This window comes from Sphingomonas sp. (genome assembly GCF_017304615.1).
Lineage (GTDB): Bacteria > Pseudomonadota > Alphaproteobacteria > Sphingomonadales > Sphingomonadaceae > Sphingomonas.
The window spans coordinates 1-55,688 of record NZ_JAFKLZ010000001.1; the positions used below are offsets into that span (position 1 = coordinate 1).

The 55,688-nt window shown below is 65.6% G+C and carries 55 protein-coding genes, 1 tRNA gene and 2 riboswitches (1 of these 58 running past the window's edge); of the genes, 25 read left to right on the forward strand and 31 right to left on the reverse strand.

Annotated features, from left to right (window positions below):
• The first annotated feature begins 127 nt into the window (after positions 1-127).
• Positions 128-223: riboswitch (glycine riboswitch) on the forward strand.
• Positions 224-330, forward strand: a riboswitch (glycine riboswitch). It abuts the riboswitch before it with no gap.
• A 56-nt stretch (positions 331-386) separates the two neighbouring features.
• The 6 genes from gcvT (at position 387) to cas5c (ending at position 6,336) form a co-directional block, all read left to right on the forward strand.
• The gene (gcvT, locus tag J0J06_RS00005; protein WP_294039309.1) at positions 387-1,535 is read left to right on the forward strand and encodes a glycine cleavage system aminomethyltransferase GcvT; all 1,149 of its coding nucleotides are present in this window, start codon (positions 387-389) and stop codon (positions 1,533-1,535) included.
• Between the two features lies 1 nt (position 1,536).
• On the forward strand, positions 1,537-1,905 hold the full coding sequence (gene gcvH / locus J0J06_RS00010; protein ID WP_294039310.1) for a glycine cleavage system protein GcvH: 369 nt from the start codon (positions 1,537-1,539) through the stop codon (positions 1,903-1,905).
• A gap of 99 nt (positions 1,906-2,004) precedes the next feature.
• Positions 2,005-3,363, forward strand: a complete 1,359-nt coding sequence (gcvPA, locus tag J0J06_RS00015; protein ID WP_294039311.1) for an aminomethyl-transferring glycine dehydrogenase subunit GcvPA — start codon at positions 2,005-2,007, stop codon at positions 3,361-3,363.
• Positions 3,360-4,931: an aminomethyl-transferring glycine dehydrogenase subunit GcvPB gene (gcvPB, locus tag J0J06_RS00020; RefSeq protein WP_294039312.1), complete on the forward strand. Its 1,572-nt coding sequence runs from the start codon at positions 3,360-3,362 to the stop codon at positions 4,929-4,931. The genes gcvPA and gcvPB overlap by 4 nt, the downstream gene beginning before the upstream one ends.
• Positions 4,932-5,010: 79 nt before the next feature.
• On the forward strand, positions 5,011-5,520 hold the full coding sequence (locus tag J0J06_RS00025; protein ID WP_294039313.1) for a CcdC protein domain-containing protein: 510 nt from the start codon (positions 5,011-5,013) through the stop codon (positions 5,518-5,520).
• A gap of 249 nt (positions 5,521-5,769) precedes the next feature.
• Complete coding sequence (gene cas5c / locus J0J06_RS00030; protein WP_294039314.1) at positions 5,770-6,336, forward strand: type I-C CRISPR-associated protein Cas5c; 567 nt, start codon at positions 5,770-5,772, stop codon at positions 6,334-6,336.
• A gap of 3 nt (positions 6,337-6,339) precedes the next feature.
• Here the strand turns inward: cas5c and J0J06_RS00035 are convergent, their stop codons facing one another.
• Positions 6,340-7,248: a DMT family transporter gene (locus J0J06_RS00035; protein ID WP_294039315.1), complete on the reverse strand. Its 909-nt coding sequence runs from the start codon at positions 7,246-7,248 to the stop codon at positions 6,340-6,342.
• Positions 7,249-7,327: 79 nt separating this feature from the next.
• Between J0J06_RS00035 and J0J06_RS00040 the strand changes: the two genes are divergently transcribed.
• From J0J06_RS00040 to J0J06_RS00050, 3 genes are read left to right on the forward strand one after another with little or no spacing between them, the layout of a single operon-like run.
• Positions 7,328-8,863 carry an aminoacyl--tRNA ligase-related protein gene (locus tag J0J06_RS00040; protein WP_294039316.1) on the forward strand — a complete coding sequence of 512 codons (1,536 nt, stop codon included), beginning with the start codon at positions 7,328-7,330 and terminating at the stop codon, positions 8,861-8,863.
• A gap of 1 nt (position 8,864) precedes the next feature.
• Complete coding sequence (locus J0J06_RS00045; RefSeq protein ID WP_294039317.1) at positions 8,865-9,293, forward strand: hotdog fold thioesterase; 429 nt, start codon at positions 8,865-8,867, stop codon at positions 9,291-9,293.
• A gap of 56 nt (positions 9,294-9,349) precedes the next feature.
• On the forward strand, positions 9,350-10,243 hold the full coding sequence (locus tag J0J06_RS00050; protein ID WP_294039318.1) for a PHB depolymerase family esterase: 894 nt from the start codon (positions 9,350-9,352) through the stop codon (positions 10,241-10,243).
• Positions 10,244-10,247: 4 nt separating this feature from the next.
• Here J0J06_RS00050 and J0J06_RS00055 read toward each other — a convergent pair whose 3' ends face one another.
• Genes J0J06_RS00055 through glpD form a run of 3 tightly spaced genes read right to left on the reverse strand, consistent with a single transcriptional unit; the run spans position 10,248 to position 13,007 of the window.
• Positions 10,248-10,580 (reverse strand): PilZ domain-containing protein, encoded by a 333-nt coding sequence (locus tag J0J06_RS00055; protein WP_294039319.1) that lies wholly within the window; start codon positions 10,578-10,580, stop codon positions 10,248-10,250.
• Between the two features lie 55 nt (positions 10,581-10,635).
• A complete protein-coding gene (locus J0J06_RS00060) occupies positions 10,636-11,559 on the reverse strand; it encodes a rhodanese-related sulfurtransferase (RefSeq protein WP_294039320.1) in 924 nt (307 codons plus the stop codon).
• Positions 11,556-13,007: a glycerol-3-phosphate dehydrogenase gene (gene glpD / locus J0J06_RS00065; RefSeq protein ID WP_294039321.1), complete on the reverse strand. Its 1,452-nt coding sequence runs from the start codon at positions 13,005-13,007 to the stop codon at positions 11,556-11,558. Before glpD ends, J0J06_RS00060 begins: the two co-directional genes overlap by 4 nt.
• 48 nt (positions 13,008-13,055) lie before the next feature.
• On the opposite strand from glpD, the gene J0J06_RS00070 reads away from it, so the two are divergent.
• From J0J06_RS00070 to J0J06_RS00080, 3 genes are read left to right on the forward strand one after another with little or no spacing between them, the layout of a single operon-like run.
• Entirely contained in the window at positions 13,056-15,287 is a 2,232-nt protein-coding gene (locus tag J0J06_RS00070) for a ribonuclease R family protein (protein ID WP_294039322.1), read from the forward strand.
• 45 nt (positions 15,288-15,332) lie between these two features.
• Positions 15,333-15,611 carry a hypothetical protein gene (locus tag J0J06_RS00075; protein WP_294039323.1) on the forward strand — a complete coding sequence of 93 codons (279 nt, stop codon included), beginning with the start codon at positions 15,333-15,335 and terminating at the stop codon, positions 15,609-15,611.
• Positions 15,608-15,952 carry a hypothetical protein gene (locus tag J0J06_RS00080; RefSeq protein WP_294039324.1) on the forward strand — a complete coding sequence of 115 codons (345 nt, stop codon included), beginning with the start codon at positions 15,608-15,610 and terminating at the stop codon, positions 15,950-15,952. Before J0J06_RS00075 ends, J0J06_RS00080 begins: the two co-directional genes overlap by 4 nt.
• Here the strand turns inward: J0J06_RS00080 and J0J06_RS00085 are convergent.
• Both J0J06_RS00085 and J0J06_RS00090 read right to left on the reverse strand, forming a co-directional pair.
• Entirely contained in the window at positions 15,949-17,109 is a 1,161-nt protein-coding gene (locus J0J06_RS00085) for a saccharopine dehydrogenase NADP-binding domain-containing protein (protein ID WP_294039325.1), read from the reverse strand. The two genes, J0J06_RS00080 and J0J06_RS00085, sit on opposite strands and share 4 nt — an antisense overlap.
• Positions 17,110-17,123: 14 nt before the next feature.
• Complete coding sequence (locus tag J0J06_RS00090; RefSeq protein WP_294039326.1) at positions 17,124-18,890, reverse strand: ABC transporter transmembrane domain-containing protein; 1,767 nt, start codon at positions 18,888-18,890, stop codon at positions 17,124-17,126.
• A 124-nt stretch (positions 18,891-19,014) separates the two neighbouring features.
• Here J0J06_RS00090 and phaZ point away from each other — a divergent pair, with 124 nt between their 5' ends.
• Positions 19,015-20,232, forward strand: a complete 1,218-nt coding sequence (gene phaZ / locus J0J06_RS00095) for a polyhydroxyalkanoate depolymerase (protein ID WP_294040786.1) — start codon at positions 19,015-19,017, stop codon at positions 20,230-20,232.
• A gap of 47 nt (positions 20,233-20,279) precedes the next feature.
• Here the strand turns inward: phaZ and J0J06_RS00100 are convergent, their stop codons facing one another.
• The 7 genes from J0J06_RS00100 to J0J06_RS00130 form a co-directional block, all read right to left on the reverse strand.
• Positions 20,280-20,756, reverse strand: a complete 477-nt coding sequence (locus J0J06_RS00100) for a pyridoxamine 5'-phosphate oxidase family protein (protein WP_294039327.1) — start codon at positions 20,754-20,756, stop codon at positions 20,280-20,282.
• Between the two features lie 78 nt (positions 20,757-20,834).
• Positions 20,835-23,192, reverse strand: a complete 2,358-nt coding sequence (locus tag J0J06_RS00105) for a serine/threonine-protein kinase (RefSeq protein ID WP_294039328.1) — start codon at positions 23,190-23,192, stop codon at positions 20,835-20,837.
• Positions 23,173-23,730, reverse strand: a complete 558-nt coding sequence (locus tag J0J06_RS00110; protein ID WP_294039329.1) for an ECF-type sigma factor — start codon at positions 23,728-23,730, stop codon at positions 23,173-23,175. The genes J0J06_RS00105 and J0J06_RS00110 overlap by 20 nt, the downstream gene beginning before the upstream one ends.
• 122 nt (positions 23,731-23,852) lie before the next feature.
• Positions 23,853-24,584, reverse strand: a complete 732-nt coding sequence (locus J0J06_RS00115) for a PEPxxWA-CTERM sorting domain-containing protein (RefSeq protein ID WP_294039330.1) — start codon at positions 24,582-24,584, stop codon at positions 23,853-23,855.
• 123 nt (positions 24,585-24,707) lie between these two features.
• Positions 24,708-25,505, reverse strand: a complete 798-nt coding sequence (locus tag J0J06_RS00120) for a hypothetical protein (RefSeq protein WP_294039331.1) — start codon at positions 25,503-25,505, stop codon at positions 24,708-24,710.
• Positions 25,506-25,545: 40 nt separating this feature from the next.
• Positions 25,546-26,724, reverse strand: coding sequence for an acetyl-CoA C-acyltransferase (locus J0J06_RS00125; protein WP_294039332.1), 1,179 nt, complete (start codon positions 26,722-26,724; stop codon positions 25,546-25,548).
• A gap of 80 nt (positions 26,725-26,804) precedes the next feature.
• Positions 26,805-27,266 (reverse strand): MaoC family dehydratase, encoded by a 462-nt coding sequence (locus J0J06_RS00130; protein ID WP_294039333.1) that lies wholly within the window; start codon positions 27,264-27,266, stop codon positions 26,805-26,807.
• Positions 27,267-27,364: 98 nt separating this feature from the next.
• Here J0J06_RS00130 and putA point away from each other — a divergent pair, with 98 nt between their 5' ends.
• Positions 27,365-30,343 (forward strand): bifunctional proline dehydrogenase/L-glutamate gamma-semialdehyde dehydrogenase PutA, encoded by a 2,979-nt coding sequence (gene putA / locus J0J06_RS00135; protein ID WP_294039334.1) that lies wholly within the window; start codon positions 27,365-27,367, stop codon positions 30,341-30,343.
• Here the strand turns inward: putA and J0J06_RS00140 are convergent.
• Together J0J06_RS00140 and J0J06_RS00145 are read right to left on the reverse strand one after the other, a co-directional pair.
• Complete coding sequence (locus tag J0J06_RS00140) at positions 30,340-31,557, reverse strand: mechanosensitive ion channel domain-containing protein (protein WP_294039335.1); 1,218 nt, start codon at positions 31,555-31,557, stop codon at positions 30,340-30,342. The two genes, putA and J0J06_RS00140, sit on opposite strands and share 4 nt — an antisense overlap.
• 10 nt (positions 31,558-31,567) lie before the next feature.
• A complete protein-coding gene (locus tag J0J06_RS00145; RefSeq protein WP_294039336.1) occupies positions 31,568-32,569 on the reverse strand; it encodes a DNA topoisomerase IB in 1,002 nt (333 codons plus the stop codon).
• Between the two features lie 102 nt (positions 32,570-32,671).
• Here J0J06_RS00145 and J0J06_RS00150 point away from each other — a divergent pair, with 102 nt between their 5' ends.
• Entirely contained in the window at positions 32,672-33,223 is a 552-nt protein-coding gene (locus tag J0J06_RS00150; protein ID WP_294039337.1) for a type 1 glutamine amidotransferase domain-containing protein, read from the forward strand.
• Here J0J06_RS00150 and J0J06_RS00155 read toward each other — a convergent pair.
• From J0J06_RS00155 to J0J06_RS00165, 3 genes are read right to left on the reverse strand one after another with little or no spacing between them, the layout of a single operon-like run.
• Positions 33,209-34,306: an acyltransferase gene (locus J0J06_RS00155; RefSeq protein ID WP_294039338.1), complete on the reverse strand. Its 1,098-nt coding sequence runs from the start codon at positions 34,304-34,306 to the stop codon at positions 33,209-33,211. The two genes, J0J06_RS00150 and J0J06_RS00155, sit on opposite strands and share 15 nt — an antisense overlap.
• A complete protein-coding gene (locus tag J0J06_RS00160; RefSeq protein ID WP_294040787.1) occupies positions 34,303-35,670 on the reverse strand; it encodes a putative O-glycosylation ligase, exosortase A system-associated in 1,368 nt (455 codons plus the stop codon). Before J0J06_RS00160 ends, J0J06_RS00155 begins: the two co-directional genes overlap by 4 nt.
• Positions 35,671-35,673: 3 nt before the next feature.
• Complete coding sequence (locus J0J06_RS00165; RefSeq protein WP_294039339.1) at positions 35,674-35,811, reverse strand: hypothetical protein; 138 nt, start codon at positions 35,809-35,811, stop codon at positions 35,674-35,676.
• An 87-nt stretch (positions 35,812-35,898) separates the two neighbouring features.
• On the opposite strand from J0J06_RS00165, the gene J0J06_RS00170 reads away from it, so the two are divergent.
• Together J0J06_RS00170 and J0J06_RS00175 are read left to right on the forward strand one after the other, a co-directional pair.
• Entirely contained in the window at positions 35,899-37,143 is a 1,245-nt protein-coding gene (locus J0J06_RS00170; RefSeq protein WP_294039340.1) for a TIGR04063 family PEP-CTERM/XrtA system glycosyltransferase, read from the forward strand.
• Positions 37,140-38,000 (forward strand): hypothetical protein, encoded by an 861-nt coding sequence (locus J0J06_RS00175; RefSeq protein WP_294039341.1) that lies wholly within the window; start codon positions 37,140-37,142, stop codon positions 37,998-38,000. The genes J0J06_RS00170 and J0J06_RS00175 overlap by 4 nt, the downstream gene beginning before the upstream one ends.
• On the opposite strand, the gene J0J06_RS00180 is transcribed toward J0J06_RS00175, so the two are convergent.
• Together J0J06_RS00180 and J0J06_RS00185 are read right to left on the reverse strand one after the other, a co-directional pair.
• Entirely contained in the window at positions 37,997-38,281 is a 285-nt protein-coding gene (locus J0J06_RS00180; RefSeq protein ID WP_294039342.1) for a hypothetical protein, read from the reverse strand. The genes J0J06_RS00175 and J0J06_RS00180 overlap by 4 nt on opposite strands.
• Positions 38,278-38,460: a hypothetical protein gene (locus J0J06_RS00185; protein WP_294039343.1), complete on the reverse strand. Its 183-nt coding sequence runs from the start codon at positions 38,458-38,460 to the stop codon at positions 38,278-38,280. Before J0J06_RS00185 ends, J0J06_RS00180 begins: the two co-directional genes overlap by 4 nt.
• An 89-nt stretch (positions 38,461-38,549) precedes the next feature.
• Here J0J06_RS00185 and J0J06_RS00190 point away from each other — a divergent pair, with 89 nt between their 5' ends.
• Positions 38,550-39,170 carry a S24 family peptidase gene (locus J0J06_RS00190; protein WP_294039344.1) on the forward strand — a complete coding sequence of 207 codons (621 nt, stop codon included), beginning with the start codon at positions 38,550-38,552 and terminating at the stop codon, positions 39,168-39,170.
• A gap of 3 nt (positions 39,171-39,173) precedes the next feature.
• On the opposite strand, the gene J0J06_RS00195 is transcribed toward J0J06_RS00190, so the two are convergent.
• Complete coding sequence (locus J0J06_RS00195; RefSeq protein ID WP_294039345.1) at positions 39,174-39,353, reverse strand: hypothetical protein; 180 nt, start codon at positions 39,351-39,353, stop codon at positions 39,174-39,176.
• Between the two features lie 179 nt (positions 39,354-39,532).
• On the opposite strand from J0J06_RS00195, the gene J0J06_RS00200 reads away from it, so the two are divergent.
• Positions 39,533-39,739 (forward strand): hypothetical protein, encoded by a 207-nt coding sequence (locus tag J0J06_RS00200; protein WP_294039346.1) that lies wholly within the window; start codon positions 39,533-39,535, stop codon positions 39,737-39,739.
• Positions 39,740-39,849: 110 nt separating this feature from the next.
• Here J0J06_RS00200 and J0J06_RS00205 read toward each other — a convergent pair whose 3' ends face one another.
• A complete protein-coding gene (locus J0J06_RS00205) occupies positions 39,850-41,274 on the reverse strand; it encodes an aldehyde dehydrogenase family protein (protein ID WP_294039347.1) in 1,425 nt (474 codons plus the stop codon).
• A 121-nt stretch (positions 41,275-41,395) separates the two neighbouring features.
• Here J0J06_RS00205 and J0J06_RS00210 point away from each other — a divergent pair, with 121 nt between their 5' ends.
• On the forward strand, positions 41,396-42,367 hold the full coding sequence (locus J0J06_RS00210; protein WP_294039348.1) for a quinone oxidoreductase: 972 nt from the start codon (positions 41,396-41,398) through the stop codon (positions 42,365-42,367).
• Positions 42,368-42,370: 3 nt separating this feature from the next.
• Here the strand turns inward: J0J06_RS00210 and J0J06_RS00215 are convergent, their stop codons facing one another.
• The 4 genes from J0J06_RS00215 to J0J06_RS00230 all read right to left on the reverse strand — a co-directional run bounded on the left by J0J06_RS00215 (position 42,371) and on the right by J0J06_RS00230 (position 46,796).
• The gene (locus tag J0J06_RS00215; RefSeq protein WP_294039349.1) at positions 42,371-43,183 is read right to left on the reverse strand and encodes a hypothetical protein; all 813 of its coding nucleotides are present in this window, start codon (positions 43,181-43,183) and stop codon (positions 42,371-42,373) included.
• 87 nt (positions 43,184-43,270) lie between these two features.
• Positions 43,271-44,755 (reverse strand): PQQ-dependent sugar dehydrogenase, encoded by a 1,485-nt coding sequence (locus J0J06_RS00220; protein ID WP_294039350.1) that lies wholly within the window; start codon positions 44,753-44,755, stop codon positions 43,271-43,273.
• 184 nt (positions 44,756-44,939) lie between these two features.
• A complete protein-coding gene (glnA, locus tag J0J06_RS00225) occupies positions 44,940-46,352 on the reverse strand; it encodes a type I glutamate--ammonia ligase (protein WP_294039351.1) in 1,413 nt (470 codons plus the stop codon).
• Between the two features lie 105 nt (positions 46,353-46,457).
• Positions 46,458-46,796: a P-II family nitrogen regulator gene (locus tag J0J06_RS00230; RefSeq protein WP_294039352.1), complete on the reverse strand. Its 339-nt coding sequence runs from the start codon at positions 46,794-46,796 to the stop codon at positions 46,458-46,460.
• Positions 46,797-47,035: 239 nt separating this feature from the next.
• Between J0J06_RS00230 and J0J06_RS00235 the strand changes: the two genes are divergently transcribed.
• A complete protein-coding gene (locus J0J06_RS00235) occupies positions 47,036-48,199 on the forward strand; it encodes a sterol desaturase family protein (RefSeq protein WP_294039353.1) in 1,164 nt (387 codons plus the stop codon).
• A gap of 25 nt (positions 48,200-48,224) precedes the next feature.
• Here the strand turns inward: J0J06_RS00235 and J0J06_RS00240 are convergent, their stop codons facing one another.
• Positions 48,225-48,536 carry a hypothetical protein gene (locus tag J0J06_RS00240; protein ID WP_294039354.1) on the reverse strand — a complete coding sequence of 104 codons (312 nt, stop codon included), beginning with the start codon at positions 48,534-48,536 and terminating at the stop codon, positions 48,225-48,227.
• Between the two features lie 89 nt (positions 48,537-48,625).
• Positions 48,626-49,450, reverse strand: a complete 825-nt coding sequence (gene map, locus J0J06_RS00245) for a type I methionyl aminopeptidase (RefSeq protein WP_294039355.1) — start codon at positions 49,448-49,450, stop codon at positions 48,626-48,628.
• A 52-nt stretch (positions 49,451-49,502) separates the two neighbouring features.
• Here map and J0J06_RS00250 point away from each other — a divergent pair, with 52 nt between their 5' ends.
• The 3 genes from J0J06_RS00250 (at position 49,503) to J0J06_RS00260 (ending at position 50,807) form a co-directional block, all read left to right on the forward strand.
• Positions 49,503-50,258, forward strand: a complete 756-nt coding sequence (locus J0J06_RS00250; protein WP_294039356.1) for a molybdopterin-binding protein — start codon at positions 49,503-49,505, stop codon at positions 50,256-50,258.
• A gap of 36 nt (positions 50,259-50,294) precedes the next feature.
• Positions 50,295-50,687 carry a hypothetical protein gene (locus J0J06_RS00255; RefSeq protein WP_294039357.1) on the forward strand — a complete coding sequence of 131 codons (393 nt, stop codon included), beginning with the start codon at positions 50,295-50,297 and terminating at the stop codon, positions 50,685-50,687.
• Between the two features lie 46 nt (positions 50,688-50,733).
• Positions 50,734-50,807 (forward strand) — tRNA-Gly (locus tag J0J06_RS00260).
• A gap of 96 nt (positions 50,808-50,903) precedes the next feature.
• Here J0J06_RS00260 and J0J06_RS00265 read toward each other — a convergent pair.
• From J0J06_RS00265 to J0J06_RS00275, 3 genes are all read right to left on the reverse strand, one after another.
• Complete coding sequence (locus J0J06_RS00265) at positions 50,904-52,559, reverse strand: thiamine pyrophosphate-binding protein (protein ID WP_294039358.1); 1,656 nt, start codon at positions 52,557-52,559, stop codon at positions 50,904-50,906.
• 129 nt (positions 52,560-52,688) lie between these two features.
• On the reverse strand, positions 52,689-54,122 hold the full coding sequence (locus J0J06_RS00270; RefSeq protein WP_294039359.1) for an NAD-dependent succinate-semialdehyde dehydrogenase: 1,434 nt from the start codon (positions 54,120-54,122) through the stop codon (positions 52,689-52,691).
• A 31-nt stretch (positions 54,123-54,153) separates the two neighbouring features.
• Positions 54,154-55,221, reverse strand: coding sequence for an AI-2E family transporter (locus J0J06_RS00275; RefSeq protein ID WP_294039360.1), 1,068 nt, complete (start codon positions 55,219-55,221; stop codon positions 54,154-54,156).
• Positions 55,222-55,300: 79 nt separating this feature from the next.
• On the opposite strand from J0J06_RS00275, the gene J0J06_RS00280 reads away from it, so the two are divergent.
• A protein-coding gene (locus tag J0J06_RS00280; RefSeq protein WP_294039361.1) for an amino acid permease crosses the window boundary here: on the forward strand, positions 55,301-55,688 show its 5' end (the start). Its footprint extends 905 nt past the window's final position; only the first 388 of its 1,293 coding nucleotides appear in the window; its start codon is at positions 55,301-55,303; the stop codon falls past the right edge of the window.

Below are 55,688 nucleotides of genomic sequence, written 5' to 3' on the forward strand. Positions count from 1 at the left end.
GCCCGACCGTCGGCGTTCCCGCCGGGACCGGCGACGTGACCCTGTTCGACCCGGCGCCGCTTTCGCGCCTAGAGGCGCGCAAACGAATTGACTCGTTTGCTGCACTGCGTCAGACAAACCAACAGTCGCTGACAGCGCGGGAGAGCGCGGGTCCTTTCAGGAACTCGCCGCCGAAGGAGCAACCGCCCCGGAATCTCTCAGGCAAAAGGACCGCTTCTGTCGGTAGCGACGCTCTGGAAAGAGTCCGGTTCGTCCGGGCCGCCGAAGGGGTAAGCCGGGCGCTTTGCGCGACCGGTGAAAGCTCTCAGGTTCCGTGACAGAGGGGGCGGCGGATATTCGGTCCATGCGGGCCGTTGTCGCGCCGTCATCTGTTGTGGAGACCGGGTTTGACCGACATCGACCTCGCCAATGACTATGTCGAAGTGGAGCTCGAAACGCTTCCGCTCGACGCCTGGCATCGCGCTCGCGGCGGCCGGATGGTGCCGTTCGCGGGCTATCACATGCCTGTCCAGTATGAAGGTATCATGGCCGAGCATCTGTGGGTGCGCGAATCGGCCGGTCTGTTCGACGTCAGTCACATGGGTCAGCTGCTGCTGTCGGGTGACGGACTGGACGAAGCGCTCGAAAAGCTGATCCCGGCCGATGTGAAGGGCGTCCAACTGGGTCAGCAGAAATATTCGCTGCTGCTCGCCGACAATGGCGGGATCCTCGACGACCTGATGTTCACGCGCTGGCCGGGCGGCATCTACATGGTCGTCAACGGCGCGGTTAAATATGATGATATCGCGCATCTGCGCGAAAACCTCCCCGACGAAATTACGATCAATCACCTCGACGATCGCGCGCTGCTGGCGTTGCAGGGACCGAAGGCGTTCGACGCGCTGAAGCGCCACACCACCGGTGAATGGCCACTCGACGTGCTGGTGTTCATGAGAGGCGGGCGGTTCGAGATCGCCGGGGTCAACGCCTACATCAGTCGCTCTGGCTATACCGGCGAGGACGGGTTCGAGATTTCGATCCCGGCCGACCAGGCGGAGAAGATCGCTGACCTGCTGTGCGGCGAGCCTGAGGTGAAGATGATAGGTCTGGGCGCGCGCGATTCGCTGCGGCTTGAAGCGGACTTGCCGCTTTACGGGCACGATCTCGATCCGGAGACGACGCCGATCATGGCTGCGCTAGGCTTCGCTGTCGCCAGCAAGCGCCGCCGGGGGGAAGCCAATTTCCCTGGCGCCGAACGCATCCTGCTGGAGCGCGACCAGGGTCCGGTCGCGAAGCGCGTCGGACTGTTGGTCGAAGGGCGTCAGCCGGTGCGCGAGGGCGCGGCGGTGCTCGATGCAGAGGGTTCCGAGGTCGGCAAGGTCACGTCCGGAGGCTTCGCCCCGACACTCGGCGCGCCGATCGCGATGGCCTATGTTCCCGCGGCGATGGCCGAAATCGGCACTCGCATTCAGCTTTCCCAGCGCGGCAAGGTCCACGAGGCGACCGTCACCGCGATGCCGTTCGTCCCCCACCGCTATGTCAGAGGAGCGAAGTAAGATGCGCTATTTCACCGAGGATCATGAATGGGTCGATGTCGATGGCGACGTCGGCACGGTCGGCATCACCGACTATGCGCAAGGCCAGCTCGGCGACATCGTGTTCGTCGACGTGCCCGAAGAGGGCAAGACGGTCAGTAAGGGCGACGAAGCGGCGGTGGTCGAGAGCGTCAAGGCGGCGTCGGACGTCTATTCGCCGGTGTCGGGCACGGTGATCGAAGGCAATGCCGACCTTGCCGACAATCCGGGCCTGGTGAACGAGGACGCCGACGGCGAAGGCTGGTTCTTCAAGCTGACGCTCAGCGACACGAGCGAGCTCGAGGACCTGATGGACGAAGCCAAGTACGAGGCGTTCGTCGCGAAGCTCTAATCAATACCGTCATGCCAGCGGAAGCTGGCATCTCGCGCCGTATTGCAATCGGCCTGAGACCCCAGCTTTCGCTGGGGTGACGAATTTCAGGAATTCGTCATGCGCTACCTGCCCCTGACCCAGCCCGATCGCGAGGCGATGCTCGCCGTTATCGGCGCTTCCTCGATCGACGATCTGTTCGTCGACGTGCCCGCGGAGGCGCGGCTCGACGGGCCGATCCACGGCCTGCCGCCGCACGCCAGCGAGCTAGCGGTCGAGCGTCACATGACGGCGCTCGCGCGCAAGAACCTGTCGGCGGGGGACGCGCCGTTCTTCCTCGGCTGTGGGGCGTACCGGCATCATGTGCCGGCGTCGGTCGATCACCTGATCCAGCGCGGCGAGTTCCTGACCGCCTACACGCCCTACCAGCCCGAAATCGCGCAGGGCACGCTGCAGATGCTGTTCGAGTTCCAGACCCAGGTCGCGCGGCTGCTCGGCACCGACGTCGCGAACGCCAGCATGTACGACGGCTCGACCGCGTGCTGGGAAGCGATCGGCATGGCACGGCGCATCACCAGGCGGGCAAAGGCGATCCTGTCGGGTGGGCTGCACCCGCATTACGTCTCGGTCGCGAAGACGATGGCCAAGTACACCGGCGACGCGCTCGAAACGTCGCGGCCAAGCCTGACCGCCGATATCGATATCGACAGCCTGATCGCAAGCATCGACGACGACACGTCGTGCGTGGTCGTCCAGTACCCCGACATCCTCGGTCGCATCACCGACCTCCGGCCGCTGGCCGACGCCTGTCACGCTAAGAAAGCGCTGCTGATCGCGGTCATCACCGAGCCGGTCGCGCTCGGCGCGCTCAAGTCGCCCGGCGAGATGGATGCCGATATCGTGGTCGGCGAGGGCCAGTCGATCGGCGTCGGGCTGCAGTTCGGCGGGCCGTATGTCGGCCTGATGGGCTGCAAGGAGAAATATATCCGCCAGATGCCCGGCCGCTTCTGCGGCGAGACGGTGGACGCGGAAGGGAAGCGCGGCTTCGTGCTGACGCTGTCGACCCGCGAGCAGCACATCCGGCGCGAAAAGGCGACGTCGAACATCTGCACCAACAGCGGCCTGTGCGCGCTGGCCTTCTCGATCCACATGACCTTGCTGGGCGAAGCAGGGCTGCGCGCGCTGGCGGCGACCAATCACAGCCTTGCGGTCGCGGCGGCCGATCGGCTGGCGCAGGTGCCGGGCGTCGAGCTGGTCAACGACACCTTCTTCAACGAATTTACGCTGAAGCTGCCGCAGGAAGCGCGCCCGGTCGTCCGCGCGCTAGCCGACAAGGGTATCCTCGCGGGCGTCTCGCTCGGGCGGCTCTATCCGGGCGAGGATGCGCTCGCGAACGGCCTCGTCGTCGCGGTCACCGAAACCACTACAGCGGAGGACGTCGGGACACTTGCCTCCGCGCTCGAGGAGGCGCTGGCATGAGCATCAACCAGAGCGGCTGGCGCCCGGCCACCCCGGAAGCGGGCGAGAGCAACGGCCAGACCTTCACCGGCAACCGCGCGCTGATGCTGGAAGAACCGCTGATCTTCGAGATCGGCTCGACCGACACGATCGGCGTCGAAGTCGCCGAACCCGCCAAGGTCGCGTCGAAGCTCGGTGGGCTGAAACGCTCGGCCCCGATCGGTCTGCCTGGCCTGTCCGAGCCGGAAACCGTCCGCCACTACACCCGCCTGTCGCGCCAGAACTACGCGATCGACCTCGGCCTTTTCCCGCTCGGTTCGTGCACGATGAAGCACAATCCGCGGCTGAACGAGAAGATGGCGCGGCTGCCGGGGTTCGCCGACATCCATCCGCTCCAGCCGGTCGATACCGTGCAGGGCGCGCTCGGTGTGATCAACGAGCTCGCAATGTGGCTGATCAAGCTGACCGGCATGCACGGCGTCGCGATGACGCCCAAGGCCGGCGCGCACGGCGAACTATGCGGCATATTGTGCATCAAGGCGGCGCTGGAAGCGCGCGGTGAGGGACATCGCAGCGTCATCCTCGTCCCCGAAAGCGCGCACGGCACCAACCCCGCCACTGCGGCCTTCGCGGGCTATTCGGTGGAGAACATTCCGGCGACCGCCGATGGGCGTGTCGATCTGGCGGCGCTCAAGGCACGGCTGGGACCGGACGTCGCCGGGGTGATGATCACCAACCCCAACACGTGCGGTCTGTTCGAGCGCGACATGAAGGCGATCTCCGACGCGGTCCACGCGGCGGGCGGCTACGTCTATTGCGACGGCGCGAACTTCAACGCGATCGTCGGGCGTGTGCGTCCGGGCGACCTCGGCGTCGATGCGATGCACATCAATTTGCACAAGACCTTCTCCACTCCGCATGGCGGCGGCGGGCCGGGCTCGGGGCCGGTAGTGTTGTCGAAAGCGCTGTCGCCTTATGGCCCGCTGCCCTTCACCGAACGCCATGCGGATGGGCACATCACGCTGGTCGAGGAGGAGACGGTCGGCGACCGCCACCCCGACAGCTTCGGCCGCATGTGCGCGTTCCATGGCCAGATGGGGATGTTCACGCGCGCGCTGACCTATATCCTCAGCCACGGTGCCGACGGCCTGCGCCAGGTCGCTGAGGATTCGGTGCTCAACGCCAACTACATCCTGCGTAGCCTGGAAAACACGCTCGATGCGCCGTTCGCGGACTCGGGGCCCTGCATGCACGAAGCGATCTTCAGCGACGACGGCCTGCCCGACGGTTTCTCGACGATCGACATCGCCAAGGGGATGATCGACGAGGGCTATCACCCGATGACGATGTACTTCCCGCTCGTCGTCCACGGCGCGATGCTGGTGGAGCCGACCGAGACCGAATCGAAGGCGGCGCTCGACCAGTTCATCGGCGCGCTACGGTCGGTCGCGGAACGCGCGAAGGCGGGGGACGAGGCGCTCAAGTCCGCCCCCCATTTCGCCCCGCGCCGCCGCCTCGACGAGACGCTCGCGGCTCGCAAGCCGGTGCTGGTGTGGAAGGAGCCTGAGCTGGCGCAAGCGGCGGAGTAGGCCTGCCGCAATAATACCGGCTGGCGATCTGGTGCGTTAGTCTGCTAACACGCGGGCCAACGCAACACGGGGGTCACGCATGAACGGTCAGATCGTCCAGCCGACGGGAATCGTCCAGTACCTGATCCCGATCGCGGTGTTCTTGGTGATCTTCGCGTTTCGCGCGCGGAGCCTGTCGAGACTGCGCCCGCTCAAGCTCGAACGGCTGTGGATCGTGCCGGCGATCTACCTTGCCATCGTTGTCGCCAATTTCGTCGCGAAGCCGCCGACTCTGGCGGCCTGGATCGCGTCCGTCATCGCACTGTTGGTCGGCGCGGCACTCGGCTGGCAGCGCGGACGGATGATGCAAATCCATGTCGATCCAGAAACACATGCGCTCAACCAGAAGGGCTCGCCTTGGGCCATCCTCTTCCTGATGGCAATCGTGCTGGTGAAGATGGCGGCGCAGGGCGAAGGGCGCGCGCTGGGTTTCGACGTGACGCTGGTGACCGACGCCGCCCTGGCGTTCGCGCTGGGTATGTTCACGATGACGCGGGTCGAAATGTACCTGCGCGCCGGGCGGCTTCTGGAAGCTGCCCGCCTTAGTTAGGTCGCGACGATTGACGAGCGAGAGTTAAAGTTACCACCAGCCAACGGCATACTTTGATCGTGACGCTCAATTTCTGGCTCATATCCGGCCCTTTATCCTAACTGGCGACCGCTACGATCGACAGACCATCAGGCTTACGCCTCGGGGAGAAAAATCCAGAGAAGAGAACCATCCGATCAGGATCCAAACTGATCGAGAACGGATGATTTTTGTAGTGAACATACAACGAACATAAGCAATGGTCGCGCTATGTTCCGTTTTCACGTTTGGGGAGATCGAGCGTGCTTTGCGCGACCCGAGTTTCGGCGGGATAGGATTTCTTACGACATCATCACCCCTTTAGCCGCCCGTGGAATTCTGGAATCAATCTACTGGTCGCCGGCGATCAGGTGGCACGTCGATAGAATCCACGTGCTTCAGCCCATCATCTTTGACTGGTTGGGCTCTGAACCATGCCGACAGTGCGATCTGATCGATGTTGCGTATGTTATCGAAGCGCATTTCGACCTTAGCGACCGCGCGACACAGACAGATCATGTCGCCCAACACGCATCGCTCGTTCGCCGACGTGCGAGGCGTCAGGAGCCTTATCGCCAGCCATTTCTTGGCACCGGCGCCTATCCCGCACACTTTCGTTCGCTTGAAGCTGGCGATGATCTGCCGCCATCAAGCTTTGCCAACGAATCGGTCTATCTAGGCTGGACAATCCACGATCTGGATACGGAGCGCCCGCCGCAATTGCGCTTCTTTCGACCGGTCATTCGCCGGGGGATAGTCGAGCTTGCCAATTTATCGGCAACAGATCTTCCCGCCTAGGCCTCAGTCCGCGATCGCTTCCTGCACCTGAGGGTGTGGCGCGACGCGGCGTTCGCGCCACACGATGTAAAGTCCGCTCGCGATGATCACCGGCGCGCCAACCCATGTCCACGGCGTCGGCAGCATGTCGAACAGGAGCCAGCCGTAGAGCGTCGCCCAGATCAGGCTCGAATAGTCCATCGGCATCACGGCGGAAACCGGCGCGTAGCGGAGTGCGGCGGTGAAGGCGATCTGGCCCAGCCCGCCGAACAGCCCCATCGCCGCCAGGATCGCGAACGTGGTGAGGTCATGGCTTTGCGCGAAGAACGGGTAGAGCAGACCGAGCGGGACCATCGACAGCGTCGAGAACCAGAACACCGTCGTCACCGGGCGGTCGACCTTGCCGATCTGGCGGAGCTGGATCGCGACGATGGCGACGAAGACGGACGAGGTCAGCCCGACCGCAACACCGGCCAGCGGGAAATGGCCGCTACCCGGCTGGGTCACGATCAGCACGCCGATAAAGCCCACGACCACCGCGCCCCAGCGATGCCAGCCGGTCGGTTCCTTCAGCACCAGCGCGCCGAGGATCGTGGCGAAGATCGGCACCGTGAAAGCGAGCGTCGTCGCTTCGGCGAGCGGCAACAGCAAGACCGCGCCGAAATTGAACGCCATCCCCGTCACGCCGATCGCGGCGCGGACAACCTGCCCGCGAAACGCGTTCGAGCGGATCGCGCCGATACTGCGGTCGGTGATCGCCATATAGGCCAGCACCACCGGGATCGCCGCGCCCTGCCGCCAGAACATGATCTCGACGAGGCCGGCGCCGCGCGTCTCGGCAAGCTTGATCAGCGCCGACAGCGTCGCCAGCAACAGCACCGCGAGCAGACGCATCGCGATGCCGAGCATGACCCTGTCGTCCGCGTCCCCCATGGCTGTCGCCATGCGCCCCGGCGCGCGCTGCGACAAGTCCGGGGTGACGAAGCGGTTTTGGCGGACTAAGCGCACCTGCATGATCAAGCACGCTTTATCCGTCACGCGCGCCGACGACTTCGCGCAATGGTATCAGACCGTGATCGCGGAGGCCGACATGGCCGAGGAATCCGGGGTGCGCGGGTGCATGGTGATCCGGCCATGGGGCTATGGCATCTGGGAGCGGATGCAGCGCCTGCTCGACGACAAGATCAAGGCGACGGGGCACGAGAATTGCTATTTCCCGCTGTTCATCCCGCTCTCCTATTTCGAGAAGGAGGCTGAGCACGTCGAGGGCTTCGCCAAGGAAATGGCGGTCGTCACGCACCACCGCCTGATCCCCGATGGCAAGGGCAAGCTGATCCCCGATCCCGCCGCCAGGCTGGAGGAACCGTTGGTCGTCCGCCCGACGAGCGAGACGGTGATCGGCACCGCTTTCTCGCGCTGGGTGCAGTCGTGGCGCGACTTGCCCGTGTTGATCAACCAATGGGCGAACGTCGTGCGCTGGGAAATGCGCACGCGGATGTTCCTGCGCACGGCGGAGTTCCTGTGGCAGGAAGGGCATACAGCGCACGCTTCGGAGGCCGAGGCGCGCGAGGAAACGCTCAAGATGCTCGAGGTGTATCGCTCGTTCGCCGAGGATTGCGTCGCGCTGCCCGTGGTGGCGGGCGAGAAGCCCGAGAACGAGCGTTTCCCCGGTGCGGTGGAGACTTGGTCGATCGAGGCGATGATGCAGGACGGCAAGGCGCTCCAGGCGGGCACCTCGCACTTCCTCGGCACCAATTTCGCGCACGCTCAGGACATCAAGTTCCAGAATGCGTCGGGCGAACTCGAATTCGCCAACACGACCAGCTGGGGCGTGTCGACGCGGATGATCGGCGGGCTGATCATGGTGCATGGCGACGACGACGGCCTGCGCGTTCCGCCGCGCATCGCACCGTGGCAGGTCGTGATCGTGCCGATGCTGCGCGACAATGACGAGGACGCGGCGTTGATCGATTACTGCAAGGGGCTGCAGGGCGAGCTCGCGGCGCTGTCGGCGTGCGGCGAGCCGGTGCGTGCTTTGCTCGATCTCAAGCCGGTCAAGTCGACCAACAAGCGCTGGGCTTGGGTCAAGAAGGGCGCACCGATTGTGATTGAGGTCGGCGGGCGCGACATGGCAGGCGGCAATGTCAGCGTGATCCGCCGCGATCGACTGTATCGCGAGGACGGCAAGCTCGACAGCGCGGCGGTCGCGAAGGGCGATTTCGTCGGCGGTGCGGCGGCGATGTTGGAGGAGATTCAGGCCGGCTTGTTCGCCGACGCCAAGGCGCGGCTCGACGGCAGCATCGCGCGCGACGTCACCGACATAGCGGGGCTGCAGGCGTTCTTCGCCGAGGGCGTGAAGAACCCCGGCTGGGTCGAGGCGGGCTGGTCGAAGCCGACCGGCGCCGCGCTCGACAAGGTGGTCGAAACGCTCAAGTCGATGAAGTTGACGCTGCGCAATGTGCCGCAGGGCGCGGCGCCCGCGACCGGCGCGTGCATTTTCACCGGCGAGCCCGCGGTCGAGCGTGTCCTGATCGCGCGGGCATATTGAGATGATCTGGCTCAACGGCACCAAGCCCGACCTCGCGGCGATGACCGCGCTCGGCGCGAAGTCGATGCCCGGCCTGCTCGGGATCGAGTTCGTCGATGCCGGCGACGACTGGGTGTCCGCGCGAATGCCGGTCGATGCGCGCACGCATCAGCCATTCGGGCGGCTGCACGGCGGCGCCTCGGTCGCGCTGGCGGAGACGGTCGCGTCGATGGGCGGAGCGATGACGCTCGATCTGACGAAGCAGACGACCGTGGGGCTGGAGATCAACGCCAATCATATCCGCCCGGCGATGAGCGGTTACGTCACAGCGACCGCCAAGGCGGAGTCGGCCGGCCGCACGACGCAGATTTGGACGATCCGCATCACCAATGAGGAAGGCAAGCTGGTGTGCCTGTCGCGGATCACGCTGGCGGTCATTTCGGTCGCCTAGCGAAGGATAAAGCGCGCTTAGCCGTTGGGCCTCGCATGGAAAGCTGGAGGGCGAGCATGCGCGGGGTGTTGATCGGGCTGGGTTTGATGGGCGTCGCGCTGCAACTGGCTGCTCCCGCCCCTGCCGCCGAACCGTCGTTGCAATCGATGACGGTCGGCAGCCGCGAATACAAATTGTTCGTGCCGCCGCGGCCGGGCCCCAAGCCGCTGGTAATCGTGCTCCACGGCGGCGGGGGCAATGGCGCGCAAGTCGCGCGATCGGCGGGTCTGGTCGAGAAAGCGGCGAAGGAAGGCTTCGTGCTCGCGCTCCCCGAAGGTACGGCTCGGTTAGGCAAACTCCAGACGTGGAATGCCGGCGGCTGCTGTGCCTACGCGATGCGACAGGGGATCGATGATGTCGGCTTCATCCGGGCGCTGATCGATGCCGAGGTCGCAAGCGGCCGCGCCGATCCGAAGCGCATCTATGTCGCGGGCATGTCGAACGGGGGGATGATGACGCACCGGATCGCGATCGCGCTGGGCGATCGTATCGCCGCCGCGACCGTGTTCGTCGGTTCTCTCTTCGGCGACGAGGCAAAGCCCGTTGCGCCGGTGCCGATGCTGATCGTCAATGCCGCCAACGACGAGGATGTGCCGATCGAGGGTGGGATCGGTTCGAAGACGGTACGCGGCGCGCAGTCGGCGCCGTTCAAACCGGCGCGCTATGCCGCGACATGGTGGGCGAGCGCCGACGGATGCCGCGTAAACCCGACGCGATCGGAGACGGCCGACTATGTACGGGAGTTGTGGAGCGATTGCGCGAAGGGCAGCGCGGTCGATTTCTACATCGTCAAGGATGCCGAACATGGCTGGCCCGGCGGCACGATTGGTCGTCCCGGCGTGACGCGGTCGACGGGAAGGGTGAACGGCACCGATCTGATGTGGGCATTCTTCGCCGCCCACCACCGCTAGAACGTTACGCGATCCGCAGGGTGAGTGCACGCATCATGGCGCGTTCGATCTGTTCGTCGAAGCGGCATCCGACCATGCCGTCCACGCACCACACCACGGTCGCCGCGACCGGCATCCGCCCGTCGAAACGAAGCCACAGCCGCTCGCCTTCATCCGCCTCGATCCCCGCCGCAAGGCGGCAGCCGTAGGTCGAAAGATCGTGGAGCAACGCATCGACCGGCGTCTTGCCGTGGCGGCGCACGCTCGCTCGCGTGATCGACAACTTGAGGCGCGGTTCGGCGCGCTGTTCGAGCGATGCCGGTTCGACCCGGCGATATTGCGAATATCTCGTTGCCACGAACGGCCCCCGGTATGCCCGGGAAAGAGCGTGACCGGAATAGGTTAACAAATCGTTAAGAACTGTCTTTAGTATAGGTCGCGCCGACATGCGTTTCGCCGCGTGCTTCGGCGAGCATCGCCTGGCGATGACGTTCGGCATAGCCCGCGCGGGCGGCATCGTCGCGTGTGCCGTGGCAAGCGGGGCAGCTCACGCCTTCCTCGTAGAGGGCGGACGCGCGGTCCTCGGGACCGACCGGCATACGGCAGCCGCGGCAGAGTTGGTGGGTACCGACGGTCAGGCCGTGGCCGAGCGCGACGCGTTCGTCGAACACGAAACACTCGCCGTGCCAGCGGCTTTCGTCTGCGGGAACCTCCTCTAGATACTTCAGGATGCCGCCTCGCAAGTGGCGGACGTCCGCGATCCCTTCCGCCTTGAGCAGGGCGGTTGCCTTCTCGCAACGGATGCCGCCGGTACAGAACATCGCGACGCGCTCCGCCCGCTCGATCTCGTCGCGGTGGGCGCGGAACCAAGCGGGAAAGTCACTGAAGCTCGCCGTCCGCGGATCGACCGCGCCGGCGAAACTGCCCACACGCACTTCGTAATCGTTGCGCGTGTCGATCACGAGCGTGCCGGGCTGTTCGATCAGCGTGTTCCAGTCGGCGGGCGCGACGTACGTGCCGACGCTGCCGATCGGATCGACCGCCTCTCCCATCGTCACGATCTCGCGCTTGAGCCGGACCTTGAGGCGGTGGAATGGCATAGTCTCCGCGGTCGAGAACTTGACCTCCAGATCGGCGCAATCGGGCAGGGTAAGGATGTACGCGAGCACTCGATCGATGCCGTCGGGTGGCCCGGCGATGGTGCCGTTGATCCCCTCGGTCGCGAGGAGAAGCGTGCCTTTAATCCCTTCCGCTACGCACAAATCGAGTAACGGCTCCCGTAGCGCGGCGGGGTCGGGGAAGTGGGCGAAACGATAGAGCGCGGCGACCTGAATCACGCCAGCGCATCCCACGCCTTTTCAAACGCCGCGCGCTGGTCGGCGGTCAGGTGCAACCCCAACTTGCTGCGCCGGTCGAGCGCGTCGGCGGCGGTCCTCGCCCATTCGCGATCGCGCATCCAGCGCGCCTCGACCTCGGTCAGCCCGCCGCCCAAATCGGTGCCCATCCCAGCCTCGTCGGCCACGCCCGCCAGCATCTCGGCGAGCATCGTACCGTACGCATGCGCCATCCGCGCGGACCGCTCGTAGCCCAGGAACGGCCAAGTCGCGCGGACCTTTACCAGATAGGCGTCGAAATCGCCGATCGCCCCGCCGGGGAACACCCGCGCCCGCGTCACTGGATGCGCATCGATGCCGAGCGACGGCGCGAGCTTGCCCATCGCTTCTTCGGCGAGGTGGCGGCCGGTGGTGATCTTGCCGCCGAACACGCTGAGCAACGGCGGGCCGTTTGTGTCGAGTTCGAGGACGTAGTCGCGCGTCACCGCCTTCGCCTCGCTCGCGCCATCGTCGTAGAGCGGACGCACCCCCGACCAAACGTGCGTCACGTCCGCAGGGCTGATCTGCTTCACGAAGTGGTGGTTCGCGCCCTCGCACAGATACTTGATCTCGTCGTCGGAGATGACGGCGTCCTCGGGCTTGTCGACCGGAATGTCGGTGGTCCCGATCTCTGTCTCGCCTTGCCAGGGGATCGCGAAGATGATGCGGCGATCGGGAAGTTGCAGGATATAGGCGTGGTCGCCGTCGTAGAGTTTGGGCACGACGATGTGGCTGCCTTTGACCAGCCGCACATTCGCCGCGGCGCTCACGCCGAGCTTCTCCAGCATCAAATGGACCCACGGTCCCGCGGCGTTGACCATCGCGCGCGCCTCGACGGTCCGCCCGTCGGACAGGGTCGCCCGCCACACACCACCCTCGCGCCGCGCGCTCTCAAGCGCCACGCCCGTGCAGATCTCCGCCCCGTTCGCCGCCGCATCGACCGCGTTGAGCAGCGTCAGCCGCGAGTCGTCGACCTGCGCGTCCGAATAGACGAACCCACTGTCGCCGCCCTTCAGCGGGGCGATGTAGTCCGTGTCGCTCTTGCGCAGTCCGCGTGATCGCGGGAGCGACATCTTCCCGCCGAGGAAATCGTAGAGATAGAGGCCGATCCGCACCATCCACCATGGACGTACCGCATTTTCCTGCGGCAGCACGAAGCGCAGCGGCCGGATAATGTGCGGCGCGGCATGGACCAGCCGCTCGCGTTCGCGCAACGCTTCCGCGACCAGTTTGAACTCATAATATTCGAGGTAGCGCAGTCCGCCGTGGATCAGCTTGGTCGATGCCGACGAGGTATGGCTGGCCAGGTCGTCGCGTTCCACCAGCAGCACGGTCTGGCCGAGCAGCGACGCTTCGCGCGCGATGGCGCAGCCGTTGATGCCGCCGCCGATGATCAGGAGGTCGTAAGTCACGCGCTTCTCCTAGCGTGATCGTCGCGAACCGCCTATCTCCCTCGTCAGATGGCGAAACCACGAAAACAACCCGGCCTGCCGAGCCGCCAGCAGATCATCGACTTCATCACCTCGTCACCGACTCCGGCGGGCAAGCGCGAGATCGCCAAGGCTTTCGGGCTGACAGCGCAGGAAAAGATCGCGCTGAAGGCACTGCTCAAGGGCATGGCCGACGAGGGCCTGATCGACAGCGCGCCCGGCCGCGCGTTCCACAAGATGGGCGGACTGCCCAAGGTCACGGTGCTGCGGATCACCGATGTCGATGACAGCGGTAATGTCTGGGCGGTGCCGGAGCGCTGGGACGCCGACGCCATGCCGATGCCGAAACTGCGCGTGCGTGAGCGGGGGAAGCGGTCGGCGCTCGGGGTGGGCGACCGTATCTTGGCGCGCACCGAGGAAGCCGGGAAGGGCTGGATCGCGCATCCGATGAAGCAGCTTGCCAAAGGCGACGAGCTGATGCTCGGCGTGCTGCGCAAGGAAGCGAACGGGCTGTGGCTCGAAGGCGTCGAGAAGCGCGAGCGGCGGCAATATCCCGTCAGCGACGCGGGCGATGCGCAGCCCGGCGACCTGGTGCTGGCGGAAAAGGCGGGGCGCCCGCCGCGGATCACCGCGCGCGTGACCGAGCGGCTCGGCGATCCGTTCGCGCCACGCAGCTTCTCGCTGATCGCGATCCACGAGCACGGCATCCCGGACGTGTTTGCGCCGGAAGCCCTTGAAGAAGCGGAGCGCGTTGCGAAGCAGCCATTGGGTACTGGCCGCGAGGACCTGACCCACTTGCCGATCGTCGCGATCGACCCGGCCGACGCACGCGACCATGACGATGCTGTGTGGGCCGTGCCCGACGACGATCCGGCCAATGCCGGCGGGTGGAAAGCGGTGGTCGCGATCGCCGACGTGTCGTTCTATGTTCACCCCGGCTCGGCGATCGACCGCGAGGCGCGGCGGCGCGGCAATTCGGTCTATTTCCCCGACCGCGTCGTGCCGATGCTGCCCGAAATCCTGTCGGCGGAAGTGTGCAGCCTGAAGACCGGCGAGGATCGCGCCGCGCTCGCCTGCCATCTGAAGGTCGGCAAGGACGGGCAGCTCAAAAGCTGGCGCTTCACCCGCGCGGTGGTGCGGATCGCGGCGAACATCGCCTATGAGGATGCGCAGGCCGCGATCGACGGACAGCTCGACCATCCGCTGACCGAGGTTGCGTTGAAGCCGCTTTGGGCCTGCTGGCACGCGCTTGCCAAGGCGCGCGATGCCCGCGAACCGCTCGATCTCGATCTCCCCGAAAGGCGCGTCGTGCTCGACGAGAAGGGGCGGATCATGTCGGTCGCGCCGCGCGAGCGGCTCGACGCGCATCGGCTGATCGAGGATTACATGATCGCCGCCAATGTGGCGGCCGCCAAGGCGCTCGAGGCCAAGAAGGCGCCGGTCATGTACCGCGTCCACGAACCGCCCGCGCGCGAGAAGTTGATCGGGCTGAAGGATTATCTGGAGACGTACGGCGTCAAGCTGGCGCTGGGTCAGGTGATTCGCCCGTCGACGTTCAACCACATCCTCGATCGCGTCGGCAACGTCGATTTCCGCCCGCAGGTGATGGAGCAGATCCTGCGCAGCCAGACCCAGGCCTATTACGCACCGGCCAATCACGGCCATTTCGGGCTCGCGCTGGGTAGTTACGCCCACTTCACCTCACCGATCCGGCGCTATGCCGACATGCTGGTGCATCGCTCGCTGGTCGAGGCCTACAAGCTCGGCCCCGGCGGGCTGACGCCGGACGAGGCCGCGGGGATGGAGCGGATCGGCGAGGCGATCAGCCGGCTCGAACGCCGTGCGATGGAGGCGGAACGCGACACGATCGACCGCTATGTCGCGGCCTATCTGGCGGAACGTGTCGGCGAACTGGTCGAGGTGCGGATCACCGGGGTCACCAACTTCGGCTTTTTCGCGACGGTCGACGGGATCGGCGGCGACGGGCTGATGCCGGTACGCGATCTGGGTGGTTCTTCGGGCGGCGAGTATTTCCGCTACGACGAAACGGCGAAAAAGCTGGTCGGCGAGCAATCGGGCGACGAGTTCACCATCGGCCAGCGGCTGACGTTGCGGCTGGCGGAATCGAACCCGGTGTCGGGCGCGTTGCGCTTCGAACTGCCGGAGGGGAAAGGCGCAAGGCCCGGCAGCCGGCCACCACGAGTCTTGAAACGGCGCGGGCGTCCGTCCAACATCCGCCATCAGGGCAAGCGACGGAAGTAGGGGTCGAATATGGGTGGAGCAGCGGCAGGAGCAGCAGGGGCGGCCATGGCACGCGCACGGCGGCGGTTGATCTCGCATTTCATGACGGCCGATGCGGTCGCGGCCGACAAGGCGATTGGTTACGCGCCCGAACGTGGGATGGAGCGGCGGTTGCTCGAACGGCTGATCGAGCAAGGCGTGCTACACGTCGCCAAGGCCGGGACTTATTGGCTCGACATTCCCGCCTACGACAAATGGAACCGCAAGCGGCGGCGGCGCGCGGGGATCATGGTGGGCACGGCGGTCGCGATCGGCGCGGCGCTCAGCATCTTTGCGGGCGGATGACCGACCGGCTGCGGCTGACCGGCCTCACGCCGCCCCCTGCGCCGCCGCGATTGCCGCCGGGCGCCTTACGGGTGCGCGGGCGGATCGCCGAGGCGATGCTGGCGGCGCACGCGCTGTCGCCCGAGGATGCGATCGATTTCACGCCCGACCCGCGCGACGCGACGGCGTTCGCGAAGCTGTGTGACGCCGGGATCGTTCGCGCAGTGCCGGGCGGGCAGTTCTGGTTCGATCTCGTGGCGTACCACTTGCGCGAACAGGCGCGCAGCCGCGACGCAGTCATCTGGAGCCTTGGCGTCTCGGTGATGATCGCTGCCGCTGCTCTGTTATTCTATCGTGGCTAGCCGCAGCGGAAGGTCAGCCCCGCCTTCGCCACCAGCCGTTCGCGCAGTTCATCGCCCATCAGCGCGCCCGGGGTCCAGATGCCGCCGTCTCCCTTGACATCCTGCACGAGGCACAGCGCGCTTTCGGCGATCATCTTGCTGGTCGATCCGTAGCCGGGGTCCTTGTCGCCGGTAACGACGCATTCGACGCGCCCGCCGTCGGGATATTCGCCGATGAACAGGATATCGTAATGCCCCGCGTCGCGCTCCTCCTTCGACGGGCCTTCGCCGGGCTTCGGCCCCTTGTCGCCCGCCAGCGGATTGACCTTGGCAATCGCTTCCGCCGCCGCCTTGCCGAGATCGCCCAGCCCGGCGACCATCATCTCGTCATAGACGAAATCCGCGCCATAATGCTCGCCGAGCAGGAAGTTGGTGCGGTGGACGTTCTTGGTGTTGATCGGTGCCATGATGAACGGTGCGACCCACGCCCCGACCGACGAATCATATTCGGGGATCAGCCCGGTCGGCTGGTGAGGCCCCTTGAAGCCGGGAGTCAGCGCGAAAGGGCTGGTAAGCAAAGCGACGATCCGTGGGTCACGCGCAGCGGCGGCGAGCGTAGCCTTAAGGCTCGCCGCCGTGCCGCCGGAAAAGCCGCCTTTCATCACCCGCACCCGACCCTTCACGCGAGGCGCGGGCTTACCGTGCTTGGCGATGGCGCATTGCTGCAGTGTCAGCACGCCCACGTCGAACGGGATCGAATCGAACCCGCAGGAAAAGACGATCCGCGCGCCGCTGGCTTTGGCGTCGTCATGGTGCGCGTCGATCATGTGGCGCATCCACGCTGGCTCGCCGCACAGATCGACATAAGCGGTGCCCGTCGCGGCGCAGGCGGCGACCAGGTCACTGCCATACAGCTGATACGGCCCGACGGTTGAAATGACGACCGTCGTACGCTCGCACATGGCCTTCAGGCTGGCGGGGTCGTCCGAATTGGCGGTTATCAGCGTGGTGCCGGCGGGCGCGCCGATCAGATCGCGCACTTCCTCCAGCTTGGTCAGCGACCGCCCGGCCATCGCCCACGTCACGCCGCTGGGATACGCCTCGACCAGATATTCGGCGACCAGCCGCCCGGTGAACCCGGTCGCGCCATAGACGATGATGTCGAACTCGCGCGCCATTCTATCTCTCCCGATCAGGCAGCCTCGCTGAACTGCAGCGCCGCCAGCCTGGCATATAATCCGCCGCGCGCATTGAGGCTGGCGTGCGTACCTTCCTCGACGATGCGGCCGTCGTCCATCACGATGATCCGCCCAGCGGCGCGCACGGTCGCCAGGCGGTGCGCAATGACGAGGGTGGTGCGCCCGTCCATCAGCCGTTCGAGCGCTTGCTGCACCAGCCGCTCGCTCTCGGCGTCGAGCGCGCTGGTCGCTTCGTCGAGCAGCAGGATCGGGGCATCGCGGAGCAGCGCGCGGGCGATCGCGAGCCGCTGGCGCTGGCCGCCGGACAGGCGCGCGCCGCCTTCGCCCATGAAGGTGTCGAGGCCGTCGGGCAGCTTGCGGAGGAATTCGGCGGCGTTCGCAGCCTCGGCGGCGGCCCAGATTGCGTCGTCGCTCGCGCCCCATTCCCCGTAACGGACATTGTCGCGCGCGGTCGCGCCGAAGATCACCGTTTCCTGCGGCACCATCGCGATGCGGCGGCGGATGTCGGCGGGATCGGCTTGCGGGAGCGCGACGCCGTCGATCGCAATGCTCCCAGCTTGCGGATCGTAGAAACGCTGGATGAGCTGGAACAGCGTCGATTTGCCCGCGCCCGATGGCCCGACAACTGCCAACGTCTCGCCCGGCGCGATGTCGAGCGAGAAATCGTGCAATGCGGAAACATCGGGCCGGGTCGGGTACCGGAACTCGACATGGTCGAAGCGGATCGCGCCACGCGCCGGTTCGAGCAGCGCAACGGGGTTGGCGGGGGCGGCGATCTTGGGCTGCTCGGCGAGCAATTCGCTCAGCCGCTCGGCGGCGCCCGCCGCGCGGAGCAAGTCGCCATAAACTTCGGTCAGCGCGCCGAACGCGCCCGCGACAAGCACGCTGGTCGTGACGAACGCGAGCAATGTCCCCGCAGAGATCGAACCCGCCGACACCGCGCCGAGCATCGTCCGCAACAGCAAGGCGAGTCCGCCGAACAGCAGCCCGATCACCAGCGAGGTCATCACCGCCCGGATCAGGATGCGGCGCTTGGCGGCTGCGAACCCGCGATCGACAGCCCCGGCGAACCGTTCCGACTCGCGCCGTTCCTGCGAAAACGCCTGGACGACCTTCATCGCCGACAATGTCTCGACCGCCATCGCGCCAATATCGGCGATGCGGTCCTGGCTCGACCGCGAGGTAGCGCGCACGCGTCGGCCGAGCAGCACGATCGGCAGCACGACGACCGGAATCCCGATCACCAGCAACCCCGCGAGCGAGGAATCGTAATAGAACAGCAGCCCGAGGCCACCGATCCCGGTCAGCAGGTTGCGCAGCGCGACCGAGACGGTGGAACCGACCGCCATTTCGATCTGCGCGGTGTCGGCGGTGAGGCGCGACGCGATCTCCGACGGACGGTTTTCCTCGAACCAGCCCGGTTCGAGCCGCAACAGGTTCGATTGCACCAGAACACGAACGTCGGCGACGGTGCGCTCACCCAGCCACGACACGAAGTAGAAGCGGATCGCGGTCGCTATCGCCAGCACGCCGACCAGGATGAACAGCAACAGGAACGCGCGATCGTCGCCGACACCCGCCCGCCCGTCGATCGCCATCCGCAGAACATAGGTAAGGCTGAGCGTCGTCGCGGTCGTCGTCAGCAGCGCCGCCAGCGCCACCGCCAGATGGCCCGGATAGCGGCCCACCGCGCGCCAGACCATTTTCAGACTACCGAGCTTGCGGCCCGGCTTCGGCGTGTCGGTAACGGGGTCGGCCATGATCGTTACGCCCTAGAGCGGTGTCCCACGGCCCGCAACGTCGCATCTTTTTGGACGTTGTGTGCGCTGCAACACGGTTCTAGTGGTTCGGACAAAGGAAATGATCGCGATGTATAACGAACCCATGCTGTACAACGCTTACGAATTTCAACGCTCGATGCTGGCCAGCGCCAGCGCATGGGCCAATTTCGGCGCGGAGTTGCTGAGCAATCCGGCCAATCCGTTCGCCTATTTCGGTGGCGGCCCGGTGCTGGCGTCGGCGCTGGAGGTGTTCGCCCATGCCGCGGCGCCGCGCGGCAAGCCCGAATTCGGACTCAATCACACCGTGATTGACGGCAAGGAGATCGACGTCACCGAGTCGATCGTGCTCAGGAAGCCGTTCGGTCAGCTCAAGCGCTTCGTGCGGCATGGTGTGGAAGGCGGCCCGCGGTTGCTGATCGTCGCGCCGATGTCGGGCCACTACGCCACGCTGCTGCGCGGCACGGTTGAACGGATGTTGCCGTTCGCGGACGTCTACATCACCGACTGGCGAGACGCGCGGCAAGCGCCGCTGACGGACGGCCGTTTCGATCTCGACGACTATATCGATTACCTGATCGAGTTCATGCACGTGATCGGGTCGGGCGCGCATATGCTGGCGGTGTGCCAGCCCTCGGTGCCAGCCTATGCCGCAGCGTGCGTGATGAGCGCCGACAAGGATCCCTGCCGCCCGAAGACGCTGACGCTGATGGGCGGCCCGATCGATACGCGCGAGGCGCCAACGGCGGTCAACACGCTGGCGACCGAACGCCCGTTCGCCTGGTTTGAGCAGAATGTCATCGCGACGGTGCCGATGAACTATCCGGGCGCTGGACGGAAGGTCTACCCGGGCTTCCTCCAGCTCGCAGGGTTCATGACGATGAACCTCGGCAACCACATGATGTCGCATTGGGAAATGTTCAAACATCTCGTCCAGGGCGAGGACATGGAAGCCGAAGCGACCATGAAGTTCTACGAGGAATATCGGTCGGTCTGCGACATGACCGCCGAATTCTACCTCCAGACGATCGACGTGGTATTCCAGAAGCACGCGCTGCCCAAGGGCGAGATGACGCACCGTGGCCGCCTGGTCGATCCGGCGGCGATCACCGACATCGCGCTGTTGGCGATCGAGGGCGAGCGTGACGACATTTCCGGACTCGGCCAGACCAAGGCGGCGCTAACGATCAGCAAGAACGTGCCCGCCGCGATGAAGCGGCATTTCGTCGCCGACGCCGGCCATTATGGCATCTTCAACGGCAGCAAGTGGCGCAACCAGATCGCGCCGGTGGTGGAGAAGTGGATCAGCGCGCACGGCGGGTAAACTCGCCGGCGCGCCGCTTCACCCGTCAGGTACGGTCAGGCTCCGCCCTACTCCGCTGTGGTACTCACCTTCGCGTGGCTGCCTTCGTCGCCGACCTTGATCGTGCCGCCGAACAGCATCTTCACCTTGCCGGCCAGCGACATGTCGGTCTCCCACATCTCGGCATCGGCTATGTCGAAGCGCAGCAGCGCAAGGTTGGGATCATCCTTGCCACCCGGAAACCAGGCCTCGACCTGCTTGTTCCAAAGCTTGTCGATCATCGCGAAGTCGTTGTCCACGCGCGCGGTGCCTGCCAGGCAGGCGAAGAAATCGTGCCCCTTCGATACGAACTGCGCCATCGCCCGGCCGCCGCCCGCGAGCCGATTGTCCTTCCCGATAAAGAAGAACAGCGTGTCGACCTGATCCTGATCGAGCTGCGCGGTGAGCGGTTCCGCGTGACCGCCGCCATCCAGGCCGATCATCAGAAACGGGCTGTCGGCAAGCTTCTTCCAGAAATGCTGCTTGATCTCGTGCGTGTCGGCCATCGTCTTCGCTCCTCGATTGGATCTACCGGGGAAAACGACGCTCGGCCGCCTTGGTTGCGCGGCATGCGGGCCTCCGATTCAGGCGGGTGCGCAAAGCTTGATTTTAAGCGCCTCACTTTGGGGCAGGTTCTTGCGGGCATCGAGCGCGCCCAGATTGCCGCGCGCGCGAATGTCGCTCCATACTGTGAACGCGCGGGTCGCGGCGGCGCAGGCTTGCTGCTGATGCCCGAGCTTGTCGAGCAGCTTGGCGTGCGGGGCCAGGCCGATCGCGAGATCGCGCATCCGCTGCGGGTTGCCGGGCGACCGTGCCAGTCGCGCTTCACGCAGCGCCACGCTCGCCGCCGAGGGTTCTAGCGCGTCGACCGCACGCCCCATGTCACCTAGCAGGGCGGCCTGCTGGCCGTAGAGCACCAGCAGTTTCTTTTCCGCCGCCGCGTCGGGGCCGTAGACGAGCAGCTTCTTGAGCGTCGCGACGCCCTGTTCGGCGACCGACAGCGCCTCGGCTTCCTGCCCGCTATCGCCGAGCGAGCCGGAGATGTTGAACGCTTCCTCGCCCTTCTGGATCAGCCATTGCGGGATCGCGCCGTCCTCAGCGATTGCGGCATCAATCAGCGCGTCGGCGGCGCGATAGGGGCCGAGGCTGCCGGGAATATCGCCGGTGTAATAAAGCGCGTCGCCGATCCGGTTGAGCAGGCTGATCTCCAGTATCCGCGCTTGGCGGGCAAGCGACGCGGGCCATTTTCGTGCCTTCAGCCGGGCGAGCGCCGCGCGCATCTGCGGCAACGCCTCGGCGGATTTGTCGGCGCTCCAGATCAGGTCGTAACCAGTATTCTTTTCGGCGGTCAGCTTGCCGAGCAAGGCCGACGCGTTGTTGGGTGCGATCGTCAGCGCGGCGTCGAACCACTTGATCGCGGCGCGGTTGGCGGCCGGCGAATCCTGGTTATCGGCGTGCAGCGACCAGCGATCGGCATAAACCCAGCCGAGTTCGGCGAGCGCATCGGCGTTACGCGGGCGATCAGCGATCAGCGGCGTGAGGATCGCCTCCGCCCGGTCGAGCGCGGCCGCTGCCTTGTCGGGCCGGCCCAAATCCGAATTGCCGGGCAATCCCTCGATCGCCGCCAGCCGCCGATAGCTCTTTGCGCCGTCGAGCCTGAGGTCGACTGTGCTGTTCTTCGTCAGCATCAGCCGGTCGAGATAGCGCGCCGCCGTCGCGGCGATCTCGGCCCGCTTGGCGACGGTGCCGGGCTGGCGCGCGAGTTCGTCGTATAAGTCGAACAGCATGAAGTGCGATAGATCGCGCACTTCGTCGAACCGCGCTTCGGCGACCGTCCTGTTCTGTTCGGCGCGGACATAGCTGGTCGTCGCGACCAGCGAGGTGGCGCTCAGCAGCACAAGGGCCGCGCCCGTCGCACCGACCCCGATGCGATGGCGCGCGACGAACTTGTTCGCGCGATACCGCACCGTCGCGGGCAGGGCGGAGACCGGCAATTGTCCGCGCCAGCGCTCGACGTCGGCGATCAGCGCGGCGACGCTGCCGTATCTTCTCTGTTCCTCGGGATGCTGCGCCTTGGCGGCGATCGCCGCGAGTTCGGAATCGTCCTCGTCTTCGATCATCACCGACAGCGTGCGGCCCAGCGCAAACACATCGTCGGCGACCGACGGCCCGGCGCCGGCCAGACGCTGTGGGCTGGCGAACGCGCGCGTGATCGCGCCGGAGGACGAGCCCGCCGAGGGCGGCGCGTGCCGGGCCTCGCCGTCGATCAGTTGCGAAATGCCGAAGTCGAGCAATTTCAGCCGTCCATTACGGCTGACCAGGATATTGGACGGCTTCAGGTCGGCGTGCGCGATCATCCGGCTATGGGCATATTGCACCGCGTCGGCGGCCTTCACGAACAAGGTCACGCGTGCGTCGAGCGGCAGATCCTCCGCGGCTTCGTCGATCGGCACGCCATCGACATATTCCATCGCCAGCCACGGCAGCCCGTCTTCGGTGACGCCGCCGTCGATCAGCCGCCCGATATTGGGATGCTCCAGCCGAGCGAGAAATCGGCGCTCGTCGTTGAACGCCTCTGCGGCGCGGGCCAGCGCGTGGCGCTGGATCAGCTTGATGGCGACGGTCTGGTCGAACAGCCCGTCGTCGCGCACGCCGGCCCACACCTCGCCCATGCCGCCGCGGCCGACGCGCTCGGTCAGCCGGAACGCACCCACCTTGGTGGGAGGAAGCGCCGCGTTGTCGAACTCGCCGCTCCCCGGGATCAGCGTCGGCAATGCGTTGCGGCCGGTATCCAGCCTCGCCTCGAGCGCGGCGACGCGCGCGAGCACCTCGGGACTGGCCCCGGCGAGGATGCGTGCGCGCTGGCGCTCCGTCGTCGCGTCGACCAGCCGTTCGACCCGCGCGAGCGCGTCGCGCTCGACATCAACCGATAGAATCGTCATCGCCCAGATGTTCCAACAACCAGGCGCGCGCGGCTTGCCAGCGGCGCTTGATCGTGCGCTCGGCAAGGCCGCTGGCCTGGGCGGCTTCCTCGACCGTCAGGCCGAGCATGAACCGCAATTCCACGACTTGAGCATGTTCGGGCGACACCTCGGCCAATGCTTCGAGCGCGCGGTCGAGATCGTGGATGTCCATCAGCGCGGCGGCGGGATCGTCGGGCCACCGCGTGACCATGGTCGGCATCCGGCGCTTGCCCGCCGCGCCCTTGCGCGCTTCGTCGATCATGATGCGGCGCATCGTCCGCGCGGCCATCGCCAGCATGTGCGCCTTGCCGTGGACCTCCATGCGGTCCAGCCCGATCAGCCGGATCGCCGCCTCATTGGCCAGTTCGGTCGCCTGCAGGGAACGGTTCGGGCCGTCGCGCGCGACGATGCCGCGCGCGATACGACGAACGTCGTCATAGCAGGCCGCGAGCAGTTCGGCGGATACCCCCGCGCTGCCGCGCCCGGCCCGGACCTTGGCGCCTTCCCCATCAGACACGCGCGGGAGTGTCGCTGCAACCGGCGGCACTTGCAAGCGCCGACCGCGATGCCGCAGGTGGCGCGGATTGGGACAGTTGATATCCCCTGCGAAGCGCCGACCTTGGGCGATAGCGGGCATGGTCACACGGCGAAACGGACGCGCCGAACCGGACGCCGCCGCAATGCTAGTCCGATCATGCCGAAGCCCAGCATCATCGTCGCCCAAGTGGCTGGTTCCGGCACCGCATTGGTCGGGGCCGGGGTTGCGTAGAGCAAGCCGGTGCCGATCGTCTGACCGTTCGAAAAGGCGATCGCGGCGAACGTGTCGCGCAGTCCGAATCCGGCGTCGCCATTGGGTCCCGTCAACGCGACCCCACTGGCGAAGTTGGACAGCAGGTCATAGTCGCTGTCGATGCCGGTGCCGTTCGCCATCGACAGCAATGCCGCGATCAACTGAGCTTCATTGCTGGTTGGGAACAGGGTGCCGAACGCGATGCCTTGCGCGCTCGCGGCGAACGCGGTGTTGGTGAACACCACCAGATGCTGCTGACCTGTCGGGTCGCCGGGCAAATCGCTGGCGACGCCCAACAGGATGGCGCGCGTAATCGGGTCAGTCTTGGGAAAGATGTCGGTCAGCGTGCTCGCGCCGGCTGGTGCGGTGTCCGAATTGCTGATGCCCGATCCGCAGGCGCCAAATTCGGTGTATTTGGCGATCGCATAGACCTCATAGGTCTGGGCGAAATCGTAATTGGCCAGATACGGAGCCGAAGATCCGCAAACATAGTCTTCCGCCACGGCGGGCGTCGCGGCGAACAAGGCGAAGCTGGCCGACAAGATTGCCAGACCGGCGGAAAGGAAGGACGGTAGATGCATGAAAAGCCCCCTCATGGTTGAACTCAACAACCGATAAGGCGGCCTTGCCCGTCAAACGGGGCCAACCGAGGAGTAGAATTCGTCGATTCGCTTCGATGAGTTGTCGCGCGGCGCCGGTGGTTGTCAGTCGCGCCGGACCAGCCGTTGCAAACGGCCTGCTACTCGCCGGGCGGGGCGGCCGACGAAATGACTGACGTGGCGATCGGCGAGCATCCGCGCGCGTCGTGTGGGCGGCATGTCGGCCACGGCGATCAAGTGATCGAGTCCGTCGCGGGTCAGCGCGGTCCGTTCGAGTTCGCCATCCTGATACCGGAGGGCGGCGACTTCGTGGACTTGCTCATACCAATGCCCCTCCGCCGCCGGGAATTCGGTCACGCGAATATCGTTCAGCGCCAGGTAGAAGGAAATCCAAAGGTCGTCCTGATAGACGAACCGCGTCCCCGCGACGCAACGGTCGAAGAACACCTGCGCTCCGGCCAAATGCGGCGTCCACACGCTGAACCCGTCGCAGCCCTGGCCGATCGTCAGGCCGTTGCAGCGATAGGTCCAGCCGCTGAACGCGCGGTCGAGTGCCGCCATCTGCGCCGCCGCGAAGCGCGAGACGAAATCGCGGGCGTAGCGCACGTCGTCATCGGCCAGGATTAGCACCGCCGGTTCTGCAATCGCCGCGAGCGCGCCGAGCAGCTTTGATCCCGGCCCATAATCGCGCGGCGGCCGGGCGATCTCGACGATGCCGCCATGCCAGGCGCGATCGCCGAGAAAGTCCGGGACGTCATAGCCGTCCGCCTCCCGCAACAACGCGTCGGGCAAGGTGAGCACGATCCGGTCGGGCGGGCGGTCGCCGTCGAGCAGCGATTCGAGGCACGGCCGGATCAGGCCGATACGGCTCGGCAGCGTCGTGATCCCCACGACAACCGGCACTTCTCCCCGACTGGCCGACCCCCCGCCGATATGAACCCCCTTACAGCACCTCGAACAACCCGGCCGCGCCCTGGCCGCCGCCGATGCACATTGTCACGACGACGTATTTCGCGCCACGGCGCTTGCCCTCGATCAACGCATGGCCGGTGCAGCGCGCGCCAGTCATGCCATAGGGGTGGCCGATCGAGATCGACCCGCCGTTGACGTTGAGCAGTTCGTCGGGGATGCCGAGCTTGTCGCGGCAGTACAGCACCTGCACCGCGAACGCTTCGTTCAGTTCCCACAGGCCGATGTCGTCCATCTTCAGCCCGTTGCGCTCGAGCAGTTTCGGGATGGCGAAGACCGGACCGATACCCATCTCGTCGGGCTCGGTCCCCGCCACCGCCATGCCGACATAGCGGCCGATCGGAGTCAGGCCGCGCTTCGATGCGAGCGATTCCTCCATCAGCACCGACGCGGACGAGCCGTCCGACAGTTGCGACGCATTGCCCGCGGTGATCGTGAAGTCCGGACCCAGCACCGGCTGCAACCCGCGCAGGCCCTCGATCGAGGTTTCGGGCCGGTTGCCCTCGTCCTTGGTGACTTCGACCTCGTGATAGGTGACTTCCTTGGTCTCCTTGTTGGTCATTGCCATCGTGGCTTTGACCGGAACGATCTCGTCGTCGAACTTGCCCGCGGCTTGCGCGGCGGCGGTGCGCTGCTGCGACTGGAGCGAATATTGGTCCATCGCCTCGCGGCTGATGTTGTAGCGTTTCGCCACGACCTCGGCGGTCTGCAGCATCGGCATGTAGACGTCCTTGTGCATCGCCAGCAGTTCGTCGTCGCGGCCGACGCGCATCAGCGGGGTCTGCACCATCGAGATCGATTCGACACCGCCGCCGATCGCGATGTCCATATTGTCGAGCACGATCTCCTTCGCCGCGGTGGCGATCGCCATCAGGCCCGAAGCGCACTGACGATCGACCGACATGCCCGCCACGCTGACGGGCAGCCCGGCGCGGAGCAGAGCGAGGCGGGCGATGTTGCCCGCCTGGACCCCCTGCTGAAGCGCGGCGCCGAACACGACGTCGTCGACCTCCGCCGGATCGATCTTTGCGCGTTCGACCGCGGCCTTGATCGAATGGCCGCCCAATGTCGGTGACGGCGTGTTGTTGAACCCGCCGCGATAGGCGCGGCCGATCGGCGTGCGGGCGGTGGAAACGATGACTGCGGAGCGCATTGGTAAGTCCTTATCTTTGACGTGAACGGAAGATGGAGAGTGCGCCGCGCAAAGTCAGCCCCACCCTCGGCTCCTGGGGATCAAACGAAAATCTGGCTGATCCACTCGGCGATCAGGGCGGGCTTGTCCTTGCCCTCGATCTCGACGGTGAATTCGTTGGTCTGCTGCCACTGGCCGGGGCGCTTTTCGACCAGTTCGAGCAGCTTGAATCGCCCCCGAACGCGGCTGCCCGACGGCACCGGGGTCAGGAAACGGGTTTTGTTGCCGCCGTAATTGACCCCCATCTTTACGCCTTCGATGTTCGGCGCGTCCTTCACCAGCGAGGACAACAGCGGCATTAGCGACAGCGTCAGGAAGCCGTGGGCGATCGTGCCGCCGAACGGCGTCATCTTGGCCATTTCGGGATTCACGTGGATGAACTGGTGATCGCCGGTCGCGTCGGCGAACTTGTTGATCATGTCCTGCGTCACTTCGACCCAATCGGACACGTTTTCGCTGCCGATCTGCGTCGCGCGTTCCTGAATCGTGATGGTGGCGGTCACGGCATTCCCCTTGAAGCGGTTTCGGCGCTAAGGCCGTCGGCATTCCTCTGGCGTGCCCGCGCGTGCGACGCAAGCCCGACCCGACCGAGAATTGGAAAATGACAAGAGACGCTACGTCTTCCGCCCGCAAAACCATGGCCGCGCAGTATCGGGCGGCCGAACCCGATATTCTAAAGCCGCTTTTGGCGCGTGCCGCACTGACCCCCGACTCGCGCGCCCGAGTGCTGGGACATGCGTCCGGCCTGCTCGCCGATCTGCGCGCGGCGCAGAACAGGGGGTGGGTCAACCAGTTCCTGCAGGAATACCGGCTCAACTCGTCAGAGGGCGTCGCGCTGCTCAGCCTCGCCGAGGCGTTCCTGCGCGTGCCCGATCCCGAAACCGCCGATCTCCTGATCGCGGACAAGCTCGGCGATGCCGACTGGCGCGCACATACAGGGGAAAGCAATTCTAGTCTGGTGAACATCGCCACCTGGGGGCTGGTGGTCGGCCGCGTACTGGTGGGTGAGGGGGAGGCGGGACCCTTGCGCCGCCTGATCAGCCGCGCGGGCGAGCCGTTCGTGCGCCAGGCGGTCGGTGCGGCGATGCGGATGATGGGCGAAATCTTCGTGATGGGCCGAACCATCGACGAGGCGATGGCCCGGATGCGGAAGGGCGAGAACAAGGGTTTCACCGCCAGCTTCGATATGCTGGGCGAGGCGGCGCGCACGGTCGAGGACGCCGCGCGCTATTTCAATGCCTATACCGACGCGATCGATGCGGTGGGCAAGGACCCGGTGGCGGGCCATTCGATCTCGGTAAAGCTGTCCGCGCTCCACCCGCGCTACGAGGTCGCGCAATATGATCGCTGCGTCCCCGCGCTGACCGGGATGCTGGAGGCGCTGGCGGTGCAGGCGGCGGGGAAGGGCATCGCGCTGACCGTCGATGCGGAGGAGTCCGAACGGCTCGAGATGAGCCTCGACATTATCGGCGCGGTCGCCTCGCTGCCGAGCCTGAAGGGCTGGGACGGGTTCGGCATGGCGGTGCAGGCGTATGGCAAGCGCGCGCGGCCGGTGATTGACTGGGCGAACAACCTCGACCGTCTGATGAACGTCCGTTTGGTCAAGGGTGCCTATTGGGATAGCGAGATCAAGCGCACGCAGGTCGAGGGGTTGGCCGACTATCCGCTGTTCACGCGCAAGGCGGCGACGGACGTGTCGTATCTCGCGGTGGCGCGCGACATGCTAGATGCGAAGAACATCCGCCCGGCCTTTGCCAGCCACAATGCGCTGACCGTTGCGACGCTGATGGAATGGGCCGGCAACACGCGCGATTTCGAGTTCCAGCGGCTCCACGGCATGGGCGACGGCCTCTACGAGCGGCTGGTGCGCGAACAAGGCTATCATTGCCGCATCTATGCGCCGGTCGGCGGGCATCGCGACTTGCTAGCGTACCTCGTGCGGCGTTTGTTGGAGAATGGCGCGAATTCGAGCTTCGTGCATCAACTCGCCGACGAGCGCCTGTCGGAGGACGAGATCCTCGCCGATCCGGTCGAGAAGATCGCCGCGGTCGGCGGCGCGCGCCACCCGAGCATCCCGCTGCCGATCGACCTGTTCGGCGACCGCAAGAATTCAAGCGGGATCGATTTGAGCGATCGGGAGGTGCTGGCCGACACCGAACGGGCGGTACGGGAGCCTTACCCGGATCTCATCGCCAAGACGATCGAGATGCCTGTCGCGAAGGTCGGAGACGCCATCGCTCGTGCTGCCGCTGCATTTCCGGGCTGGTCCGCCACGCCGGTTGAACAGCGCGCGGCGATCATGGAGCGGCTTGCCGATCTGCTGGAATCCAATCGCGACGAACTTATGGCGATTTGCGTGCAGGAAGCGTTCAAGACGATTCCCGACGCAATCGGCGAGGTGCGCGAGGCCGCCGATTTCTGCCGCTATTACGCGCAGCAGGCGCGTGCCGGCCTGCAACCGATCGAGCTCCCCGGCCCGACCGGCGAACGCAACACCCTGCATCTGGACGGGCGCGGGGTGTGGGCGACGATCGCGCCGTGGAATTTCCCGCTCGCCATTTTCCTCGGTCAGACTGTCGCGGCTTTGGTCACCGGGAATACTGTCGTCGCCAAACCCGCGCCCCAGACGCCTTTCATCGCAAATCGTGCAGTCGAGTTGGCGCACGAGGCAGGCATTCCAAAAGACGCATTGATCCTCGTCCCCGGCGGGCCGGAGGCCGGCGCTGCGCTGACCGCCGATCCGCGCGTGATGGGTGTCGCCTTTACCGGATCGACCGCGACCGCCAAGAAGATCGCGCGCAGCCTCCTCGCCGATGACGACCGCCCAATCGTCCCGCTGATCGCGGAGACCGGCGGCATCAACGCGATGATCGTGGACTCCACCGCGCTGCCCGAACAGGTCGTGGTCGACGTCGTGACCTCATCGTTCCGTTCCGCCGGCCAGCGCTGTTCGGCGCTCCGGCTGCTGCTGTTGCAGGATGACATCGCCGACGGCGTGATCGACATGCTCAACGGGGCGATGGAGCTGCTAGTGCTCGGCGACCCCGCCGATCCGCGCACGGACGTCGGCCCGGTGATCGATCAGGCCGCCTACGACAAACTCATGGCCTATCGTGCCGCGCCCAAGGGCAAGGTGCTCAAGACGCTCGACCCGCCAGCGTCTGGCCTGTTCGTGCCGCCGACTCTGATCCGGCTCGACGCCGTCGAGGACTTGACCGCCGAATGGTTTGGGCCGGTGCTCCACGTCGCGACCTGGCCCGCGGGCAAGCTCAGCGAGACGATCGCGCGGGTCAACGCCAAGGGCTATGGCCTGACGATGGGCCTGCACAGCCGCATCGCGCGCGCCGGCGACGTGGTCGAGGCAGAGGCGGCGGTCGGCAACCTTTACGTCAACCGCAGCATGATCGGCGCGGTGGTGGGGTCTCAGCCGTTCGGCGGAGAGGGCCTGTCGGGCACCGGGCCGAAAGCGGGCGGGCCGCATTACCTCTATCGCTTCGTCGCCGAGCGGGCGGTTTCGGTCGACACGACCTCGGCTGGCGGCAACGCGACCTTGCTCAGCCTCGACGAGGGCGGGATTTAGGCCACATCCTCCTGATCGGCCGCCGACGTGTCGCCCGATGAGGGCGGCTTGGCGATCGTTTCGTTCGATTCCCTGATCTTGCGCGCGCGCTTCGGCTGGATCAGGCCTGCTTCCTCGGGGGTCAGGCCGACCTCGGTCGGATAGGCGAAGGCGATGCGGTCTTCGTTGAAGCGCTTGACGATCGCCAGACCGATCGAATGGCGCAGGTCGAACATGTCCTGCAACGCCGCACTCGGCGAATCGAACTGCAATTCGAAGTCGTAGCTTTGCGTGCCGAACCCGACGAACCCGGCGCGGACGAACTTGCCCTCGTGATCCTCGACGATGTCCTTCAACAGATGGGGCAAAGCCTCCATCACCGGCACCGGCGTGGTCTGGACGATGCCGAGCGTGAAGATCACGCGACGCATCTCGCGCTGGGTGTTGTTGATGATCTCCTGGTCGAGCAGCCGCTTGTTGCCGATGATCCGCGCCTCGCCATTGGTGCCGCGGATGCGGGTGGATCGCATGCCGATGTCCTCGACCGTCCCCGACGATTTGTCGAAGGTGATCGCATCGCCCTTCTTGAACGGTCGGTCGAAGATGATCGCGATAGCGGCGAACAGGTCGGCGAAGATGCTTTGCGCGGCCAGGCCGATCGCGATGCCGCCGACGCCCAGGCCCGCGACCAGACCCGTGACGTTGACCCCCAGATTGCCGAGCACCAGCACCAGCGCGATCGCGAACACGGCAAAGCTGACAAACAGGCGGATCAGGCCCATCGCGTTGACCAGCGCCTCGCCATGATAGTCCTGCGCCGACGTCCGGTGCTCAATCGCGCCCAGGATGATCTCGCGCGCCCACACCGCGCCCTGGAGCACCGCGGCGATCGTGAACAGGAAATGGATCACCGACACGATTCCGGCGGGCGCGTCCGCAAACCGCGCAAAGCTCATGACGATCTCGGCGGCGGCGGAGGCAATGAACAGGTTGCTCGTCTTGGCGAGCGCCCGCCCGAACACGGTGCCCCAGCCCATGCGCGACGTGTCGCGCGCGCACATCCGCCTGCCGATGCCGCGTACGAAATGCAGTGCCGCAAACAACAGGACGCCCGCGCCGATCGCGATCAGGATCTGCAGCCAGTGCAACACGAACCAGGCGATCGTCGCGTCGTACAATTCGCCGGCCTGGTCGCGCAGATCTGTTGCGGGATGAGACGCGGTCTTTTCGATCATGGAACTCTCTTCAAGCTACCGGTCGGCGGGGTTGCGCCTCGCGCTTCAGGAACGCGATCAGCCCGCGCTCGTAACGATCGAGATAGCGCGTCGCGCGCGGCAGGGCGAGGTCCTTGCGAAACCGCTCCTGGCCCTGCTTGGTCAAGTCGATCAGCGCCGGGTGGACATATGATTTTCGCGCAATGGCGGGCGTGTTGCCGAGCGCTTGGGTGACGCGTTCGAGCATCGCCTTGAGCCCGACGTCGTGGTCGGCCCCGGCGAGCGTCTCGAACGCGATCACGCTCGCGCCCCACGTGCGAAAATGCTTTGCGGTGAAGTCGCAGCCGGTCGCTTCGCGAATATAGTCGTTCACGTCGGACGAGGTGACGGGGTGTGTCAGGCCCGCGGCGCCGACATATTGGAACAGATGCTGGCCGGGCAGATCCTGGCATTGCTTGACGAACCGGGCGAGGCTGCGGTCGGTGATTGCGAGTTCGCGTATCTTGCCCGACTTGGCGCGATACTGGAGCTTGATCGTGGCGCCCCGGATTTTCGCGTGCCGGTTGCGCAACGTGGTCGCGCCGAAACTCTTGTTCGCCTTGGCGTAGCTCTCGTTGCCGACGCGCAGGTGCCCGATGTCGAGCAGCTTGACGATCGCGGCGACCGTGCGTTCCTTGCTGTGGCCGCGCTTGCGCATGTCGGCGTCGACACGGGCGCGAAGCTTCGGCAACGCCTCGCCGAAGATCGAGCAGCGGTTATATTTCTCGCCCTCTTGCCGGGCACGGAAATCGGGATGGTAGCGATATTGCTTGCGGCCCTTGTCGTCCTTGCCCGTCGCCAGAATATGCCCGTTCGGCTTCGGGCAGAACCACGCGTCGGTATAGGCCGGCGGCAGTCCGACGCGATTGAGCCGGTCGATCTCGTCGCGATCGGTAATTCGCTTGCCGTCGGCATCCCAATAGCCCCAGCCGTGCCGCACCTTTTGCCGGGTGATGCCGGGCTGGCTGTCGTCGCAATAGACTAGTCGGGTCATGGGTCTCCGTTCGCTAGAGCCAAGGAAATGCGCGGTTCGCCGCTTCGTTCCGGAACGGTATAGCAGGCAGCGGGTTAGGTAGGCTGACCAAGGAGACTCCAGATGCCCGACCTTAATAATGCCCGCGTCCTGATGATTGCCACTGATGGCTTCGAGAACGACGAACTGTTCAAGCCTCGCCAGGCGCTTATCGACGCCGGCGCCACGGTAACGCTCGCGTCGATCAAGATCGATCCGATCCAGGGCGAGAAAGGCGGAGAGAAAGCCGACACCATCACCCCCGACCTGCCGCTCGATAACGTCGATACCGAGGAGTTCGATGCGTTGGTGATACCGGGTGGGGTCGGCAATCCCGACAAGATGCGGATGCAGGAACGCGCCGTCCAAATCGTCGAGGAGTTTATGAACGACGACAAGATCGTCGCGGCGATCTGTCACGGTCCATGGCTGCTTGTCGAGGCAGATGTGGTCGACGGACGTACCGTAACGAGTTGGCCCTCGGTTCGCACCGATCTGGAAAATGCCGGCGCCGACGTGGTCGATCAGGAGGTAGCTATCGACCGTAAGCTGATCACCAGCCGCAATCCCGACGACATCCCGGCGTTCAACCAGGCTATCATCTCGGCCTTGGCGGAAGAGCTAGCCGAGGCGTAATTCGGCGGAGTGCCGGCGTGGAAAAGCGAGGGCGTTGACCCATTTTTGCGCGGGCCGCTCGACTAGGTGATAGAGCGCGATCGAGCAGGCGAGGACCATCGCGAGGTAAAGCCCGACCAACAGCGGCGGGATCGCATGCGCGTCGGCGACGAAGGCGAGCTTGAACACGACGAACAGCATGAAGTGCGATAGGTAGGTCGCGTAGCTGATCTCGCCCAGATAGTGGAGCGGCGGCGCGTCGAGCGGGTTGCCGCGCAAACCGGCGGTGAGGGCGAGGCCGAGCAGCAGCCCGGCGAAGGCGAACGGGATCGCGAGCGTTTCGGGCAGACCAAACGCCCAGCCGGCGATGGCGGTTGCGCTGAAGCCGAAGGCCACAAGGGCGGGTAGGCGAGGGGCCGCCCTCCACCGCAACCACAAGGCGCAGATCGCGCTGCCCGCGGCGAATTCGGTCAGGCAACGGATCAGGCCGAAGCGCGCAATGTCATGGCCGAGCGTCGGCTGGTTCGCCATGACCGCGGCGAGGATCAGGAGAAACGCCGCGGCGGCCCCGGCGACGAGCCAGCTTGGCAACGTCCGCCAATCGACCGCACGGACCAGTAGCGGGAAGGCAAGGTAGGCGGCCAGCTCGCAGCTGATCGACCAGGCCGGGTCGTTCCAGGCGAGGCGATCGGTGAAGCCCCAATTCTGCAGCAGGAAGATGTGCAGCGGCAGCTCGCCGAAGGGATATTCGGCCGGGTTGGCGCGGCCAGTCGCCGCGAGCAACACCGCCAGCGCCACGGCCCCGCCGAGCACGACGAGATGCAGCGGCCATATCCGCGCGATTCGCTTCTGCAGGAAATGCGGCACCTCGCGCCAGCCACCTTCGCGCAACCGTGGTCCCCAGCTCAGCCAGATGACGAACCCCGACAGCAGGAAGAAGAAATCGACCGCCAGATACCCCTTGGCGAAGAACTTTACCCAAGCGTCGGGCAAGCCCGCGACCGACAGGCGGATATGATAAAGCACCACCATCCACGCCGCGATGCCGCGAACGCTGGTCAGCGCACGGAGTTCGCTCCCACCCATTGGAACTTCGCCGCTCATGCCAGCGCCGGTTGCGGCTCGGCGGCCTTGGCGCGTTTCATCATCGGGCGGAAGCTCGCCTCGGCACGCTTGCGGCCAAGGTAGGTGTCGAGCCCGATCTGCGCGCCGATCAGCATGAACATGAACGGCTGGAACGCGATCGCGATGAAGCACGCGCCGAGCATATAGAGCAATTGCCCCGCCTGGAGCGCGCTGGCGAGCGGGGCGATCCACGCCTCGTCGCCCTCCGCATTGCGGTAACGGCGGCGGATCACTTCCATCCGGAACAGCCCGCCCAGGCAGATCATCGCCCACAGGATGAAGCCGGGCCAGCCCTGTTCGCCCAGCATCTCGAAATAGGCGGAGTGATAGGCGCGCGCGCGGTCGGTGGTCAGCTTGCTGTCGAGCCTGGCGTTGTCCTTGGTCCCGTCCGCCTTCACGATGTCGTAGCGGATCTGGTTCTGGCGATACATTTCAAACCCGCCGCCCAGTGGATGTTGCTGGACATGCTCCCACGTCCATTTCCACACCGCGACGCGCGTCGCGGCGGACTCGTCCTGCTGGTACGTCTTGATCGTCGACATGCGGTCGGTGAACGACGTCGGCAGGAACGGCACGGCGGCGAGACCAAGCACGCTGATCATGCCGATATAGAGGAGCTTGCGCTTCGAATCGCGCAGCTTCAGCAGCACGAGCAGACCGATGCACAGCAGGCCGGTGCGGGTCGAGGTGCCGATCGGGATCAGCAGGCACGCGAACACCAGCGCGGCGGTGAACAATTTCACCTTCCAGTCGCGCTTGAAGATCGTGCCGTACTTGCCGAGCCACAGGATCGTCGGGATGATCGCGATCGCAACCGTGGAAATGGTCGAGCCTTCGTACAGCCCCGAATTGTTTGTCACCATCAGATCGAGCGAGCCGTAGCCGCCGCCGCCCGCCGCGGTCTTGATCCCGCCGACTATGATGATCGACGCCGCCGACAGACACATGAAGGTGAGCAAGGATTCGATCCGCAATCGCGTCCGCAGCGTCAGCGGCAGGAAGGCGGCGAACGCCAAGCACTTCCACACCCAGTCCCATTTATCCAGCGCATCGGCGGGGAAATCCGCGCGCATCGTCGTCACCGCGCACCAGCCGAGCAGCAGCAGGATGAGGATCTGACGTGGCGCGACGCGGCTGTCCTCCTTGCGATCCACCAGCATCCACGACCCAACCGCCAGCGCGACCGCGATCAGCGAGATCGGCACCGAATTGAGCAAAGTATAGGTCAGCCGCTGCGGCGAGACGATGTCGATATAGACGTAGACCAGGATGAACAGGAACGGCCGCCGCAGCGCGAGTCCCATCAGCGCGGCGAGGAACCCGACAAAGGCGAGATCGTGCAGCACTCAGCGGCTGCCGTCGCGCTTCAGCGGTTTTTGCGGCGGTTCGGGACGCTCATCGTCGAGGTCGCGACGCATCACCAGCAACCATGCCGCCAGCAGCATCAGTCCATGGCTTACGGCCAGCGCGAAATTGTCGATCATTGGCCCGGTGTCCGCCTGTGTTCGGATTGCCTAGCGACGGCGGGTTGACGCTGCGTTAAACACTGTCGTGGCAGAGACTCGTCCGCGATGCGCATCCTCCACGTCCTCGATCATGGGTTGCCGCTGCAAAGCGGATACACCTTCCGCACGCGCGCCATTTTGAAGGCGCAGATCGCGCGTGGGTGGCAGGTCGCGGCGGTTACAGGCGCGCGGCAGGGGGTGCGGGAAGCGGCCCAGGAGACGATCGACGGGCTCGACTTCTATCGCACTATGCCCCCCCCCAAATCGCTGCCGGTGATCGGCGAATGGCGCGAGGTCGATGCGTTGGCGAAACGCGTCGCGGCGGTCGCGCGCGAATTCCGGCCCGACGTAATCCACGCGCACTCCCCGGTGCTCGACGCTATGGCGGCGCTGCGCGTCGGCAAGGCGATCGGCGTGCCGGTGCTCTACGAAATCCGCGCCTTCTGGGAAGACGCAGCGGTCGGTAACGGGACGGGGACCGAGGGCTCGCTCAAATATCGCGCGATCAAATGGCTCGAAACGCGCGCGGTGCGCCGGGCGGATGCCGTCGCGGTGATCTGCGAGGGGCTGAAGGGCGATCTCGTGTCGCGCGGAATCGCGGCGGACAAGATCATGGTGTCGCCCAACGGCGTCGACCTGTCGCTGTTCGGTCAACCTGCTCCGCGCGACGCTGCGCTCGCCGCCGGGCTTGGATTGGCCGAGACCGACGATGTCGTCGGGTTCATCGGCAGCTTCTACGATTATGAAGGTCTCGACGATCTGATCGCGACGATGCCCGCACTAGTCGGCAAGCGCCCGAACGCCCGGCTCCTGTTGGTCGGCGGCGGCCCGATGGAGGCGGCGCTCCGCGCACAGGCCGCCGCGTCACCCGTGGCGGCGGCGATCCGTTTCGTCGGGCGCGTGCCGCACGATCAGGTCGAACGGTATTACAGTCTGGTCGATGTGCTCGCCTATCCGCGCAAGAAGATGCGGCTGACCGATCTCGTCACGCCATTGAAGCCGCTCGAGGCGATGGCGCAGCGCCGGCTCGTCGCCGCGTCGGACGTCGGCGGCCATCGCGAACTGATCCGCGACGACGACACCGGCACGCTGTTCGCACCCGGCAGCCCCGCCGCCATCGCCGACGCGATGTCCGCCTTGTTTGCCGATCGCTCCGGCTGGGACGCTCGCCGGGAACGCGGACGCCGGTTCGTCGAGGAACATCGTAACTGGTCGTCAAACATTTCACGTTACGTCCCGGTTTACCAAAGCTTAGTCGACGCACGGAAATCGGACCTGAAATGTTTGCAACAGTCGGTAGCCAGCGCGTGACCCCCTTCGCATCCCTGTTCGACCATCGCACCAAGGTCGCACTGCCGATCGCGACCGTCGCGGGTGTCGTCGTCGCGGGGCTGGTCGCGATCGCTTTCCTCATCATGCCGATCGCGGTGATCGAGAACATGGCGGTCGACAGCGGCATCGCGTCGATCCTGACCGCCGCCGCGCCGCCGCTCGGGCTGACCGCCAGGCTAGCGGTGGCGTTCTTTGCGGCGCTGGTCGCCGGTGGGCTTACCTGGTTCGGCCTGTTCCTGATTCTCGGCGCGCGATCGATGCTGCTCCGGCGTGGGGAGAGCGCGGACGGCGTGCCCGTGCTGCGCCGCGCGGACGCGCATCCCGACGCCCCGCCGCGCCGCCCGGTCTTCGCCAACAGCGATCTCGGCACGCCGTTCCTCGACGTGAAGGCGGATCCGATCGAGGTCGCTGCGGAATTCGAAATCGTCAGCGCGCGCACTGTGCCGGCCGATCTCGACACGCCGATCGCGGAATATTGGACGCCCAGTGACGCGCCGTTGCCCGACGCGGATCCCGAGCCCGTCTTCGTGCCGATCGTCCTGCCGGAGCCGGAGGCGATAGTGCCGCCGGTCGAGGAGCCCGCGCCCGCGCCGGTCCTCACCCCGGTCTCTGCGCCGCGGTTCGCGCCGCACGAGCGGATCGAGACCTTCGGCCTGACGCCGCCCTCGCCCGACGACGAAACCACCCGGCCGCTGCCGCAGGCGACGATCCACGACCTGCTCGAACGGCTCGAACGCGGCGTCGCCAAGCGTCAGCCCGAGTCGGAAGCGCCGCGCGAACAGACGCTCGAGGAAACGCTCGACGCCTTGCGCGCGCTCGCTCGCCGGGTCGGCTAAGACTCCACGATCAGCAGTTCGATCGTCGCGGCGTTCGCGCGGCGCTCGATCACGTCGACGCTCGCGGCGAAATGGCCGGGCCAGGTCAGTTCGGTCTCGGGCAGCGTGACCAGCCAGTCGTCGAGCCGCGAATCTTCATCGGCCGCTACCGAGATCGTCAGGCGATGCCCGACGAACAGCGCGGATGCCCAGGGACGGCATTCCTTGACCGTCGCCTCCAGGCAGCAGTCCGGCGCGCTCGCCCGCAGCACGCGCACGCAATCGCGCTCGACCTTGCTCATCGCGCCTGATCCTGCGCGGCGATGAAGTCGATCACCCGTTGCGCGGTATGCGGGCGCGGCTCGCGCCCCATCCGCAGGTCCAGCACGAAGCGCGGATCCCTGACGGCGAGCCGTCCGAACTTGGTCGCGGGCATGCCCGTCCGCCGCAGAAATTTCTCCACTTCCCGTCCCACGTGCATGAACCATGTCCTCCGACTCGCTTTCTTCTGTTCATGTTCTGTTCCTAAATCCAACTTGTCTAGGAAGATTTCCTAGATTACAGTTGGTCATGGACGGAGCGCGGCACACGTTGGTCGAGATGGCCGAACGGAGGGGCAAAAGCCTCGCGGCGCTGTCACGCGTGATCGGCCGCAACGAGGCCTATCTGCAGCAGTTCGTGAAGCGGGGGACGCCGCGCAGGCTGGACGATGCGGCGATTGACCGGCTGTCGGCGTTTCTCGGGATCGATCGCGGCTTGCTCGGCGGGGCGGTCGCCGACCCGATGGTGTCGGTGCGCCGCATCGACGCGCTAGCCGCCGCCGGGCCAGGCGGGCTGGTCGATGACGACCGCGCGATCGGCGAGGAGCGGATCGATCCGCGCATCGCCAAACGGCTGGGCGTCGCGGCGGACGCGCTGACGATGATCACCGCGCGAGGGGACTCGATGGAGCCGCTGATCCATGACGGCGATGCGCTGTTCGTCGACAGCGGCGACCGGCGATTGTCGTCGCGGCCCGGTTTGTTCGTGCTGCGGCTCGACGGCACGCTGCTGGTCAAGCGAGTCGCGCGGATCGGACTGGAGCTGCGGATCGCCAGCGACAATCCCGCCGCCCCGCCGATCGCGCCGGTGCGCGCCGACCGTGCGGAGATTATCGGCCGCGTGGTGCGGCTGGCGCGGTCTTTGAAATAGGGTTCAGCGCTGCCGGTCGATCAACCACACCGCAATGGCAGCGGCGATCCCGGCCAGCGCCCCAGCGAGCAGCCACAGCAACGCATTGCCGCGCGTCATCCCCAGTACCGCGCCGACCGTGAGGCCGATGGCGATCAGGAATCCGCCCGCAGCGGGGCTTTTCGACTGCGAAGGACGAGTCATGCCGATGCGCCTGCCATGTTCCGTTCCGGGACGCCAGTGTCTCGCGATGGGATCGGTGGCACAGCGCGCTTACAGGCGTTTACCATTGTAACCCCTGCGTTACCGTCGATCCCCGGGACTGGCACGCGCCTTGAAGAATGGAGGGGCCGCGCTACCCCGTTCGCGCGTCGGAGTATCGCATGCACCTCTACCTCGCCGATCGTTCATCCGTCGCCGTCGCCCAGGAGTTGATCGCGACATTCGGGGACGAAGCGGGGGTCGAAGCGGCAACGCGGGCGGACAGGAGCCGCGACCTCGGCAACCACATCCACTTCTGCCGCTGGCGCCAGATAGAGCGGCTGATCATCCTGATGTCGGTCGGGCGAGCGGTCGGGACCGTTCACTGAGCTCGGCGCAGTGAAATAGGATCGCTATTTCACGTCCCGACGCCGAGCGCGGCCGGCGATGCACAGCATCGGTCGACGGCGCGAATTCACTTCGCGCCGCCGCGTCTGCCTCAGGCTGGCTCGCCCACGATGGTCTTCAATTCCATGAAGTCGGCCAGGCCGTATTTGCCGCCCTCACGTCCATTGCCCGACTGCTTGTAGCCGCCGAACGGCGTGCCCCCGCCGCCCGACCAGGCGTTGATCGTGACCAGCCCCGCGCGCAGGTGCGGCGCGACTTTCGTCGCTTCCGCCGGGTCGCCCGAAATCGTCGCCGACAGCCCGTAATCGGTGTCGTTGGCCATCTCGATCGGATCGTCATTGTCGGTATAGCGCGTAATCGTCGCGACCGGGCCGAACGTCTCCTCGCGATAGATGCGCATGTCGGGCGTGACGTCGGCGAGCAGGGTCGGCTTGACGAAGAAGCCCGCGTTGCGCCCGTCGGGCCGCCCGGGACCGCCTGTCACCAGCGTCGCGCCCTCGTCGATGGCTGACTGGATCAGACCCTGGATCTTCTCGTACTGCGCCTTGTTGACGACCGGACCGATATGCGCGCCCATCACACTGGCGGCGTCGACCGGAGTCGCTTCCATGATGCCCTTTACGACGGCGGTCGCATCGGCGATCTGGCTGTCATGGACGAGCAAACGCGTCGGCGCGATGCAGCTTTGCCCGCTGTTCGCCAGCACGCCGGCGATCGTCGGCGGCAGCACGGTGGGCAGATCGGCGCCCTTCAGCACCAGGTTCGGCGCCTTGCCGCCCAGCTCCTGGTGCACGCGCTTGACGGTCGGGGCGGCCGCCTGAGCCACGGCGACGCCCGCGCGAGTCGATCCGGTGAAGCTCACCATGTCGACGTCCTTGTGGCCGCTGATCGCCGCGCCCACGCCCGGCCCGTCGCCATTGACCAGGTTGAAGACGCCCGCGGGCACGCCCGCCTTGTCGAGAATCTCTGCCAGGATCACCGCATTGCCGGGCGCTTCCTCGGAGGGCTTGAGGATCATCGTATTTCCCGCCGCCAGCGCCGGCGCGACCTTCGCGCAGATCTGGTTGAGCGGCCAGTTCCACGGCGTGATCATCCCGACCACGCCGATCGGTTCGTGAACGACACGGTTCTTGCCGACCTGCTCCGAAAAGCTGAACTCCTTCAGCGCGGAGAGCGTGCCGATGAAATAGCCGAGACCGGCGGGCGCCTGCGCCATGGTCGCGAAGCCGATCGGTGCGCCCATTTCCTCGCTGGTCGCGGCGGCTAGGTCGGGGATGCGCGCCTTGTATTCCTCGATGATCCGTTCGAGCAGCGCGATGCGGTCGGCGACCGAGGTCTGGCTGTAGGTCTTGAACGCCTTCTTCGCGGCGGCGACCGCCTTGTCGACATCGGCGGCGGTGCCGAGGGTGATCTCGCTGACCGGCAGTTCCGTCGAAGGATCGATGACCTCGTGGCGCTTGCCGCCCTCGCTATCGACCCAAACGCCGTCGATATACTGCTTCAGGTAGCTCTTCATCCTCGCCTCCGCTCATTTTGGAATACCGGGTATGCGGAAGCGTAGATGGCGCGGCGTGAACTAGGTTGCAACCCGAAACGCGACTCCCCAGTTGAGGCTTATCGCAACGGGAGAACGGTACATGGCGCGCGTCGCACGGATCAGAGAACATGGCGGGCCGGAAGTAATCGAGTGGATCGACGTCGATCTGCCCGATCCCGGTCCCGGTGAGGTGCGGATCAAGGCGACCGCGGTCGGGCTGAACTTCATTGAAATCTATCAGCGCAACGGACTCTACCCGCTCAAGCTGCCGAGCGGGCTGGGCGGCGAGGGGACAGGCGTGGTCGAGGCGATCGGTCCCGGCGTCGCGGGAGTCCAGATCGGAGACCGCGTCGGCACGTTTGGTCCGATCGGCAGCTATGCGACAGCGCGCATCGTGCCCGCAACGATGCTGATCCCGCTGCCTGACGACATCGACGATCGGACCGCTGCGGCGATCCTGCTCAAGGGCGGCACAACCGAATTCCTGATCGAACGCTGCGCGAAAGTACAGGCTGGCCAGACCGTGCTGGTCCATGCCGCGGCGGGCGGCGTTGGCCATCTCGCGGTCGGCTGGCTCAAGGCGATCGGCGCGACGGTGATCGGCACGGTCGGCTCGCCCGACAAGGCCGAGCGCGCACGGCGGGCGGGCGCGCATCATGTGATCGAATACAAGAAGGAGGACATCGCCGCGCGCGTAAAGCAAATAACCGGCGGCGCGGGCGTGCCAGTGATTCTCGACGGCGTCGGCAAGGATACCTGGGAAGCTTCGCTGGCGAGCGCCACACCGCGCGGAATGATCGTTAGCTACGGCAATGCCAGCGGGCCGGTGACGGGCGTCAATCTGGGGACGCTGGCCAGCCACGGATCTCTGTTCGTCTCGCGGCCGACAATGTTCCATTACTACGCCACGCCGGAGGACCGGAAGGCGGGATTCGACCGCGTCTTCGCGATGTTGCGCCAAGGCGCGATCAAGCCCGAAATCGGCCAGACCTTCGCGCTGGAAGACGTCGCCGACGCCCACTGCGCGCTGGAGGCGGGGAAGACCGAGGGCGCGACGGTCTTGCTGCCTTAGCGATTATTGCTGACCGCTATCGGCAGGGTCTTCGGGACCGACTTTTGGCCCGTCGTCGAACGGCAGCTTCGGTCCGGCGGGCCGCTTCGCCACAGTGACGTGGAAGTCGATTCGGATGCTCACCCACGATCCGATCAGCGGCTTGCCGCCGCGGCGGGGCGGGCGGACCAGGAATTGCCACGCCGCCAGCCGCATGTCGCGGCCAAGGCCCGATCCGAGCGGCGATTCGCCGATCGATCGGCAATTGTCGACATGGTAATTCTCGACCGTCCGGCACGCGATCAGCGCCCAGCCGCTGCCCTCCGGCAACTTCTTCACATAGCCGTTGAGTTCGGCATTGGTCGGCTCGCGATACCATTCGGCGCGATAGAGCGGCATGCCGCCCGGACCCAGGCCGGGGCCATAGGCCAGCTTGCTGTCCTCTCCTTGGCCGGCATCCTCGCCCTGGCCCGATCCTTTGATCTTGCTGATGTCGAAATTGCCCAGGTTGAGCGGCGTCACGCCGGGCAGCGGTGTCGGCGGCGCGGTGGCCTTGGGTGGCGGCGCGACGTCGGGTGGGAGCGGCGCGGGCGGGGCGGAGGCGCTTTTCGGCTTCGCTGAATTATCCGCCTTCTTGGTGCGATCCGGCTCGGTCGAGACGCTGTCGTCGGGCGGAATCAGCGTGAACGTGTCGGGACGTTCGGCCTTCGGTTCGGTCGTCACGCGCGGGCCGAAGAACAGTAGGATTATGATCAGCGCAATCTCGACCGCTAGCGCCAGCGCGAACGAGGTGGCGCGACGGCGGTCCGGCAACCAGCGCTTTAACACGACACGCATCGGCGCGCCGCCTACGCTTATGCGCCGGGTGCTGCAATGCCGCATCGCGCGGCTCGTCGCATTGAACCCATGCGGAACGGCAGCGCGTCAAAGACTGCCCAGGAACGGCTCCGCCACGAAGATGTCGCCATCGAGATCGACGATATAGAGGTTGCCCGCATTATCCGCTGCGAAATCGACGATCATGTTGATCGTCCCTGCGTCCGGCGCGAAATCCGCGTTTCGCCGCTCGTAGCTTGACGAAGCGAGCATCGATCCGGCGACAAGGGACGCCGCGGGCACGGTCCACAAATTTCCGCTGACTTCGTCGGCAAATACATACGACCCCTTCAGCGAAGCGATCGGCCCGTTATAGACTAGCCCACCGATGATCGCATTGCCTTGGCGGGGGCCGGAGCCGTGGGCGTACTGGCTGACCGGGTCGCTCAGCCCGGCGGGCGGCGTCCCCTGGAAGGTTGCGGTGCCTTCCTTGAAGTTCCACCCGAAATTGCGCCCCGGATCGGTGATTCCGAGCAGGTCGATCTCCTCGGTGCGGCCTTCGCCGACATCGGCGATGATCAGGCGATTGCCGTCGAACGCATTGCGGAACGGGTTGCGCAGGCCAAGCGCATAGACATAGGGGTCGCCGCCGCCGCCCGCGAACGGGTTGCCCGCCGGGACCGTTACCACGCCCGCGGCGCTGACCGCGACGCGCAGCATCTTGCCGAGACGCGAATTGGTGTTCTGCGCATTCCCCGCCGGATCGCCTGATCCCCCGCCGTCGCCCGTCGCGATATAGAGCAGCCCATCCGGACCGAACCCCAGCCAGCCGCCATTATGGTTGCTGTTGGTCGGGTGCGGGACGGTCAGCAGCGTCGTCGATCCGGTGACGGCGAAGCTCGCCGGGTTCACCGTATATTGGATGATACGGATCGCGCCCGTCGTGTCGGTCGCATAGACGACGAAACCGCCGGTGGTTGCGAAATCGGGCCGCGCCGCGATGCCTAGCAACCCGCGCTCGCCGTCGGTGGTGACGCCGGGGACCGTGGTAATGAGCGTCTTTGCCCCGGTTGCCGTGGTGAAGCGATAGACGTTCCCACCGCGTTCGATCAGGAACATCGTCGCATTATCGCCAGGGATGGGCGCGAGCATCATCGGCTGGTTCAGCCCGGTCGCGATGCGGCGCACCTCGATCCCTTCGCGGCTGTTGCTGACGGTGACGCGCAGGTCGAGCGTCGACGTCAGGCTGCCGTCGCTGGCGCGGAGCTGGACCTCATAGACATTGTCGCCATTGGCGTCGCCCGGCAGGTCGAAATTGGGGGCGCTGTTGAAGCTCAACGCGCCCGTGCCGCTGAGCGTGAACTTGCCGGCGTCTGCGCCGCCCGAAATCGAATAGGTGATCGCATTGGCCTCGGCATCGGTCGCGGCCGCCTGATAAGTAAGCGCGGTATTTTCCACGACGCTCGCGGTCGCGGCGGAGGTGAACGTAGGGGCGGTGTTGGTCGGGGTTGGCGTCGGCGTCGTTCCGCCGCCATCGCCGCAGCCGCCGATCGCGAGCAATACGGGCAAGGTCAGATAGGACAGACTGCGCATCGGACTTCCCCTAGTGTCGCCTTGGCTGGCGATCATTCACTCAAGATGAACATTCGATAGGGATTTCCGTTGCACGGCAAGAAAAGGGGCACCCGGATTGCGCCGGATGCCCCTTTTTCCAAGTCAGTCGCGGCAAAGCCGCATTGAGAGGGTCATCGCTCGCGCCAGCGGCGTTCCCTCAGGGTTACGCGCTATAATACATGTCGAATTCGACTGGGCTCGGCGTCATCTCGAACCGAGCGACGTCGCCGCGCTTGATTTCGATATAGGCTTCGATCTGATCCTTCGAGAACACGTCGCCCTTTAGCAGGAAGTCGTGATCGGCCTCCAGGCTATCAAGCGCCTCGCGCAGCGAACCGCACACGGTCGGCACCTCGGCCAGTTCGGCCGGGGGCAGGTCATAAAGGTTCTTGTCCATCGCCTCGCCGGGATGAATCTTGTTCTGGATGCCGTCCAGGCCCGCCATGAACAATGCCGCGTAGCACAGATACGGATTGGCCATCGCGTCGGGGAAGCGCACTTCGACGCGCTTCGCCTTGGGGCCGGTGCCGTACGGAATGCGGCACGAAGCTGACCGGTTGCGCGCGGAGTAAGCGAGCAGCACCGGCGCTTCATAGCCCGGCACCAGCCGCTTGTAGCTGTTGGTGGTCGGGTTGGAAAAGGCGTTGATCGCCTTGGCGTGTTTGATGATGCCGCCGATGAAATACAGACACATCTCGCTCAGACCGGCATAGCCGTTTCCGGCGAACAACGGCTCCTTGCCTTTCCAGATCGAAAGGTGGGTGTGCATGCCCGACCCGTTATCTTCCTTGATCGGCTTGGGCATGAAGGTTGCCGACTTGCCATAGGCGTTCGCGACCTGGTGCACGACATATTTGTAGATCTGCATGCGGTCGGCGGTGACCGTCATCGTGCCGAATGTCAGGCCGAGTTCGTGCTGCGCCGCTGCAACCTCATGATGATGCTTGTCGCACGGCAGGCCCATTTCCAGCATCGTCGAAACCATTTCGCCGCGAATGTCGACGGCGCTGTCAACCGGCGCCACGGGGAAGTAACCGCCCTTTGCGCGCGGCCGGTGACCTAGATTGCCGCCGTCATAGCTGGTGCCGGTATTGGTCGGAAGTTCGATGTCGTCGATCTTGTAGAACGACTGGTTGTAGCTGGTGTCGAACTGGACGTTGTCGAACATGAAGAATTCGGCTTCCGGGCCGATATAGACCGTGTCGCCGATACCCGTGGTCTTGAGGTATGCCTCGGCGCGCTTGGCGGTCGAGCGAGGATCGCGGGCGTAAAGTTCGCCGGTCGATGGCTCGACGATATCGCATACCAGGATCAGCATCGGTGTGGCCGAGAATGGATCGATATAGACCGCGTCGAGGTCGGGCTTCAGGATCATGTCCGACTCGTTGATCGCCTTCCAGCCTTCGATCGACGATCCGTCGAACATGAAGCCGTCGGTCAGTTCGTCCTCGCCGACCACCGACGACACCATTGTCAGGTGCTGCCACTTGCCCTTGGGATCGGTGAAGCGCAGGTCGACCCACTCGATCTCCTCTTCTTTGATCTTCTTCAGGATATCGTGTGCCGACGTCGCCATTGCCCCTAGCCCTTTCGTGTTGATGCGTTTCCCCGCCGTTGGGGAGAATCATGTTGCTCGTGCGAGCGTGTTGCTGTCACATTATGCTGCGCTGCGTCAAATCCCTTACACTGCCGCCTCGTCGCGTTCGCCGGTACGGATGCGGAGCACCGTATCGACCGGGATGACGAAGATCTTGCCGTCGCCGATCCGTCCGGTCTGCGCGGCGGCCGCGATCGCCTCGACCACGCGTTCGGCCAATGCGTCCTCGACCACCACTTCCAGCTTAACCTTGGGCAGGAAATCGACGACATATTCGGCGCCGCGATACAGTTCGGTATGCCCCTTCTGGCGACCGAACCCCTTGGCTTCTGTCACAGTAATGCCGCTGACGCCGACTTCGTGCAGCGCCTCCTTCACTTCATCCAGCTTGAACGGCTTGATGATCGCCTCGATCTTCTTCACGCGAAACGCCCCCGGTATGCCCTGTGTACGGCTTCCAGCGCGCGTTACACGAAGCGTGCCAGCTTCCCCGCGCAGAGGGCCGTGGCCGCGCAGAGGAGTCGCTCGAGCCTAGCAAATGCCCAGCAATTAGGCAGCACGAATTCGGTTGCCCGTTCGCGGAGCAGCCGACCCGCGCCATGGCGCGCGTCATTTCAGCGTGATAGCGTAACCGCGTCTGCAGCGGGGGGAACGGAACCGGTATGGCATCGCCATTTCAGCATTTCATCGACGATCTCGAAGCGCCGGTGTCGGCGCGGCGGTTCGGCAGCGGCTGGTTCGCGGGGTTCTTCGGCCTGTTACTGGCGTGCGCAGGGTTCGGGCTGGTCGTCGCGCTTCGCTATCCCGACTGGTTCTCGATGCCCGAACTCAAGGCGGCCGAGCAGACCAACTGGTTCCGCCCGCTCATTCACATCATCCTGCTCGCGGGCTACGCACTGGCACTGCTCAGCCTGTTGCTGCGGCGGAAAAAGGCGATCGGCTTCACCGCATTGATCATCGGCATCGCCGCCGCATTGCTGGGCGGCGCAAACGTCTCGCCGCGTGAAACGCACGATTGGGGTATCTTCTTCGGGGTCGATTTCTTCGTCGTGAACCTGATCGCGGCCGGCCTGATCTTCGCCCCGATCGAGCGCTTCTGGCCGCACAACCGCGACCAGCGTCTGTTCCGTATCGAATGGCGCGAGGACCTGTTCTACTATCTCATCAGCTCGATGCTGGTGCAGGTCTTCACCTATCTCGCGCTTGCGCCGTCGAGCATCATCAACGCCAACACCACGAACCTCGCGAGCATTCGCGCCGCGATCGGCGGCCAACCCTGGCTGCTGCAGTTCGTCGAAGCGATGATCCTGACCGACCTCGCGCAATATTGGTTCCACCGCGCATTCCACCGCTTCCCGTTCCTGTGGGGGTTCCACGCGGTCCACCATTCGGCGAAGGCGATGGACTGGCTGGCCGGCGCGCGGATGCACTTCGTCGAGATCATCCTGCTGCGCGGCGTGACCTCGCTGCCGCTGCTGACGTTCGGCTTCCTGCCCTCGGTGATGCAGGCGTATGTGGCGCTGGTGTACGTCTATTCGGGGCTGGTCCACGCCAACCTGAAGGGCGATTTCGACCGCTTCGGCCACGTCATGGTGACGCCACGGTTTCACCATTGGCACCACGGGATCGAGAAGGAAGCGATCGACGTCAATTTCGCGATCCACTTCCCGCTATGGGATAAATTGTTCGGGACCTTCTATTTCCCGAAGGGCAAATGGCCGAGCGGCTATGGTGTGCCGGAAAAGGTGCCGAACGGCTATTGGAAACAGTTGGCGTATCCGTTCGTGCGACGGCAGAAGGAGGTCGAGGCGGCAAGGGTAGAGTAAGGAGTTTGGCCTCATTCGACATGAATTATCGATCAACTTCGTGCGATCTCGACGGGTAGCTGGTAGAACAGGGCGCGACCGTTGCCTGAACCCAAGGAAGCATCGTTTGTGATAGAACCGCTGCTGCAGCGAGCAATGCTGCGATGGCATTTAAAAAGGCCGGATTTCCAGACCCCATAACCGTTCCGTTCAACACGACGGCGCTGAGATTTGGCGTCACACTTTTTTCTGCGCAGCTTTGATCTGCTTCGCCTTGTAGCGATCGTAAGATAATCCCGCATATCCAGAACAACCCCAAACGATCGCCGATCCGAGGCCAGCGATCGTAGCTGCCCATTGCAATATTATCGCGAAGACCATCCGCCCTCCCGCAATTATTGTTAAATGTGAAGGCGACCGATTCTCGCCTGTAGGAACGTCACCAAATCAATAAGGCGGTCGATCAAATCCCCCAGGCGACCCCGTAAATATCTCGCACCCGTCCTCGGTGATGCCGATCGAATGCTCGAACTGCGCCGACAGCGACCGGTCGCGCGTCACCGCGGTCCAGCCGTCGTCGAGCAGTTTCACGTCGGGCTTGCCGATATTGATCATCGGCTCGATCGTGAAGATCATCCCCGGCTTCAGCTCCGGCCCCGTCCCCGGACGGCCGACATGCACCACTTCCGGCGCGTCGTGGAACAGTCGGCCGACGCCGTGGCCGCAGAAATCGCGGACGACGCCATAACGGTGGGCCTCGGCATGGCGCTGGATCGCATGCGCGACGTCGCCCATCGTGTTGCCGGGCTTCGCCTGCTCGATCCCGAGCATCAGGCATTCGTATGTCACGTCAACCAGCCGCCGCGCCTTGATCGGCACGTCGCCGACCAGATACATCCGGCTGGTGTCGCCGTGCCAGCCGTCGAGCAACGGGGTTACGTCGATATTGACGATGTCGCCATCCTTCAGCGTGCGCTCGCCCGGAATACCGTGGCACACGACATGGTTGATCGAGATGCAGCTCGAATGCGTGTAGCCGCGATAGCCCAAGGTCGCCGGCACCGCGCCGCCCGCGACCATGAAGTTGCGGATCAGATCGTCCAACTCGCCCGTCGTCACGCCCGGAATGACATGCGGCACGAGCATGTCGAGCGTCTCGGCGGCCAGCCGCCCGGCCTTGTGCATGCCGTCGAACGCGTCGCGGCCATAGAGCTTGATCGCGCCGTTGCGCGCCAGCGGAGCGTCGTTGGTCACTGTCATGTATTCGGTCATGACGGGCCATATAGCGGTGACGGCGCGAATTTGCGAGGCTATCGGTATCTGTATGAGCGAGAGGATCTGGACAGCTGCCTTAGTCGTGATCGGCGACGAGATCCTGTCGGGCCGCACGCAGGACAAGAACGTCGCGCAAATTGCGGTGTGGCTCAATGTCCAGGGCATCCGGCTGGCCGAGGTGCGCGTCGTTCCCGATGTCGAAGCTGCGATCGTCGAGGCGGTCAACGCCTTGCGCGCGCGCAACGACTATCTGTTCACGACCGGCGGGATCGGGCCGACGCACGACGACATCACCGTCGATGCGATCGCGGCGGCGCTCGGCGTGGGCGTGTTGCATCACCCGGACGCGGTGGCGGTGCTCGAACGTTACTACGCCAGCAGGGGCGGCACGACCGAGGCGCAGCTCCGCATGGCGCGCGTGCCGGCGGGGGCGGACCTGATCCCCAACCGGCTGTCGGGCGCGCCGGGTATCAGGATCGGCAACATCTTCATCATGGCGGGCGTGCCGCACATCACCGCCGGGATGCTCGATGCGCTGACGGGGACGCTGGAGGGCGGACGGCCCGTGGTTAGCCGCACGATCGGGTGCTGGGTGCCCGAAAGCGAGGTCGCCGACCTGCTCGGCGAAACCGAGCGCGCGCATGAAGGCGTCGCGATCGGCAGCTATCCGTTCTTCCGCGAAGGGCGGGTCGGCGCGAACTTCGTCGTGCGCAGTCCTGACGCGGCCTCGGTCGACGCGACTATCGCCGATTTGACCTCGCGGCTGGAGGCGGAGGGGCGCACCGTGATCGCGGACGGCATCTGAATGACGGCTCGTGCGTTCGGACAAGAGAGGAGAGTGATGATGCGGACCGGTTTGGCCTTGGTGGCGCTCGGCGCGATGCTGGCGGGGTGCGGGGGCGGTGGGACGCCGTCCGGCGGGAACAACGCCGCGCCCGCTGCAGCCGCGACCGTCGACCCGATGGAGGCGAAGATCGACGCGCTCAACGATGGCCAGCGCAAGACCGCCTTCTTCCGCGCGATCTACGACGCCGATTATCAGTGCGACGAAATTACCAAGGTTACCGAGCGCCCGCGCGACAATGGCAAGCGCGCGTGGCTGGTGACCTGCAGCGACACCGGCGACTACTATGTCACGCTCCAGCCCGGCGGCATCTTTACCGTCAGCGGGACGCCACAGACCAAGACGCGGATGCCGAAGGGAACCAAGATCCTGCCGCCGGGGACGAAGTAGTTCAGCTTGCGCGGATCGCCGGGCGCGGTTAGACGCCCCGGCCAGCGCGGGTATAGCACAATGGTAGTGCAGCAGCCTTCCAAGCTGAATACACGGGTTCGATTCCCGTTACCCGCTCCAGCTTTCGCAGCGGACTAGCTGCGCAAATTCGTGACTTGCGAACGATCGGACGGCGGCGCCGATGCGCCGACCGAGGGCGTGGCTTTTGCCACGCCGCTACTTCTTCTCCGCCGCCGCCCTGATTCCGTCGAGCGTCGCGGTCGGCGTGATCGCCTGCGGGTCGAGCAGGCAATGCAGGATCGCGGGCTTGCCGCTCGCCAGCGCGCGTTCGAATGCGGGGGCGAACTCGGCGGTCGTCGTCACCGTCTCGCCATGCCCGCCATAAGCGCGGGCGAGTGCGGCGAAATCGGGGTTGGTCAGCGTGGTCGCGGAAATGCGGCCGGGGAAATTGCGCTCCTGATGCATCCGGATCGTGCCATAGATGCCGTTGTCGATCACCGCGACGATCAGCGGGATGCCGTGATGCACTGCGGTCGCGAATTCCTGGCCGTTCATCAGGAAGTCGCCGTCGCCGGCGATCGTCAGGACGATGCTGGCGGGCTTCTGGCGCTTGGCCATGACGCCGGCGGGCAGGCCATAGCCCATCGACCCGCTGGTCGGCGCGAGCTGCGTGCCGAAATCGCGGAAACGGTAGTAACGGTGGATCCAGCTCGCGAAATTGCCCGCGCCGTTACAGATCACCGCGTCGGGCGGGAGCCGATCGCGCAGCCACAGCATGACCTCGCCATATTGGAAGTCGCCCGGCACGGGCGGCGGCGCATCGGACCAGGCGAGATAGTCGCCGCGCGCATCCTCCACGCTGCGCCCACTGCGCACCTGCATGCCATAAGCGGCGGTCAGGAACGTGCCCGGCGTCGCATTGATCGCCAGTGTTGGCTGGTACACGCGGCCGAGTTCCATCGGGTCGGGATGGATATGGACGATCTTCTGCGCGCCGTTCGGAATGTCGAGCAATGTATAGGACTGCGACGCGATCTCCGACATCCGTCCGCCGATCAGCAGGATCAGGTCGGCGGCCTTGACGCGGTCGATCAGCTTCGGATTGGGCGCAAGACCGAGGTCACCGATGAAGAAGTCGTCGGTCGCCGGGAACAGGTGCGCGCGACGGAACTGCGCCGCGACCGGCAAGTCGTAAATGTGCGAGAACATCACCATCGCGTCGCGCGATTCGGCGGTCCAGCGCGACCCGCCGACGATGGCGATCGGACGCTCGGCGGCATCGAGCAAATCGGCCAGCGCGGCGATGTCGTCGGGAGAAGGGCAAGGTTCGACCGGCTCGACGCGCGGCTCGTCCGCCACGTCGGCCACGTCGTTCAGCATATCCTCGGGCAGCGCGATCACCACCGGGCCGGGCCGCCCCTGCATCGCGACACGGAATGCGCGAGCGACGATTTCCGGGATACGATCGGCGTCGTCGATCTCGACTACCCATTTGGCCAGCGCGCCGAACGTCGCGCGGTAATCGAGTTCCTGAAACGCCTCCCGGTCGCGCATCCCGCGCTCGATCTGGCCGACGAACAGGATCAGCGGCGTCGAATCCTGCACCGCGATATGCAGCCCCGGACTGGCGTTGGTCGCGCCCGGCCCGCGCGTCACGAAACAGATGCCGGGTCGCCCGGTCAGCTTGCCGTACGCCTCCGCCATCATCGCAGCGCCACCTTCGGCGCGGCACGTCAGCAGGTCGATGCCCGACCCGATCAGCGCGTCGAGCACTTGCAGATAGCTCTCGCCCGGCACGCAGGTGGCGCGGTCGACGCCCTGCGCGACGAGTTGATCGACCAGAATGCGGGCGGCGGTGCGGGGCGTGGACATAGAAATAGGATCACCGATCAGAACGAGGCCGTGCTCCTGCGAAGGCAGGAGCCCAGGGCAGCGAAGCGCGTCACGACCCTAGGCTCCTGCCTTCGCAGGAGCACGGAATATTTGGCAACCCCGTGGCGATCAGGCGATGTGTACCGCCTTGGTGATCGTATGCGCGAGAATGCCTTCCGGGCCGTCCTCGGATCCGAATCCCGATTCCTTGACCCCGCCGAACGGCGCGTCGGGCCAGGTCAGGCGCACCTGATTGATCGCGACCATCCCCGATTCGACGGTTTCGCTCAGCACATTCTGCCGCCGCCCGTTCTCCGTGAAGCAATAGGCGGCGAGGCCGTAGGGCAGGCGGTTCGCCTCAGCGATGGCGTCTTCGTCGGTCGCGAACGGACGGATCAGCGCGACCGGACCGAACGGCTCGTCGTTCATCGCCCTGGCCTCGAGCGGGACGTCGGCAATGACGGTCGGTTGATAGAAAAAGCCGCCGCCGGTGCCGGGTTCGCCGCCCGTCAGCACGCGCGCGCCGATGCTGCGTGCATCGTCGACCATCGCGGCGATCGCGTCGGGGCGGCGCGGGTTCGCCATCGGACCCATATTGCTCGCAGAGTCGAGGCCGTCGCCGATGTTGAGCTTGCGCGCCCGCTCGGCGAAGCCCTGAACGAACCGCTCGTAAATGCCTTCCTGCACGTGGAACCGCGTCGGCGACACGCAGACTTGGCCGGCGTTGCGAAACTTGTGTGCGACCAGCGTATCGAGCGTCTTTTCCAGATCGCAATCGTCGAACACCAGCACGGGCGAATGCCCGCCCAGTTCCATCGTCATCCGCATCACGCTGTCGGCGGCGAGCTTCATCAGCGCCTTGCCGACCGGGACCGATCCGGTGAAGCTGAGCTTCTTCGTAACCGGCGAGGCGAGCAGGTGGCGCGAAATCTGGTCGGGCACGCCGAACACGATCTGCGCGACATTACCGGGCAGGCCGGCGTCCTGGAAACAGCGCATCACCTCGACCGCGCTGCCGGGCGTTTCCTCGCTCGGCTTGAGGATGATCGAACAGCCCGCAGCGATGGCGGGGGCGACCTTGCGCACGACGTTGAGTGCCGGGAAATTCCACGCGCAGAACGCCGCGACCGGGCCGACCGGCTGGTGCAGCACCATGCTGCGCATCCCCGCCGCGCGCATCAGCACGCGGCCATAAACGCGCTGGCCCTCGGCGGCGTGGAACTCGATCAGGCCGGCGCTGGCGATCACTTCGCCCTTGGCTTCGGCGAGCGTCTTGCCCTGCTCCATCGTTGCCACGCGCGCGATGTGATCGGCGCGTTCGCGGATCAACGCCGCCGCCTTGTTGAGGATCGCCGCGCGCGCTTCGGGTGCTACCTTGCGCCATTCGGCGAACCCGCGTTCGGTGGCTTCCAGCGCGCGATCGAGATCGGCAATGGTCGCCAGCGGCAGGTCGGCCTGTCCCGCGCCGGTCGCGGGGTTGAGCAAGCGGTGGGTATCGCGCCCGCCGCCGCTGATCCATTCGCCGTCGATGTAGAGGCCCAGTTTGCTCGGATAGTCGGTCATGCCGCGTCCTCTACGCCTCCCGGCGCGCGGTTCAAGCCACTGGACCCGGCTCGTGCTCGACCAGCTCGCGCCACAGCATCACCAGCACCGCCATCGTCGCCGGCCCGACGAACAGGCCGAGCAGCCCCAGCGTTTCTACCCCACCGAGAATCCCGATCAGCACCCACAGGAACGGCAACCGGGTCGCGCTGCCGATCAGCGCAGGGCGGATGAAATGGCCCGCGATGAATTCGACCGCGAAGCCGATGACGGCAACCGCAATCGCGGCTCCGGGCGAGCCTTGCGCGAGGAGCAGCAACGCGGCGAGCGCGAAGGCGACCACCGGTCCGAACGGGATCATCGCGGCCAGCGCCGTGAACAGGCCGAGCAGGACCGGGTGCGGCACGCCAAACACGAAATAGACCACAGCCATCACCGCGCCGACCCCCAGTCCGACCAGCACCAGCCCGTCGATCGTGCCACGCACCGACAGCAAGGCCTGCTTGCCGATCCGCTCGCCGGTCGGACCCAGCATCTTGGCGCTCGCGCTGCGGCACTGGGCGATGAAAGCGTCGCGGTCCCGCACCAAAAAGAACAGCGCCAGCACCGTAAACCCGAAAATCACCGACCGGTGCGCGATGCCCTTGCCGATCAACGTTCCGTTGGTCGCGATCAACGTGTGCTGAAGCCCGTCGAGATAGGCCGTCGCGGTCACCGGATCAGCGAAATGGTCGCGCCACCAGCCGGTCAGTTCGACGCTGCCGAACGGCAAGGTCGCGATCCAGGCCGGCGGGGGCACGCCATGGTGGCGCGCGTCGGCGATCCAGGCGAAAATATCGTGCGACTCGCGTGCGCCCTGCGCGACGGCGAACCCGATCGGGACCAGTACGACCAGCGCAAAGGCGAGCGTGAACAGCAGCGCGATCAGGCTGCGCGATGTCGTCGGGAACCGCGCTTCTGCCCTTTCGACCAACGGATCGATCGCCACCGCGATCACGATCGCCCAGATCAAGGCCGGCAGGAAGCCGGATACGATCCACAGTCCGAGCGCGATAAGCAGCACGATCAGCGTGGCGCGGGCGATCATGCCGCGACGGGCATCGGGGGACTGGCTGGGCATGGGGCATCGTGCCGCGCGTAACGCTGGCGCGCAACCGCCTGATGTGCTCTGGTGTGCGCGGGCTCTGGGGAGAGCGGGGATGGAGACAGTCGAGCAACGGCCGTTCGGGTTCTGGACGGCGGTGGCGTTCGTGATCGGCGGGGTGATCGGTGCGGGCATCTATGTCGTACCGGGATCGTTCGCCGCTTATGGCTGGAGCGGCGCGCTGGCTTGGGTCGCAGGTGGCGCCGGCGCGCTGATTATCGGCCGGGTGCTGGCCACGCTGACGGCGTCGCGTCCGCAAGCACCGGGACTCGTGGCGGTGATCGGACTAGAACTAGGGCCGATTGCAGGCGTGCTGGTCGGGTGGGGCGCGTGGGTCAGTTATTGGTGTGCGAATGCCTATATCGCGCTGACCTCGGCGCGCTATGCGGGCCAGATCATGCCGGGGTTGGCGGCGACGCCGCTGCGTCAGGCGATGACCGCGA

Coding starts and splice junctions, on each gene's coding strand:
- gcvPB (WP_294039312.1), top strand. CDS start 3,360: ATGAGCATCAACCAGAGCGGCTGGCGCCCGGCCACCCCGGAAGCGGGC.
- J0J06_RS00150 (WP_294039337.1), top strand. CDS start 32,672: ATGCCCGACCTTAATAATGCCCGCGTCCTGATGATTGCCACTGATGGC.
- J0J06_RS00025 (WP_294039313.1), top strand. CDS start 5,011: ATGAACGGTCAGATCGTCCAGCCGACGGGAATCGTCCAGTACCTGATC.
- J0J06_RS00200 (WP_294039346.1), top strand. CDS start 39,533: ATGCACCTCTACCTCGCCGATCGTTCATCCGTCGCCGTCGCCCAGGAG.
- J0J06_RS00070 (WP_294039322.1), top strand. CDS start 13,056: ATGGCGAAACCACGAAAACAACCCGGCCTGCCGAGCCGCCAGCAGATC.
- J0J06_RS00240 (WP_294039354.1), bottom strand. CDS start 48,536: ATGGGCAGCTACGATCGCTGGCCTCGGATCGGCGATCGTTTGGGGTTG.
- J0J06_RS00140 (WP_294039335.1), bottom strand. CDS start 31,557: ATGATCGAAAAGACCGCGTCTCATCCCGCAACAGATCTGCGCGACCAG.
- J0J06_RS00040 (WP_294039316.1), top strand. CDS start 7,328: ATGATCAAGCACGCTTTATCCGTCACGCGCGCCGACGACTTCGCGCAA.
- J0J06_RS00190 (WP_294039344.1), top strand. CDS start 38,550: ATGGACGGAGCGCGGCACACGTTGGTCGAGATGGCCGAACGGAGGGGC.
- phaZ (WP_294040786.1), top strand. CDS start 19,015: ATGCTGTACAACGCTTACGAATTTCAACGCTCGATGCTGGCCAGCGCC.
- J0J06_RS00075 (WP_294039323.1), top strand. CDS start 15,333: ATGGCACGCGCACGGCGGCGGTTGATCTCGCATTTCATGACGGCCGAT.
- J0J06_RS00085 (WP_294039325.1), bottom strand. CDS start 17,109: ATGGCGCGCGAGTTCGACATCATCGTCTATGGCGCGACCGGGTTCACC.
- J0J06_RS00100 (WP_294039327.1), bottom strand. CDS start 20,756: ATGGCCGACACGCACGAGATCAAGCAGCATTTCTGGAAGAAGCTTGCC.
- J0J06_RS00170 (WP_294039340.1), top strand. CDS start 35,899: ATGCGCATCCTCCACGTCCTCGATCATGGGTTGCCGCTGCAAAGCGGA.
- map (WP_294039355.1), bottom strand. CDS start 49,450: ATGACCGAATACATGACAGTGACCAACGACGCTCCGCTGGCGCGCAAC.
- J0J06_RS00275 (WP_294039360.1), bottom strand. CDS start 55,221: ATGCCCAGCCAGTCCCCCGATGCCCGTCGCGGCATGATCGCCCGCGCC.
- J0J06_RS00090 (WP_294039326.1), bottom strand. CDS start 18,890: ATGGCCGACCCCGTTACCGACACGCCGAAGCCGGGCCGCAAGCTCGGT.
- J0J06_RS00115 (WP_294039330.1), bottom strand. CDS start 24,584: ATGCATCTACCGTCCTTCCTTTCCGCCGGTCTGGCAATCTTGTCGGCC.
- J0J06_RS00080 (WP_294039324.1), top strand. CDS start 15,608: ATGACCGACCGGCTGCGGCTGACCGGCCTCACGCCGCCCCCTGCGCCG.
- putA (WP_294039334.1), top strand. CDS start 27,365: ATGACAAGAGACGCTACGTCTTCCGCCCGCAAAACCATGGCCGCGCAG.
- J0J06_RS00145 (WP_294039336.1), bottom strand. CDS start 32,569: ATGACCCGACTAGTCTATTGCGACGACAGCCAGCCCGGCATCACCCGG.
- J0J06_RS00220 (WP_294039350.1), bottom strand. CDS start 44,755: ATGCGCAGTCTGTCCTATCTGACCTTGCCCGTATTGCTCGCGATCGGC.
- J0J06_RS00210 (WP_294039348.1), top strand. CDS start 41,396: ATGGCGCGCGTCGCACGGATCAGAGAACATGGCGGGCCGGAAGTAATC.
- cas5c (WP_294039314.1), top strand. CDS start 5,770: ATGTTCCGTTTTCACGTTTGGGGAGATCGAGCGTGCTTTGCGCGACCC.
- J0J06_RS00205 (WP_294039347.1), bottom strand. CDS start 41,274: ATGAAGAGCTACCTGAAGCAGTATATCGACGGCGTTTGGGTCGATAGC.
- J0J06_RS00185 (WP_294039343.1), bottom strand. CDS start 38,460: ATGCACGTGGGACGGGAAGTGGAGAAATTTCTGCGGCGGACGGGCATG.
- J0J06_RS00165 (WP_294039339.1), bottom strand. CDS start 35,811: ATGATCGACAATTTCGCGCTGGCCGTAAGCCATGGACTGATGCTGCTG.
- J0J06_RS00035 (WP_294039315.1), bottom strand. CDS start 7,248: ATGGGGGACGCGGACGACAGGGTCATGCTCGGCATCGCGATGCGTCTG.
- glnA (WP_294039351.1), bottom strand. CDS start 46,352: ATGGCGACGTCGGCACACGATATCCTGAAGAAGATCAAAGAAGAGGAG.
- J0J06_RS00265 (WP_294039358.1), bottom strand. CDS start 52,559: ATGTCCACGCCCCGCACCGCCGCCCGCATTCTGGTCGATCAACTCGTC.
- J0J06_RS00255 (WP_294039357.1), top strand. CDS start 50,295: ATGATGCGGACCGGTTTGGCCTTGGTGGCGCTCGGCGCGATGCTGGCG.
- J0J06_RS00105 (WP_294039328.1), bottom strand. CDS start 23,192: ATGACGATTCTATCGGTTGATGTCGAGCGCGACGCGCTCGCGCGGGTC.
- J0J06_RS00250 (WP_294039356.1), top strand. CDS start 49,503: ATGAGCGAGAGGATCTGGACAGCTGCCTTAGTCGTGATCGGCGACGAG.
- J0J06_RS00125 (WP_294039332.1), bottom strand. CDS start 26,724: ATGCGCTCCGCAGTCATCGTTTCCACCGCCCGCACGCCGATCGGCCGC.
- J0J06_RS00155 (WP_294039338.1), bottom strand. CDS start 34,306: ATGAGCGGCGAAGTTCCAATGGGTGGGAGCGAACTCCGTGCGCTGACC.
- J0J06_RS00215 (WP_294039349.1), bottom strand. CDS start 43,183: ATGCGTGTCGTGTTAAAGCGCTGGTTGCCGGACCGCCGTCGCGCCACC.
- J0J06_RS00045 (WP_294039317.1), top strand. CDS start 8,865: ATGATCTGGCTCAACGGCACCAAGCCCGACCTCGCGGCGATGACCGCG.
- J0J06_RS00235 (WP_294039353.1), top strand. CDS start 47,036: ATGGCATCGCCATTTCAGCATTTCATCGACGATCTCGAAGCGCCGGTG.
- gcvPA (WP_294039311.1), top strand. CDS start 2,005: ATGCGCTACCTGCCCCTGACCCAGCCCGATCGCGAGGCGATGCTCGCC.
- J0J06_RS00195 (WP_294039345.1), bottom strand. CDS start 39,353: ATGACTCGTCCTTCGCAGTCGAAAAGCCCCGCTGCGGGCGGATTCCTG.
- J0J06_RS00270 (WP_294039359.1), bottom strand. CDS start 54,122: ATGACCGACTATCCGAGCAAACTGGGCCTCTACATCGACGGCGAATGG.
- J0J06_RS00050 (WP_294039318.1), top strand. CDS start 9,350: ATGCGCGGGGTGTTGATCGGGCTGGGTTTGATGGGCGTCGCGCTGCAA.
- gcvH (WP_294039310.1), top strand. CDS start 1,537: ATGCGCTATTTCACCGAGGATCATGAATGGGTCGATGTCGATGGCGAC.
- J0J06_RS00180 (WP_294039342.1), bottom strand. CDS start 38,281: ATGAGCAAGGTCGAGCGCGATTGCGTGCGCGTGCTGCGGGCGAGCGCG.